Below are 56842 nucleotides of genomic sequence, written 5' to 3'. Positions count from 1 at the left end.
TTCGGGATCCGGAATTTCCTTCAGGCCACGTCCTGGCGCGCCCTCCGCCGCAAGCAGGGGCAGGGCAGGGGTTGCCAGCATCAGGACCAGCAGCAAAGGGCGGCGGAACATGGCAAAGCCTCCTTCAGAACAGGTCGGCATGGCTGAAGCCGAAGTCGACCAGCTCGGCATCGGTGATCGGCCCCTGTCGCGCGAAGAGCGCGCGGGCACTGGGCCGTTCGTTGGGTTGCAGCAACACCGTGTTGCGATCGAAATCACTGCCGATCACCACGAACACGGCACGTGAGGGCCAGGCCGCCAGAAACTCCGGCAGTGCCAGGCTGCGGTTGCCGAGGATCGGGTCTGCCACTTCCACGATGCCCTCACGTACCTGCTTGAGCACCACGAAATGGCGGAAGCCGCGCACGTCCATCAGCACCAGGCCGGGAACGCGCAGTGTGCGCAGGCGTTGTTCGTCGATGCGGTAGCCACGCCCACGCATGCCCAGTGATTCCACGTAGCGCTTGATGTCGAGCAGCGAAAAGCCGCGTTCGGCCACCAGCGCCGGATCGGACACCCCCATCATCCCTTCGATGACCGTCGCCTCGTCGGTGTCCAGGTGGTAGGCGTGGCGCAGGATGGTTGCCAGCGCCGCAGCCCCGCAGCTGTAGTCGGTGTGCTGGCGTACCACGTTGCGGTAGCGCCGCTCCTGCATGCTCTCCACCTTCTGCTGCAGCAGCGCGCCATTGGGCAGTACACCACTGAAGCGCACGTCGCCCGCCCACGCAGAAGCAGTGGCCAGCAGCAACAGGCAGCAGAGCAGGCGCATCGAAAGACGGCAATGGATCATCACGGTCTCCGGCAGCAGGGGGGAGCCCCTGTCCCAAGGGGGAGGAGGAACAGGGGCTCCCGGGAACCCGGCCATTGGCGGACGGCCGGGGTGTTGCGCTTACTCGCCGCTGCCACCACCACCGCCGGTGCTGGGCTGGGCGACTGCCAGGGCAAGGCTGTTGGCCTGCAGGTTGCCGGTGCCGGACGCCACGTTCACTCCGATGTTGCCCGAGGCGCCGGAGAAGGCGCTGCCCGACAATGCCGAGGTGTTGGTGGCGTTGACGTTCACCCAGCGCGTGGTGCTGACCGTGCCGCTGAGGCTGGCATACAGGTCGGCCACGCCCAGTTCGACGAACTGGCTGGTGCCACTCTCACGCGTGTCGAAGCCCAGGCCGCCCACCCCCGGCCGGTTGGGGTTCATCGTGGCGTTCTGGATCTGGTTGTCCAGGTCGATGTGCCCGGTGCTGTTGCCACCCGGGTGTGGCAGTTCGCCATTCCAGGTATCCAGATAGTAGTTGGCCATCTGGTAGGCGTTGCCGGTGCCGCGGTAGGTGCCCGCGCCATAGGCCAGGGTCAGGCCGCTGACACCGCCACGCATGCCGACCTGCACGGTATCCGTGTAGGACTGCACGAAGCCGGCGTTGCTGACCGTGTTGCCGGTGGAGACCTGGTTCGAACTGATGCTCGACTGCGCCACCGCCGTGGTTGCTACCGAGGCCGCGAGCGCGTTCTTCTGCTCGTTGTTGTTGCCCGAAGCGATGTTCACGCCGATATTGCCGGACGCGCCGCCGAACGCATTGCCGCCCAGGCCTGCGGCGTTGGTGACGCCGGAGTTCATCGTGGCGTTGCCGAAGCCAGCCTGGTTGACGAACACCTCGGCGTCGGCCATGCCGAAGCTGAAGGACGCATCGGCAGCAGACAGCGACGCGGCGTTGTCCTGCGCGTTGTTGTCGCCCGATACCACGTTGAAGCCGAGATTGCCCGATGCACCGGCACCGACGCTGTCACCGATGGAGGCACTGTTGGTGACCAGGCTGTTGCTGGTGGCGTTGTTGCTGATCGACTGGCGGTTGTCGATCACTGCGATGGCGGCCGAGTCGAGGTCGATGTCACCGGTGATGTTCGGGTCGCCGGAGAAGTTGATATCGGTACTCAACCGCAGGTCCTTCTCCAGGTTCACGTCGACGCCGTGGTTGTTCTTTTCCTTGCGTTCGTCGGCCTGGATGTTGCTGTGTTTCTGCACATTGACGTTGACGGTGCGGTTGCGCACGTCGTTGTCGGTGTGGTTGTGCGTGTCGTTGCGGGTTTCACTGACGGTGTGGTTGTGGTTGATGTTCGCGTTGGCGTTCTGGTTGTCCCAGCCATTGGCCGCAGCGGCGGTCGAGGCAGTGGCAATCGCCATGGCGAGCATGGTCTGTTTGACGGTCGCTTTCATGGTGCCCTCTCTCTCATCAGGTGGTGCATCGGTTGGGTGGTTGTCACGGGCGGTCCTGAACGACCAGGCCGAGCACATTGGCCGTGTCGTTGCCGCTGCCCGCTATCTGATTGAGTTGCAGGACCCCGTCGAATCCCCGCAGCGCGGTGCTGGCTACACCGACGCTACGGGTGCCCGTCGCAACGCCGCGACCGGCGCCGTCCCGCCCCCCTGCCAACGCGGAACCTTCGGCGGCCAAGGCCGAGTCGTCGGTTTCGCGTATGCCCTGTCGGGCCAGCGTCGCGCTGACGACGTTGAGCGTCGTGTTGGCGATGCCGCTGGCCTGGTTGATGGATGCGATGCCGCTGGCGCCCGCCAGTGCTTCGCCGCCGATGTCGGCGCGCGCGTGCAGGGGCGCCGACAGCACCCGGTTGCCGCGCAGCAGTTGCTGGGCGCTGATGGCCACATCGGCTCGCTCGCCACTGGCGATGCCACGCAGGTTGGCCTGCTGGTTGAGGTCACCGGCTGCCTGGTTCACCGCGATCGCGCCATTGGCACCGGCCAGTGCGCGGCCCTCGATACGGGTCACATCCAGATAGGCCAGCATGCCGCTGTACTCGTCGCAGTGCGCAAGCGACGGCACCATCGCCAGCACCAGCAGCGGCAGGTACGGGCGTTTCACTTGCCACCTGCCGGGGCCGGACCCTGCAGCGGGAACTGGGCGAGGGCGCCGCGTACCGTATCGCCAATGCCGCGTGTGCTGTTGCCCACCGCGCCCAGCGGACCGCTCATGGCGGCGCCGAGGCTGCTACCGACCATGCCGTCGCTGCTGCGGCCGAGCGTGCCACCGAGCGCCTGCTGGGTGACGCGCTCGACCGTCGTCCCGCCCGGCGCCGAAGCGGCAGCGGCGTGCCCTGCACCCATGCCTGCATAGTCCTCGTCACTCAGCTCGTCCATTGCGCCGCTACCGGTACGGGTGCCAAGCGCGGCAGCGATCTCCTGCTGAGGCTTTGGATCGGCGATCAGCGCCATGCCCGGCGGTGCCATCCGGTAGGCGGGGCGCGCCGACACATCGCGCAACAGGACGATTTCGCCCGGTTGTGCCTTCACCGCTTGGCGCGCGCCGGAACCGGCCGCGTTCATGGCGACCGACAACAGGGCCAGCGCCAGGGGTGCCGCCAGGCCACGAATGAGGATGGTGCCGTCCATGCCGATCTCCCGCGGTGGGTGCGGCGGAACCACGCATCAACCGTGCCAACTGCCGGAGGTAAGCACCGCAACCGATGGCGGGGGTGCGCCGCGGTCGAGTGGCGCCAGGGCGTTACAACGGCGTGGGGAAATTGTTGGGATTGCGCAGCCCGCAGCTGCCACAGGGCAAGGCGGACGCCCGACTGTCGCATTGTTGTTACAGGTGACATCGCCGACTGCAACGGTGCCGCTTCAGCTGGCGATTTCTTGACACGCTGCTCATTGCGCTGCCGTTTAGCGCAGCGCTAGGATCCGCCCATCAAAGGCCGCCCCGGTGGCCGAAGAAGTCCCGGCGGGGGGCGGCACGCCGGTGATTGCCTGACAGTCCGCCGACGGAGTCCGGATGCTGGGGGAAGCATGGCGGCGGTCCCGGAGGCTTCAACATCGCGCTGTGTACTCTGGTTTGGCGAACCGCTGGCAAGCGAGCGCAGCGCGTTGGCGGCCGCGGGCTGGTATGTACGCAGCATCCATCCCGATCCCGGCATGGCCATCGGCCTGCGTGGGCGCGATCGACTGCTCGCAGTCGTCGATCTACGCCATATGGATGGGCCGGCGCTGCAGCTGCTGATGCCGTGGATCGAACAGCACCAGCATCTGCCCTGGCTGGCAGTGCTGCCGCCCGGCGCAGGTGCCACGCCAACGGCATGGCTGCCGCTGCTGCAGTTCTGCCTGGCGCGCTTCACGCTCCCGTTCGGCCTGCAGGACCTGGTGAGCGCGATGCGCCAGCAGTTCGATGCGGATGAACCCCCGGTTGATGGCGCGTGCAACGGGCAAGGGCCGCGCGCATTGATCGGCGAGAGTCCCGCGCTGCATGCAGTGCGCACGGTGCTGCACAAGTTCGCTCCGGTGGAGTTGCCGGTGCTGGTCACCGGTGAAACCGGCACGGGCAAGGAATTGGCCGCACACGCGCTGCATGCGTTGTCCGGACGCGCAGGCAGGCCATTCATCGCCGTCAACTGCGGCGCAATCCCGGCCAACCTCGTGCAGTCGGAGCTGTTCGGGCACGAGCGTGGCTCGTTCACCGGTGCCGACAAGCGCCAGATCGGCGTGTTTGAAACGGCCCAGGGCGGCACCGTGTTCCTCGATGAAGTGGGCGATCTGCCGGCTGAGGCCCAGACCAGCCTGCTGCGGGTGCTTCAGGAAGGCACCTTCGAGCGGGTCGGCAGCAGCCAGCCGTTGCGCGCCGACGTGCGGGTGCTTGCCGCAACCCACGTCGAGCTGGAGCATGCCGTGGCCCATGGCCGTTTCCGCAGTGATCTCTACTACCGCCTCAACGTGCTGCGGCTGCTGATGCCGCCGCTGCGCGAACGTGGTGCCGATGTGCAGCTGCTGGCCGAGCACTTCCTGCGCTGCTTCCGGTTGCGCCATACGGTGCGCGCACGCGGCTTTTCGCCGGCGGCGATCCAGGCGATGCGCCGCTTCGACTGGCCGGGCAATGTCCGCGAACTGCTCAACCGGGTGCAGCGCGCTGCGATCATGGCCGAAGGCGAGCTGATCAGCGAGCGGGACCTGGAGCTGGGCGCGCCGGTGCCGGCCCTGCCCGGCGCGATGCTGCATGATGCGCGTGGCCAGGCCGAGCGTGATGTGCTGCTTCAGACCCTGCGCCAGACCGGCTACAACGTGTCCGAATGCGCGCGCCAGATGCAGATTTCGCGGGTGACGGTGTACCGGCTGTGCCGCAAGCACCGGCTGGAGCTGCCTGCGCAGCGCTGAGCCGGGTTGACGCGGGCTGGCGCTCCGCCCACGCTTCGGCCAACGCCCTCGTGTGTTGCAGTGCTTGATATGAGCCAGAGCCCCGAACTGCTGCGACGCCTGCTGCGCGCAAAGGACCAGATGGACCGGGCCAGCCATGAGGATTGGCCGGTGGCCCGTCTTGCAGGGGTCAGTGCAGTGTCGCCGGCGCACTTCGCCCGGTCGTTCAGGCAGGCATTCGGGCTGCCACCGCACCGCTACCTGCTCAGCCGCCGCATCGAACGCGCGGTGGCGCTGTTGCGCGATACCGATCTGCCGGTCACTGAGATTGCCGCGCAGACCGGATGGACCAGCCTTGGCACCTTTGGCCGGATCTTTCGTGACATCACCGGCGACAGTCCGGGCAATGTGCGTGAGCGTGAGCGGGCAGGTGAGGCGGCATTGGCCAGTGTGCCGGAATGCCACGCACGCGCCGCGCAGCGCCCGGACCTGAACATCGCAGTTTTGGAGAAGCGCCGCCGCGAGACGGTTGCTAACGTGGACCCCACCTGAGGGAGGTCCCATGACGAACACTGTGAACACGGTCGGCCTGTATGTACGCGACCAGGATGAAGCACTGGATTTCTACGTTGGCACGCTGGGCTTCGAGGTGCACACCGACGTGCGCAACGGCAGCTACCGTTGGCTGACAGTACGCAGCCCTGGCCAGGAGGGCTTCCAGCTGGGCCTGTTCGTGCCGGGCCCGCCCACCCACGATGCCGCGACCGCGCAGGCCCTGCAGCAACTGCTGGCCAAGGGGGCGATGCCGCCGTTGGTGCTCGCCGTGGATGATTGCCGGGCGTGCCATGCGCAGTGGCAGGCCGCAGGAGTGGAGTTTACCCAGGAGCCGATCGAGCGTTTCGGTGCGATCGATGCCGGATTCCGCGATCCATCGGGTAATGGCTGGAAGATGATCGAAGCCCGCTCCGAAACGAGGCGACGGCAATGAGCCGCGGTGGCTGGGCACGGCCGGTGCATCGCTGGACCTCGATCGTGTTCACCCTGGCGGTGATCGCCAACTTCGTCGCACGCGGTCTGGGGCAGGGCGAGCCGGCGGCGTGGATCACCTATTCGCCATTGCCGCCGCTGTTCCTGCAGCTGTTCACCGGGTTGTACCTGTTTGCGCTGCACTACACCGGCAAGGGCCGCAGCGCCAGGGAGGGCGCTGCGGGTTGACGCAGGGTCAGGCGGCAGCGTCGGCGGCGTAGGCCGCCAGCAGCACGGGAAGATCTTCCATGCGCTGGAAGATCACCTGGGCACCGGCGGCGCGCAGCGCCTCGGGCGTGCTGTGGTGCGGGCCGCCCTCGCTGAAGCCGAACACGGTGGCCCCGGCCGCAACACCGGCGGTCGCACCGGTCACGGTGTCTTCAATGACCACGCAGCGCTTCGGATCCACGCCCAGCGCGGCAGCGGCCGCGAGGTAGACGTCCGGGTGCGGCTTGGTGTTCGGCATGTCCTGGCCGCTGTAGACGTGGTCGCCGAAGGCATCGAGGATGCCGACCTTGCCCAGCTGCAGCTGCACCTTGTGCAGATCGGCGCCGGATGCGCAGGCAATCCGCCCGCCGGTCGCAACCGCGATTGCACGCACCGCTTCCGGAGCACCCTGGATCGCCTGCAGGTCACGTGCCAGGGCGATGTTACGCTGCTGGCGGAATTCCTCCAGCCATTCCTCGGTGAACGGCTTGCCAGTGCGTTCTTCGATCAGTCCGGCCAGATGGGCCACCGACTGGCCAAGGAAGACTTCGCCCGCCTGTGCCGGGGTCAACGGCCAGCCGCGTTCGGTCAGCATCTCCGAGAGTACGCGGGCCACCAGCGGCTCGGAATCGACCAGCACGCCATCGCAGTCGAACAGCACGGCATCGAAGGGGTAGGGGGACATCAACAGCTCCTTGCAATTGCAATCATCGGGCGACAGGCCGGTTATCTTCCCACGGGGGGACGGGCAGGAACGCATCCACCAGCGCATCCACCGCTGCACGCACCTTCGGAGCAAGGTCCCGGGTGGTGGGCCAGATCGCATGGATGGGGCCGCCCTGCATGCTGTCCGCCGACATCACGCCCACCAGCTCGCCACGGCGAAGTTCTTCTCCCACCAGCCAGGTGGTCGCCTCACCAAGACCGAGGCCCGCCAGAAGAGCAGATCGCAGTGCCTCACCATCACTGATGCGATGCCGGCCCAGGATGCGATGGCGGATGACGGTGCCGTCCGGGCCCGGCATTGACCAGGGCAGCGCATGCCCCTGCCTGCCAAAGGTGATGCAGTCGTGTCCGGCCAGATCGGCGATGTCATGGGGTACGCCGCGCGCAGCCAGATAGGCTGGCGCCGCACATATCACCGAGCGTTGATGCCCCAGTGCGCGCGCGGACAGTGAGCTGCTCTCGGCCAGCGTTCCCAGCCGCACGGCCAGATCGATGTTTTCCTCCAGCAGATCCACGGCGCGGTCGGTGAAGCTGACGTCCAGCTGCAAACCGGAATGACGCTGTGCCAGCGCGACCAGGATCGGCACTACCCAACGCTGGCCGAACGCAACGGGCAGGCTGACCCGCAACAAGCCCGCAGGCTCCTGCCGGCGCGATGCGGCATGGGATTCGGCCTCGTCCAGTTCCGCCAGGATACGGCGGCAGACCTGGTAGAACTCCGCGCCTTCTGCGGTCAATGCCAGGCGTCGGGTGGTGCGATCGAGCAGGCGCGTACCCAGCCGCCGCTCGAGGGTCGCCACACTCTTGCCCACGGCGGATTTGCTCAGGCCCATGCGGAGCCCCGCGGCAGTGAAGCTGCCGGCATCCACGGCCTGCACGAATACGCTGATGCCCTGCAGGCGCGCAGCACTATAGGTGGTCATGGCTTCTTGATTGGGGAATTCGAGACGCCAGTCTAGATCGAATATTCCGCAACTGACCACTCAAAGGCGTCAATAGACTGGGCTGGCGCAGTTCCGCGCAGTCAGGAGATGCACGGTGTCCACTTCAACGATGAATGCCTGGGAATTGAACGGGCCGGGGATTGCCCGACTCCACCGCGTGCAGCGCCTGCTGCCAACGCCCGGGCCTGGCGAGGTGCTGGTCAGGGTAGGAGCGGTGTCCCTCAACTATCGCGACGCCCTGATGGTGGACGGCGCGCTGCTTCCGGGCCCCGTGCCTGCGCATTTCGTGCCGGCATCGGATATGGCCGGAGAGGTCGTCGAGGTTGGCGAGGGCGTGCGCCGCTTTGCGGTGGGTCAGCGGGTGATGGGCAATTTCTGGACGCAGTGGCTTGATGGGCCACCGCCCGATGCGATCCTCCAGCACGGTCTTTCCCTGGGCGGACCGCTGCCGGGGATGCTGGCCGAGTATGTGGTGCTGCCGGAGGACGTTGCCGTTGCAACGCCGCCGTCGCTGTCGGATGTGCAAGCGTCCACATTGGCGGTGGCGGCACTGACGGCGTGGTTCGCACTGGTTGAAACAGGCCGGCTGGCGGCCGGGCAGACCGTGCTGGTGCAGGGTACGGGAGGTGTTTCGCTGTTCGGCCTGCAGTTCGCGCAGGCACTGGGTGCGAAGGTGATCGTGACCTCGCGCAGCGAGGCCAAGCTGGACAGGGTGCAGCGCCTGGGCGCGTGGGCCGGGATCAACACCGGTACGGATCCCGAGTGGGCCGCCCGCGCAGTGGCGTTGACCGATGGCAAGGGCGTGGATCATGTGCTGGAGGTGCTTGGCGGTGGCAATCTCGTGCAGAGCGTGCAGGCGCTGGCCATCGGTGGCCAGATCCTTCAGATCGGCTTCCTGCAGGGACGGGATCTGCAGGTGCCCGCTCTTCCGCTGATGTTGCGATGTGGCGCGCTGAGGGGCGTTTCGGTCGGCCATCGCACCAGCTTCGAGGCGATGAATGCCGCCATTGAACGCGCAGGCATCCAGCCGGTCGTTGATTCAGTCCATGAGTTTTCCGATGTGCTGGCCGCCTTCGCACGGCTCCAGCAAGGGCCATTCGGCAAGGTGGTGATTCGGGTGAACGAGCTCTGATCGAGGGGTAGATCGCCTGTGCGGCGTGGGTGGCGCACGCACAGGCAGATCGGATGTCAGCCCAGGTCGCACCCGGCTGGCTGCGGCCAGGTGGCGGCCGGCAGCATGTTCTTCAGCGAGGCAGGTGCGTTGATCGCCACGTAGCTGGCACCCAGCAGGTCCTCCAGATCGGCGATGGTCACCAGGTAGCTGTCCAGGCTGCCCAGGTTCGCTTCATTGGGGATGATCCAGCTGATCGCCTTGGCCGTGCCGGTGTTCGGGTCGCGGGTGATGATCGTTTTCCAGAAGAATTCCGGTGTCGGGATGCCGTGGCTGGCCAGGAAGTAGTCGTTGGCCGCATCGCCGTAGACCACGCCACCGTAGACATCCACCGGTGCGATGTCGCGATAGCACTCGGCCACGTTCTCGGCTTTCACCCAGATGCCCTGGTTGAAGCTGGAAACCTGCGGGACGATGTTGGTCATGTAGTTGGCGCGGCGGATGTAGGTCGCGTTGTAGTCCATGTGATTGGAGGTCACCAGATGACCCCGGTCATAGCCGGACCTGATGCTGGCGTAGGAGGCGGTGCTGGTCTGGCCGAGGCAACCTGCCGGCAGGTCCGGATCCTTGTAGAAGCTGGACGGGCGGGCGGCCGAACCGGTGTCGGCGGTCAGCGTGTATTCGTAGCGGGTGGCGCTGTGGATGCTGCAGTCATAGGTGAGCACGAAGCCGCCCTTGTTGAGGGTGACCACCTGGGCCTGGGCAGCGCCGGCGAAGGCACTGAGGACGAACGCGAAGAAGAAGCTTGCAAAGCGCATTGCGGTTCTCCAGCAGAAAGTTCAGGGCGCAGCCGTCCGCCTCGACCTGGCAGGGCGAGGTCATGGGGAGACGGTGCGGAGACGGGTGCTGCGGATTGCGGTGGGACGTGACCGCGCTGTTGGGCCGCGGAGGCCCGGCGGTATCGTAAGCGTCACAAGCTGTCGTCTTTCGGTCAACGATGAAAAGGCGAAGCTGTGACCGCGCGCAAGCACTGGAGAGGTGTCAGATCACGCGGCGCGTGGGTGCAACGTACGCGTGCTAGGCGCGGGGATGCCTGTCGTCGCCTGGCTCAGGGCTGTGCAAGCAACATGTAGTCGCCGCGGCGCGCCCCGGGTACGAGCTTCCATCCGGGCTCAAGGCTCAGCCGCCATCCGCTGCCCTGCAGTGGCGGGTCCCCCGATGCAGGTGCCTGAACGAACACGGCCTTCCAGTCGTTCTGCATCAACGCTCCGTCGGTGACCGTCAGCGTTCCCCATACGTCGCTCAGCTGCATCGTGGGATACACCGTGCCGTTGCCAGGCAGCGGCTGCATGTTGCCGGGGTCGAACTGGATGCGCATGCTGCGAAGATCCAGCCGCAGTACCGGCCCTGTGACGAAGCGGGCCCGGTTGCGATCGAGCAGCGCAAGACGCTGCTGTTCGCGCTGCACTTCCAACCTGCGCAGTGCAGTGCCGCCGTGACGCGCTGCGGCGACACGCAGTGTGGATGCGTCGGTAGAGGGAGTGATACCCGTGTGCTCTGCCAGAAGTGTGCCCAGATCCCGGGCGAGGGGGCCGAGGTCGCGATGCCATCCGGGCGAAACCTGGTCCAGCAGCAGGCCATAGGCTGGGCCGGTTGCATAGGCGAACGAACGGACGAAGCTGCGATCACCGGCATGCGCGCGAAGGTCATGAAGTGTGGCTTCGATGCGTGCAGCAGGCGTGAGGTTGCCGACCAGAACGCCGGTGTACTCGGCCAGGCCCTCGTTCAACTCCAGCGCGGCTTCTTCCTGGGCGGCAGCAGGGGAGCGACGGTAGCGCTCAGCACGGAAGGCGAGCGCATCGTTCATCGCATTGTGCTGTGCGCCAGGGTCGCTCGCTGACAGAGCCGCGGCAAGTGCACGCCATTCCAACTGCATCCAATAGCGTCCTTCCAGGGTGTCGAGGTGCTCATTGCCGCCTTCGGCCGGCGCTACGATCGACAGCGCAGGTTGCAGGCGATGGAACATCTCGTGGGCCAGCAGCGTGCGTCGCCGCCCTTCATCGCGTGGCAGCGGCCAGAGCAGCTGTGTCCAGCGCGTGCCTGACCAGTCGACAGCGGTGTTGGCGATGATCGCATCGGGCGGAAGCTGGCCGACGAAGACCTTTCCACGTGCCTGCAGGTTGCCCTGTGCATCTGCATGGGACGCCGTGACGCGCCGGTTGGTGCGGTCTACCAGCATCATCGGCCCACACAGTGATGCTCCCCAAAGGTGGCCGTTGTCGGCCTGGCACAGCATCTGCGCCTCATCGAAGATTGCCTCGGCGGCCACGTCGGACAGTTCCGCACCGTCCGCGGATACGGGACCGGCGGCACCCAGCATCAGGGCGGCAAGCAAGAGCGGCCTGGGCCTCATGGTATCCATCCATCCTTTTGGATGGTTCCGTCATAGCATTGGTCGAAAGGTCGCGACAATGCAGCAAACGTCATGCTGCGACGCAAGGTGCCAGCCACCATTCGCACTGGTACGGTCCAACCCGTTGCACCACCACCGACGGGGAGAGACGACGATGCGCAAGGTTCTGCTGCTGTTGATCCTGCTGACCGGGCTGGCGCCCACCGCCTGGGCGGCGGCGGTCAAGACCACCCATCGCACCATCCCCAGCTGGGATGGAACGCCTCTCGGGGCCTTCGTCATCGAACCGCAGGACGCGGGCAACGGCCGCTACCCGCTGCTGGTGATGCCCAGCAGTTGGGCGGTCCCCAGCGTGGAGTACGTGGGGGTGGCACAGTCGTTGGCGCGCCGCGGCTACGTGGTGATCAGCTACAGCTCGCGTGGCTTCTGGGAATCAGGCGGCAGCATCGACATTGCCGGGCCGGCCACGGTCGAGGATGTCAGCGCCCTGATCGACTGGGCGCTGGACAACACCCGGGCCGATCCCACGCGTGTCGGCGTCTCGGGCATCTCGTATGGCGCCGGCACCAGCCTGCTGGCCGCGGCGCGCGACCCGCGCATCAAGGCGGTGGCGGCACTGAGTGGCTGGGCCGATCTGCAGGCCTCGCTGTACAGCAACGATACCCCCAGCGCACAGGGCATCGCGCTGCTGGTGGCGGCTGGCCTGGCCACCGGCCGTCCGGGAACGGAACTGGCCACCATCAACCGCAATGTGCTGGTGGGCAATTACCAGGGTGCGGTGGACTCACTGTTGCCTGTGGCGGCGCAGCGCAGCCCGGGGGCCAGCATTGATGAGATCAACGCCAACCAGCCGGCGGTGTTCCTGGCCAACGCCTTCAACGACAGCCTGTTCCCGCCGGGCCAGCTGGTGGACTTCTTCAACCGCCTGAAGGGCCCCAAGCAGCTGCAGCTGCGCCATGGTGACCACGCGCTCAACGAAGCCTTTGGCGCACTGGGCATTCCCAACGAGGTCTACGACTCGGTGGGCGACTGGTTCGACCACTACCTCAAGGGTGAAGCCAACGGCATCGACCGGCAGCCTGCGGTGCAGCTGAAATCGCAGAAGGGCAGCTGGAGCACGTATCCGAACTGGCAGGCGACCAATGCCGGCGTCGTCAGCTATGCGCTGACCGCACCCAAGGGGCTGCTGCTGCCCACCGGCGGCCTGGCCGAGAGCGGAAGCAGCACCGGCTGGAACTACCGTATCGGCAGTGGCCTGCTGACCGCTGCCAACTCGGGCGTGGCGATGGCCTCCGGCGCGCTGCAGATGATCAATCTTCCGCCAGGCGCCTATGTTCCGTTCGTGGGCCGTAACGCCGCCGGCGTCTGGCAAGGGCCGGTCCAGTGGAGTGCACGGCGCCTGGACGGCGCGCCGGAGGTGCGCTTGACCGTCACCCCCAGCCGCGCCAACACCACGCTGTATGCCTACCTGTATGCCGAGGATGTGCTGGGCAACGGCCAGCTGATCAGCCACAAGCCTTACACGCTGCGCGGTGCCGCGCCGGGCCAGCCGAAGACGCTGGACCTGCGCCTGGAAGCGAGCAGCTGGAACCTTCCGGCTGGCAGCCGACTGACCCTGGTGGTTGATACGGTCGACCTGCGTTATTCGGGCATCAGCCAGCTGGGCGGCACGGTGACCTTCAGTTCGCCAGCCAACGCGCCTTCGGTGCTGAAGGTGCCGCTGCATTGAGGTGGTGCCGCGCCCGTTSCAMCGGGCGCGGCACCATGCTCCGGGAAGCTGCGGGACTGGGGGCGACCCATGGCAGGGATGAACACATGACCATCGCAGGGCTGCTGATTGGGGCGGCGCTTGCCGCACCCGCCACGCAAGGCGTGCCGACCGACTGGTCGCGCACGCTGATGGATGATCTGGATGCTGCCGACGCAGCCATGCGCAGCAGCCATCCAGGTGGGGCCGACCGGCAGAATCCCGGCTTTGCCGCTCAGCTCGACGAAGCCTTGGCACTCGCACGCTCACGCGCAGGCAAGGTCGTCAGTTTCGCCGGCTACTGGTGGGCCATGAGGGGCTACGCGGCATCGGAACCTGCAGGCCAGCCGCGTGCAGGCCGGCGGTGAGGTGCTGCTTGAACAGGGCAATCCCTTCGTGCCGGCACTGCGCCGGTGCATCTTCCGGGCTGATGCACGCGACACGGCCTATCTGCTGCAGTGGAAACCGCTCGGACCGGAGGCGCGGAAGGCGCGCCTGGACGATACACGGCGCTCCTTCCGCCCAGCCAATGGCTGGCGCGTGTTGCCCGGCGCAGGCTACTGGATCACCACCAGCAGCTTCAATGCCGATCCCGGTGCGGCCAATTTCCATGAACTGACCCGGCTGCTGCAGCACCTCACTCCTGCAGCCGAGGCGTTGCAGAACGCACCGCTGGTCGTGCTGGATGTGCGCGGCAACACCGGAGGCGCCTCGCACTGGAGTATCGAGCTGGCCCGGTTGATGTGGGGACGCGGGGCCGTGGAAGCATTGCGTGACGTCAGCTGGGTCGAATGGCGCACGTCCGATGCCAACATCGCCCAGCTTCGTGGCTTCCTGCAGAAGCTGGCGCAGGTGCCTGACACATCGCCCGATCTGATCCGCATGCTGGAAACGGTAACCGACGGCATGTCGCAGGCCAGCGCCCGCGGCGACCTCCTCTGGCGTGAACCTTCCGAGGTACCTGTGGCTCCGGTGCCGCCGGAACAGGAGGGCGGTCTTCGGCGCCCGGGCAGGGTGGTGATCGTGGCGGATGCCTCGTGTGGTTCGGCGTGCCTGGACGCCCTGGACCTGTGGAAGCGGCTTGGCGCGATGCAGGTCGGTATAGAGACCTCCGCCGACAGCCTGTACATGGATGTCAGGCCGGAAGCGCTGCCCAGCGGGCTGGCCAGGATCTCGGTTCCGATGAAGGTGTTCCGTGGTCGCACGCGCGGCTCCAATGCACCGCACATGCCGGACATCCGCTATGAGGGGGACATGCGTGATACGCCCGCACTGGAGGCGTGGATCCGGGGGCAACAGCGTGATTCCAGGCCTGGGGTTCTACGTGCCGGGATGGATAGCATCCGCACCCGCAAGCCGCCTTGAAGCGTCAGCCGCTACTCTTGCCTGCGCCCGGATCATGCAGGCTGCGCAGCTTCTTCTTGTTGATCTTGCCCACACTGGTCCGCTCGATCGAATCAACGAACCGCACCCGCTCGGGAATCGCAAAGCGCGAGACATCCCCCGAGCGGCTGCGTGCCGCGACCAGTTCGATGATCTCCGCTTCGGTCACCTCGCTGCCCGCCTGCCTGACCACCAGCGGTAACGGACGCTCGCCCCATTTCGTGTCGGCGATGCCGATCACGGCGACCTCGCTGACGGCGGGATGCAGCGCGATGATGTCTTCCAGTGCAAGCGAGGAAATCCACTCGCCGCCAGTCTTGATCACATCCTTGATGCGGTCGGTCACGCGCAGGTAGCCGCCTTCATCGATGTTGCCGATGTCACCGGTATGCAGGTAGCCGCCGGCCCACAGCAATGCCGAGGCCTCCGGATCATGCAGGTAGCCCTGGGTGAGCCAGGGCGCGCGCGCCACGACTTCCCCGGTGGCGATGCCGTCGTGGGCAACATCCACCATGTCCGGATCGACGATGCGCAGGTCCACCAGCGGTACCGGCAGGCCGGCCTTGGTCCGCAGCGACAGCACCTCATCGGCATCGGTCACGGTATCCACATCGATCTGGGCGATGGTGAGCAGCGGGCAGGTCTCGGACATGCCGTAGCCGCCGAAGATGTCGATGCCCCGTGCCATTGCACGTTGCGCGAGCGCGCGGGGCAGGGCGGCACCGCCGATGATCACCTTCCAGCCCTGCAGATCGGTCCGCGCAGCGTCCGGGTGTTCCAGCAGCATGTGCAGGATGGTCGGCACGCAATGCGAGAAGGTCACCTTCTCGCGGGCGATGAGTGCCAGCAGGCTGGCGGGCAGGTAGCGGCCCGGGTAGACCTGCTTGATGCCCATCAGCGTGGCCACGTAGGGCAGGCCCCACGCGTGCACATGGAACATCGGGGTGATCGGCATGTAGACATCGTCGCGATGCAGGCGTCCCTGGCGGGGGGCGCTGCCAAGTGCGGCCATCGCCGACAGCGAATGCAGCACCAGTTGCCGGTGGGTGAAATAGACGCCCTTGGGCCGCCCGGTGGTTCCCGTGGTGTAGAACACCGTGGCACGGGCATTCTCGTCGAAGTCCGGAAAGCGGTTGAGCGGCGTGGCCTGGCGCAACCCTTCTTCGTACTCTTTGGCGAAGCCCGCTGGCAGCGCGCCGCCCGTATCATCCAGCAGGATGCGCGTGCGCAGGTCGGGCAGCTGATCGGCGATGGCCTCCAGCAACGGCAGGAAGTCCCGGTTTGCCAGGATGACCCGTGCGCCGCTGTGGTTCAGCGTATACGCGATCTGCTCGGGCGCCAGGCGTACATTCACCATCATCAATACCGCGCCGATCATCGGCACGGCGAAGTAGGCCTCCAGGTAGCGGTTGCTGTCCCAGTCCATCACCGCCACGGTATCGCCGTGCTTCACGCCCAGCGAGGTCAGCAGGCCGGCCAGTTGCGTGATGCGTGCCTGCAGGGTGCGATAGTCGAAGCGGACATGCTCGCCGTAGACGATTTCCTGTTCCGGGCTCACCGCCAGCGGCATCAGCAACAGCTGCTTGATCAGCAGTGGATACGCATGGGCATCGGAGGTCGAGGTGGATGGCATGGGGGTTCCTTGTGCAGGGCGTGTCGGTCACTGGACGTCTCTACGCCACACTAGCGATCCTGCCGGCCTGCGCCAGCGTACCTAGGTACCTGTGCCCAGCCGCGGGCGATTTGCTAATCTCGCCTGGACATGCCGACCCTGCTCATCGCCGACGACCATCCCTTGTTCCGCGCGGCGCTGCATCGCGCGGCCGAAGAGGCGGTCGCCGACCTGCAGATCCGCGAAGCCGATTCGCTGGACAGCGTGCTCGATGCGCTTGTGGGCCAGTCGATCGACCTGATGCTGCTGGACCTGCACATGCCGGGCAACCACGGGCTTGCAGGCCTGGCCACCATCCGTGCGCTGCAGCCGGGGCTGGCGATCATCATCGTCTCGGCCAATGAGGAGCCGCAGGTGATCCGGCGTGCCATCGACCTCGGCGCGGCCGGTTATCTGCCCAAGAGCTCGGGCCTGCACGAACTGCAGTCGGCGCTGCAGTCGGTACTGGAGGGCGAACGCTGGATTCCGGCCCTGCTGCGGGAGCCGGTGGCGCGCATCGCGCCATTCAGCAGGGACGCCGATCTGGCCGCGCGCCTGTCCAGTCTTTCCGCGCACCAGTACAAGGTGCTGGGCCTGGTGGCCGAAGGGCTGCTCAACAAGCAGATCGCTGACCGGCTTGGCGTGCAGCTGCGTACGGTCAAGGCACACATGACGCGCATCATGGATCGGCTGGGGGTGCGCAACCGCGCGCAGGCCATCCGCGTACTGCACGAAATGGGACTGGCCGATCCATCCCGGCAGATCGAAGAAGCGCCCGGGCCCTGATCGATCAGGGCGTGGCCGCAGTGCTTGCGGCCAGCAGGTGGTTGATCGCCCAGCGAAGTGCCAGCGGCTTGAACGGCTTGATCAGCAGGGAGAGCCCCGCGCCACGAACGGCATCGCGCGTCGCGCTGCCGGTGTCGGCGCTGAGGATCACCGTCGGCCGCAGCCCATGCATGGCCGTCAGTCGCTTCCACAACGCGACACCGGTATCGCCGTCATCCAGGTGATAGTCGAACAGCCACAGCGCGGCCTCATGTGCTGAGGCTTCGATCACATCGGTGCCGGTTGCGGCAATGACATCACAGCCCCAGGAGTGCAGCAGCTGCCGCATCGCTTCCAGTGCAGCCGGGTCGTTGTCCACCACCAGCACGCGGATGCCTTTGACGGTGGTGCCGCCATTGACCATGGGTACTTCGCGGGGCGCCTCTGGTCGCTCAGCGCGTACAACGCTGAGCGAGAAGGTCGAGCCGCGATCCGGCACGCTGCGCAGGTGCAGGGGTGCATGCAGCAGGCCGGCGATGCGGTGTGCGATGGTCAGGCCAAGCCCCAGTCCCTGGCCATTGCTGCGATCGATCCGGTGGAACTCTTCGAAGACCACCGCCTGTTGCTCCGGTGCAATGCCGGGGCCGGTGTCATGCACGCCAATCGACAACCTCTGGCCGTGGCGTCGTACCCCCAGCAGCACGCCGCCACGGCGGGTGTAGCGGATGGCGTTGGCCAGGAAGTTCTGCAGCACCCGGCGCAGCAGCAGCGGATCGCTGTGAACCCAGGCGTGGCTTCGCACATAGCCGAACTGCAGGCCGCGGGCGGCCGCGAGCACGGCGAATTCCTGTGCAAGCGGATCCAGTACGTTCGACACCGCGAATGGTCGAGGATCGGCCACCAGCCCTCCGGCCTCCAGGCGAGAGATGTCCAGCAGGCCCGACAGCAGGTCATCGGTGGAATCCAGCGCACCCCGGATCTGGCGCAGGAAGCTGTCGAGGAACTCCGATTCGATGTGCTGCGACATCGCGTCGGTCAGCAGCTGTGCCGCATGCAGTGGCTGGATCAGGTCGTGGCCCACGGCAGTCAGGAAGCGGGTTTTCGCCACATTGGCGCGCTCTGCCTCCTGCACCGCCTGCTCCAGCCGTGCGGTGCGGTCCTGCACGCGGTGCTCGAGGGTTTCGTTGCTGCGCTTGAGTGCATCTTCTGCCCTGCGGAACGCCGTGACATCGGTGAAGGTGGCCACGTAGCCACCACCCGGCATCGGGTTGCCGCGGATCTCGACGATGGTGTCGTCGGGGAAAACCCGCTCGGACAGGTGAGGTGTGCCGCGCCGCATGTGTGCAACGCGGCGCTGCAGCGCCTTGTCGGGTGTGTCACCTGGGCTGTCACCGATCTTCAGCTGGTCCAGCGCCCATGCCGTAAGGTTGACCACGGGTTGTCCGACCTGCAGCAGCTCCGGCGGGAACCTGAACAATGCAGCGTAGCGGCTGTTCCAGGCCACCAGCTGCAGCTGTGCATCCACCACGCTGATGCCCTGGCTCATGTTCTCCAGCGCGGCTTCCAGCAGGCGCTGGTTGAAGCGCAGCACCTGGGTCGCTTCGCCAACGGCGCGTGTCACCGCATCCAGCGGCGCGGCGCCACCCTCGCGTGCGGCTTCGACCAGCAGCCGTGCCATGCCCGCGCCCACTACCGCCGTCAGCTCACGCTCGACGGCGGTAACCCGGTCATCATCCAGCATCTGCCCGGCGTGGCCCTCCAGCAGCTGGCGCGCACGCTCCTGGCCGAGGAAGCGTCCGGCGGTCCTGCGCAGGGACGCGGCAGCCACGGCATCCCGCCTGCGGGGCAGCGGCGGACGCACGGCGCGCGACACCAGGGCAACCGTCAGCAGATTGATCGCCAGGCTGGCGCCCATGCTGATCGCGATATGGCCGGGTTGCACGGGTAGCGAGACCACGGCCAGCCAGTGCAGTCCACCGGGACTGACCGACGGTGTCGCGGCCGGGATCACCATCGGCAGCAGCACCAGCCACAGCCAGGCCAGCGAACCCAGCACGATGCCGGCCATGATGGCCGGGGACGGCGTGCGTGGGCGGTACACGGCCAGCAGCACCGCCGGCGCCAGCTGCGAGAGGGCGGTGAAGGACATCAGGCCGAAATCACTGAGTGCCTCGGTATCGCTCATCGCGCGGCTGTACAGCCACGCCATCAGGAACACGGCGAGGATGCCGGCACGTCGGAACGCCAGAACGCGTGGGCGCAGGTCGGCATTGGCCACGCCGCCGCCGATGCCGCCGAGCAGGTGCGATCCGAATCCATGGTTGCCAAGCATGATCGACAGGGTCAGCCCCGAGAGGATCATCATGCCGGTGGCCGCGCTCAGGCTGCCCAGGTAGGCCAGCAGTGCCAGCAGGTGATGACCGCCGGCCAGTGGCAGGGCCAGCACATACAGGTCGGGGGATACCGATGCCGGCAGCTGCGCTGCACCGGCCAATGCCATCGGCACCGACGGCAGGCCGATCAGCAGCAGGTAGACCGGGAACATCCAGCGTGCCGTCTTCAGGTCCGAGGTCTGGCGAAGCTCGACCACGCCGACATGGAACTGGTGTGGCAGGGTGAATGCAGAGATGGCGCCCAGCGCAACCATGGTGAGGTAGTCCGGCACGATCGCCGGCGGCGGCAGCAGTGCCATCTTTTCCAGCAGCGGCGTGCCGGCCGTATGCACCGACAGCGCGGCATACAGGCCGATGGCCAGCAGTGCGGTCAGCTTCAATACCGATTCCAGGCCCAGGGCGACCACGATGCCGCGGTTCGGCTCGGTGGCCGACGCCTTGCGCGCACCGAACAGCAGGGTGAAGGCGGCCATCGTCAATGCGAACCAGAACGACATGTCCAGCTGCCAGCCGGCAGCTGTGAAGCGATCACCCAACAGTGCCCCCAGCCCTTGGCTGACCGCTCTGAGCTGAAGCGCGATGTAGGGAATGATGCCGAGCAGCGCGACCAGGGTGATGGTGAAGCCAAGGCCGCGATCGGCGCGCAGCCGTGCGACCACCAGGTCGGCGATGGTGGCACTGTTGTGCTGCTTGGCCAGTCGCCCCAGCCGGAGCAGGAACGGCAGGCCGAGCGCGAAGATCAGCGCCATCCCAGCGAGGGTGGGTGGAATGGGGAAGCCCCATTGCAGCCCCTGCGACGCCGCGCCGTAGTATGTCCATGCTGTGCAGTGCACCGCCAGGGACAGTGCGTAGATGAGCGGCCATGCCTTCGAAAGCCGATGCCCCCGGCGCTCGCCCCACAGGGCCACGCCAAACAGCAGTGCGGTCCACGCAATGCAGGCCAGCAGCACGAAAGAGGGCGTCAACATCGCTCCAGTGTAGGGAGAAGCCGGGCGCGTCGGCGCTATGCGGCGATCACGATCAGTGACAGCTGCTCGGCAACCAGTGCCATATCACCATCGGGAAGCCGCTCGACACTCTTGTGCTGGGTCAGCAGCCACTGGCCGGGCTGGCGCAGCTCCAGCGAGAGCAGCCGCGAGCGGACGCGCACCTCCGAACCGCTCGGCACCGGCGCCAGGAAGCGCACCTTGTTCAAGCCGTAGTTGAGCACGTGGGCGATGCCGTGAAACCCGGCGAGGGCGGCCACGTCGTCTTCCACGGTCAGCGACAGCAGCAGGAAGCCATGCGCGATGGTGTGCCCGCCCGGCAGCTGTGCCTGCGCCCGTGCCGGATCGACATGGATCCAGTTGTGGTCGCCGGTGGCCTCGGCGAAGGCGTCGATGCGCGACTGGGCGATGCGGGTTGCGCCACTCAGCCGCTCGCTGGCCGCCCATTGCTGCAACGCCTGCAGGGCGGCTGGCAGGGCAGCGTCGGTGTCCTGCGGGCTCATTCCACACGCTCCAGCAGGGCCAGGATCGCATCACGGGCCTCTGGCTCGGACAGCATGGGCGCGTGGCCGACATCCGGCACCTCCACCAGCCGGGCACTCTCCGAGGTCGCCGCCATCTGCCGTGCAACGTCGGCCGGCAGGATGTCGGACAGGGCGCCACGCACTACCAGCACCGGCACGCGCGAGGTCAGCCCGCGCACCGCGCGCCACAGCACCGGCCGCAGCAGCCACAACACCCACGGTCGCGTGGTACGGATCACTGCCGGGTCGTAGTCCAGTTCCAGCAGCCCATCGCTGCGCGTGCGGAAGGTACGCACCGCCATCTGTCGCCAGTCATCGGTGCTGAAGCGCGGGAACGCGGTCTTTCCGATCGATGCCACATAGGCGGTGGCCTGCTCGAGATCCATCGGTGGCACCGGCTTGCCGGCGTACTTGCCGATCCGTGCCAGCGCCTCACGGGGCACCTTTGGGCCGGCATCGTTGAGGACCGCGCCAGCGATCCGCTCGGGCGCGCGCGAGGCCAGGGTGATGGTCACCAGCACGCCCAGCGAGGTGCCGACGAACACCGCCTTGTCGATGTTCTGCGAGCGCAGCAGCGCCACCATGTCGTCGGCATAGGCACGTGGGTTGTAGCTGGAGGGATCATGCGCACGTTCCGAGCCGGCGCGCCCCCGCAGGTCGACTGCGATCACGCGCCAGCCTTCGGCAGTGAGCGCATCGGCCAGCGCATCGAAATCGGCACCATTGCGGGTCAGGCCGGGAATGCAGACCACGGTGCCGCGCGGTGCCGTTCCCGTAGCCGGTGCATGGTCGCGCGCATGCAGGCGCAGGCCATCAGTGCTGTTCCAGTACAGATCTACGTAGGACTGCATCATGCAGGGGATTCCTGGAAATCGTAACGGATGCGCTAGAAATCGTAACGGACGCTGAGGCTATATTGGCGCGGCGGCCCATAGAAGCCAATCAGCGTGCCGACCGCCGGAATGTTGTAACCGGTGGTGCGGTATTCCTTGTCGGCCAGGTTGGTGCCCTGCAGCGAGAAGGTCCAGGCGTCATCCAGGCGCCAGATCACCCCGGCATTGACCAGTCCATAGCCGTCCTGGCGGATCACCGGGCTGAGGTCGGTGGTGGGCCAGACCTCGCTCTGGTAGCTGTAGCTGACCCGTGCCGAAAGGTTGCTGCCGTTGGCCAGGTCAGTGCGGTACTCCACGTTCAATGCACCCGAGAATTCCGGCGCATTGGTGAACTTCATCTGCCTGGCCACGTTGATGCCGCGGTCGATGTACTCATCGTATTTCGTGTCCAGCCAGGCCAGGTTGCCGGAGATCAGCCAGTGGCGGCTGGGCAGGTACTGGTACTCGACTTCCAGGCCCTTGACGGTGCCGGCGCCGGCATTGGTGAAATCACCGAAGAAGGAATCATCGATACCGTCGCCATTGGTATCCAGTCCGGTGAACACCGACAGCTGGATATCCTTGTACTTGTTGTAGAACGCCGACAGGTTCAGGAACAGGCGCTGGTCGAGGAAGGCCATCTTGCTGCCGACCTCGTAGCTGTCCACGGTCTCATCGTCGAAGGGCTCGGCCGAGCGGGGCACCGCCACGGCGTTGGCGCGGATGTTGTAGCCGCCCGACTTGAAACCGCGCGTGGCCAGCCCGTAGACCATGATGTCCGGGGTGATCTGGTAGTCCAGCGAAACCTTGGGCGAGACGTTCTTGAAGTTGGTCTTCTTGTCGAAGTCCGCCGTCACCGCCACCGGCCGGCTGAAGCCAGGGTCAGCATAGAGACGGTTCAGCACGATCGCGCGCTTGTCCTCGTCGGTGTAGCGGGCGCCCACATCAAGCTTGAGCCTGCTGGTCAGGTCGAACGTCCAATCTGCGTACAGCGCGATGCTGTCGGTCAGTACCTTGCCCTGGTTGTCGGCGAACTGCGCGCTGAAGTAGTTGTTCTGGATCTGGCCGCCGGCCTCGCCACTGAACTGGTACAGGCCGACCACGCCGCGCACCCGTCCGCCGGCGTCGTAGTTCAGCTGCACCTCGTTGCTGACCTGCTCGTCGTGGTAGGTGCCGCCCACGTCAGCCAGCTTGATCGGCGTGGTGTCGAAGTCGATGTTGGCCTCGCTGTCCGATTCGCGCTTGGCCACCACGTACTTCAGCGCGACGTTTTCGTTCGGTCGCCAGTTCACCGTGGCCGACGCACCCTTGGTTTCCACGTTGTTGAGGTTGCGCATGCCCGAACGGATGTCGTAGCGGCTGTCCATCGGCGGGTAGGCGCGCAGGAACGGATTGGGCGCCAGCATCTTCGAACCGCGCATGCCGGACTGGTCGTCGATCCAGTCCAGCGCGAACTGCACGTCGAAATCATCGCCGGCGTATGCCCCCAGGTTCACGCGCGCCGCGTTGATCTGCTTGTCGCTGACCGGCTGGCCGTTGAAGGTGTTCTCGCCAAATCCATCGTGGTTCATGCTGGCCACGGCGACACGGGCACGCAGGCCGCTGTCGGCCCCACCGATCGGGCCGCCGATGGCGGCCTTGGCATCCAGCTGGCTGTAGTTGCCCACGGTGACCTGGGCGAAGCCCTCGATGCTGGTGGGCAGGCCGCGCGAGATGTACTTGATCGCGCCGCCGATGGTGTTCTTGCCATACAGCGTGCCCTGCGGGCCTCGTAGCACCTCGATGCGCGAGACATCGAACACGTCCAGCAGCGCCCCCTGCGGCCGCGCGATGTAGACGTCATCCAGATAGATGCCTACGCCCGGGTCGGCGCCCCAGGTGGGATCGGACTGGCCGATGCCGCGGATGTAGGCGGTAACCGTGCTGCTGGCGCCACGGGCGGCGTAGATGGTCAGGTTCGGCACCTGCGCATCCAGGTCGCTGATGTCCTGGACATTCATCCTGTCCAGAGCCTCGGAGGTGAAGGCGGTGACGGCGACCGGCACCTCCTGCAGCGTTTCCTCGCGCTTGCGGGCAGTGACCTTGATGCTGTCCAGGTTCGTGGGTGAAGCGGTCCTGCCTGCCGTCGGCGCGGCCTGTGGCGTTTCCTGTGCCAGTACCGGCCCGGAGGCCAGCAGTGCGCCGATCATGAGACTCAAACAATTCCGTTTCATTCGGTCCTCCCCCAGGCAGGTGCTCACAGATGGCCCATTGCCACCCCTGCAGCCAAGGCTAGCGGTGTCATCCGGCAGCGACGAGTGGACCTAGGTCCAGTCGGCATCGGCCCGTGGATGCGGATACTGGGCGCGCCCCCAGCCGGACGCAGTCCCCGGTACTACTTCATCCACGACTCACGCATGAGGATCTGGCCATGAAATCCGGAATCGATTCGATCAAGGCGGTACTGCTGGCGCTGTGCTGCTGGCTGGCGCCGGCAGGCAGTGTGCTTGCCGCGGGCCCTGCCGGGCATTGGGACATCGGCCTGTATGGAAATCTGTTCGGCGCCCGCGAGTACCAGGTGTGGGTGCCGGCCGGCTACAACGACCAGCAGCCGCTGCCGTTGCTGCTGGTGCTGCATGGCTGCGTCAACGGGCCCAACCTGATGGGCGAGGCCTCCGGCTTCAACGATGTGGCCGACGCCGAGGGTTTCATCGTGGTCTATCCACGCCAGAACGTGACCTCCAACCCGGCGCGCTGCTGGAACTGGCAGTTGCCGATCAACCAGGCCCGTGACAGCGGCGAGGCCTCGATCCTGGCCGGCATCGTGGACAAGGTGAAGGCCGGTTACAGCGTCGATCCGCATCGGGTCTACGTCACCGGCATCTCGGCCGGGGGCGCGATGACCTCGATCATGCTGGCCTGCTATTCGGACGTGTTCGCCGCCGGTGCCATCCATTCCGGCGGCATGTTCAAGGGCGCGACCACCATCTCCGGCAGCGCCTACGCGCTGTTGGCCGGCAGCATCCATTCGCCGGACAGCAACGGTCGGCTGGCCTGGCAGTGCTCGGGCTCACCGTCGCCGCGGCCGTTGCCGGTGCTGGTGTTCCATGGCAGTGCCGATCTCACCGTCAACCCGGTGAACGGCCAGCAGGCGGTGCGCCAGTTCCTGCAGACCAACGACCTGGCCGATGACGGCCAGGACAACGACTCGGTGAAGTACGTGCCGACCAGCACCTACCACGGCCAGGTAACGGGTGGGCGCGCCTATACGGTGGACACCTATACGTATGGCGGGCGCACGCTGGCACAGCACTATGTGGTACAGGGCATGGGGCATGCGTGGAGTGGCAGCCAGTCGGGCTTGCCGTTCACCGACCCGAAGGGCCCGGATGCCACGCTCATCACCTGGTTGTTCCTCAAGGGCTACCAGCGCTGAGGGGCAGGGCGGCCACTGGCGGTGCGGGAGCCGAGGGCTCCCGTAGCGCCTGGGTTCCAGCGTCTGATCCGCGCAGCCGGGCACCCCGTTCGGCAAGGAATCGCTTGGGTGGGGCGCCCACCGTCTTTCGGAACATGGTCACGAACGCGCCCGAACTGTCATAGCCCAGGTCATCGGCAATGGCCTGCACCGTACGGCCCTTGGCCAGCATCGGCAGTGCGACCACCACATGCAGCTGTCTGCGCCAGCGTCTCACGCTCAGGCCCGTCTCGCCGGAAAACAGGCGGGACATGTTGCGCTCGCTCATTCCAATCCGGCTCGCCCATACCTCAAGCGTGGCCCGCTCGGCCGGGGCGGTCAGCATCGCATTGGCCAGCTTTCGCAGCCTTGGGTCGGAGGGCATGGGCAGGTGCAGCCATTCCGGCGGTGCCGCGATGAGCTCGTCCAGAAGCACAGCCATCAGGCGAGCATCCGCACTGCCAGCTGCGTACCGCCAGGGAAGCTGTGAGGTTCGTTCAAGCAGGGCATGCATGAAGGGACTGATCGCCATTGCGAAGCAGTGTGTCGGCAATCCAGCGATAGCCCCAGGCTCGACGAACACAACGAAGCCATGCGGCTTTCCCGTGCTGCTGGCCCGATGGGACAGCCCTCCGGGAATCCAGATCGCTCCCTGTGGCGGGACGACCCACAGGCCTGCACGGGTCTCCAGCGAGATCAATCCGCTCGTGGCTACCAGGAGCTGGGCCTTCCGATGCTCATGGAAGGGCATTTCCCAAGCGTCGGTGATGGGGTCCACGCCCAGTACCATGACCGGGCTGTCGACGCGATCAGGGTAGTCCGCCCCGATACCCTCCAGCTCGATCGCCGACGTCATCACTGCATCGCCCCGCACAACAAGGCGAAGGGGAAGTGCACCCCGTCAATCCTCATGGTCCGCCTGCTGCGGTTCACGCCTGTGCCAGACACAGATCAATCCCATCAGGACGTGAACGATCGGCATCTCCTTTCTTCCGGCTTCGGCAATCAGTGTGGTTGCACGCATGCTGGCATCCTCTTCTGTCGAGGATCAGAAGCGTATTGGGCAAAGCGGGGGGCGTCATTCGACAGTTCCGCCAGGTGATTCAGCAATCCGGCCAACTACCGTGCAATGGCCCTGACGAGCGCTTCTCCCGGTGCGCTACAGCGCCGGAACCGTGATCCTCTGCAGGTCGAGCTTTGCCCGCAGGGCGTAGTGCTTGCGGGTGACCGGCACAACACAGGTCAGGCGGGGGTCAACGTAGTCCTTGAAAAGGGGCGGCCGCGGCGAAGAAAGATAGAACCCGCGATCCTGCCTGAGCGCCGCCGGCAGCAGAACTTCGCTGAGGTCGCCGTCGGATGCATCGGTGACAAGGCAGGGCACATGGCGGAAGCCGAGCTTGCGCAGCAGGTACAGGCGGTGGGAGCCATTGGTGAGGATCACGCGCTTGCCGAACCGGGTGGCACTGATCAGGTTGTCACTGAAACCGAGATAGATGACGACGGCGTGGCTGGCCGCGCCGAACGGCTCGTAGCCGGTGATGGTGGCCGGATCGATGGTCGCCACATCGAGGAATCGCAGGTCATTGGATGCGGAAGCAAAGGTGTAGCTGCCATCGGACTGGGTGAACCGGACGTCGGGGTGTGCATGGCGTCCGCTGCGGGCGACGAGCTGCATGACCTCCAGTGCGGTGGGCGAGGTGGACACTGCCGCTGCCAGCTGGTCGATGTGACGCAGGTTGATGCATTCCTGGAAGATCACCAGTCGATCAATCTCGACCATCTGCCAGGAGCGCGGCAGCACGCTGGTCATGCGGTGCATCGAGGGTTGCCGCAACGCCTGATCGGCCAACGGCATCATCGCCTCGGGCAACGGCTGGACAGCAATGGCGTCCGCCTCATTCGCCTCGTCCTGGCGCAGGCGATGCACGTCGCTGCGTGCGGCCCTCCAGTCGGCCACCAGTGCGGCCTCGTCGAAGCGTCCAGGCGGGCAACGCTCCCTGATGAAGCGGACGAAGGCCGGTAGCGGAAACAGACCCTTCAGTAGAAGGGTCGCGTCCAGGCCGTCGTCAGTGATCTCGCTGCTCATCCATTCTCCATCCCGGGGATCGCATCCACCGTCGGCAGACCGTGCCATCCGTCACGCAAAAATAATATGTTATATCGTAACATTTCAGCGCCTTGACGGCAATCGCCCTGCAACGTGCGTGGCGATGGTGGCTTGGCTGCTCCGTATCCAATGCAACGCCTGGATACATCCACTGACTAGAGGAGATGTTCATGAACGAGCTGATTGAGCTGGGTGTAGTGGCAGGACAGCAGAACCCTGACGAACAGGGTGTGGGTGGTGAACTGATCGAGCTGGGCTCGGTGGTTTCGGAAACGAAGGCACACAACCACGGCACGTTGTGGGATGGCGTCTTCCCGACCACCTCGCCCTGATCTGCCGCGCAATGCGGTCACTGCGGTGCATGCCCTGCATGCACCGCTTCTTGGTCACAGGGCAGGAGAGCACGTGATGGAGCAGGGCACCGCCCCCTATTTCCTGTCGAAGCAGGCACATGTCTGCGTCACCGGTGATGCGATGGTGATACTTGACCAGGGCACGGGGAAATATCTCTCCATCGACAGGCGTGGCGCCGCAAGCCTGGGAGGCCTGGTTCTCGACTGGCCCTTGCCGCCCGATGGGCAACGGATGCCGAAGCTCCTGCAGTCGCTGATCGATCGCCAGCTGATCACACGGGATCCACGGCAGGGCAAGTCCGCGGCCAGCCCCCGTCTTGAACTGCCACGGCACTGGGTGCGCGAGGGGGAGCCAAGGGGATGCCCGAAGATCACCGCGCGCGACGTGGGCAGGTTCATGGCGTCGGCGGCCCATGCCGCCTGCTGCAGGGCGGTCCTGCCGTTCAGCGCCACCGTGTCATCGGCCCGCWGGCGGGCCGACATCTCCCCGGGCACGGCGGCAAGCCTCCAGGAGCTGGCCTTCCTGGTCCGGGTGTTCGATTGGCTCCGGCCCGTCGCCTTCAGGAAGACCGATGAGTGCTTTCTCTACTGCCTGGCGATGAGGGAGTTCCTGTCGAAGTACGGGATCGTCCCTGCCTGGGTGTTCGCAGTCAGGACACAGCCGTTCGCTGCGCACTGCTGGCTGCAGCACGGTGATCACGTGCTGACCGATATTCCCTTCAACCTGCGCCGGATGGTCCCCATCCTGGTGCTGTAACGAAACCTGTCGCATGTATCGATACATCGCCGTGCTCTGGAACACGTTCTCCGAATCCGCGACTGCCCACGCGGGCCAGGCGGTGGCAAGGATCGAGGCCACGCTGCCCGGTGCCAGCTGCGTGATGAACGGAAACGGGGCTGCGATCTACGCGCAGACTGACAATCCCGGCTATTTCGAATGCAATCGATCCGGTTCCCTGGCGGTGCTCGGAACGCTGTTCCACAAGCATTTTGGCGCAGGCATCGTACCTGAGCGCGCAAACCTCGATGCGGACTCGGCCGACAGCGCCTGCAGCACCCTCGGCCGCAGCATCGTCGAGCGGTACTGGGGCCGGTACGTGGCGTTCGGCTACCAGCCGCAGACGGCGAGCTGGTTTGTCCTGCGCGATCCCACTGCGGAGATCCCGTGCTACATGACCACGGTGGGCCAGGTGACGATCGTCTTCTCCAACATGGAAGACTGCCTGAGGCTGGGCCTGCGCGACTTCAGCGTGGACTGGTCGTTCCTGTCCTACTCCCTGCTGTACCCGTTTCGTGATGGCCTGCAGACCGGCTTCGAGGAGGTCACTTCCGTTGAACCCGGCGAAGCGGTTTCGATCCGCGATGGCGAGCCGGTCGGCCGGCAATGCCAATGGGACGTGGTGCGGCTGGCCCGCGACCAGGCTGTCGAGGACATCGACGAGGCCGTGCAGCTGGCCCGTTCAACACTGCTCGGCTGCATCGGCGCGCTGGCCGGCCAGCACCGGAAAATCCAGTTGCAGCTGTCCGGTGGGCTGGACTCCTCGATCATCCTGGCGGGCCTGCTGCATGCGCCCTCAGCTCCCGAGGTGACCTGTGTCCATCATTACGACGACGGCATCGGTGCCGACGAGCGGCGATTCGCACGACTGGCGGTCGAAGGGGCCCGGCAATCCTCGGGCAGGCACTGCGAATTCATCGAGTACCGGCGGCAGCCACACTGCGCGCTGGAAGAGATCATGACCTTCCCGCGCACAGCGCGGCCAGCGCATTGCTCCGGCTATCTCCTCCACCGACGCGACGTGGACTTCGACGGCGACACCGTACAGTTCACCGGTGTCGGCGGTGATGCAGTGTTCCTGCGTTTCAAGGGCAACGCCGCTGCGATCGACTACGCCTGGCGTCGCGGCATCGACCGGGGATTCTTCCGCGTGGCCTTCGAAACCGCGCAGTCTGGCGACTCGCTGTACGGCGTACTGCGGGATGCGCTTGTCCATGGCCTGCTCAGGCGTCCGGCCAGCATCAACGGCCGATGGGGCAAGCCCTGCCCATGGGTGCGGGTGGAGCATGCCGAGCAGGATGGCATGCAGCCGGCCTGGCTGCGGCATGCCCTGGAGCAGGGGCATCACGTATCCCCCTACAAGCTGGCCCATATCGGCCGGATGATTTTCCCGACCAGTGTGCTTGATCCGTTCGAGGGCGTGGGACGCTGGCATGGCGTGTCACCGATCAGTGCGCAGCCGCTTGTCGAGTTGTTCGCGCGCATACCGCTGCACCTGCTCATGGCCGATGCGGAGGACCGCACCATCGCGCGGCGCGCACTGAAAGGCCTGCTTCCTGAGGCGCTGCTGTCGCGAAAGGTGAAGTCGTATCTGGATGATCACTCCGTGGCCGTCACCCAGGGGCACCAGCCGTTCATCAGCAGCCTGCTTGTCGATGGGTTCCTGGCCAGGCGTGGCTACCTCGACAGCGCGCTGGCCGATGCGGGCATCCGAGGGGTCAGTCCGGATCACTCGTCGCAGGTGCTGGGCATCTTCGGCCCGCAGATCAACATCGAAGCCTGGCTGAGGCGCTGGTCCGGCCAGGCTGGTCCGCAGACAGCCGGCGTGGTCTAGGCGTTCCGGCTCATCTCTTCCAGGTAGAGGTTCTCGAGATGGTTCGCGGTGATCGTGCTGGCATCCAGCGTCCTGCGCAGACGACCGGCGCGCATCAGGCCGATCGTGGTCGCCACCTCGCGGGCCCGGAACAGATCGTGGGTTGCCATCAGGATCGCCGTGCCGCGATCACGCTCCCGTACGATCAGCTCGTGGAACTCGGCGGATGCCGTGGGGTCCAGGCCGGAGGTCGGCTCATCCAGCAGCAGCGCCTTGGCTTCCTTGACGATGGCCAGTGCGACGCCGACCTTCTGCCGCATGCCCTTGGAATACAGGCCCGCGCGGCGCCCGAACGCCTCGGTTGCCAGCCCGGCCGACCTGAGCGCCTGCTTCAGCCGCGCAGGTGAGCGCTCCTCGACACCGGCCAGGCGGGCGAAGTAGTCCAGGTTTTCATAGCCGGTCAACTCGTCGTACAGCGCCACGGTCTCGGGGATGTACAGCAGCCGCCGCCGTACCTCCTGCGGCTGCTGGTGTGCACTGAGACCGTCCACTTCGGCCGCACCGGAGGTGGGTTTCAGAAAGCCAAGGAACAGCTTGATGGTCGTCGACTTGCCGGCGCCGTTGGCGCCCAGCAGGCAGAAGATCTCGCCGGGCTTCACCTCGAAACTGACGTCATCCAGCGCACGATGCGCACCGTGCTCCATGACCAGGCTCTTTGCAGACAGCATGTGGACGTTTCCTCAGGGCGTTGCCAGCCGACCGCGCAGCGAGGCGGCAGCAAGCAGGACAATCAGGCTGGCGATGATCAGGGCGGCAAGATCGGCCAGGACACCCGGCTGGGCAGCGCCCGCGGGCTCGCGGAACTGGAAGCGGGGGAGTGCCTCGTACTCGTCGAGGGTCTGCGGCAGGTCACGGTCCAGATAGCCCTCGTGCAACAGCCGCCGCGCCTGCCAGAAAGTGTGGACCTGACGCTGGAAGTCGAGCGCGCGGTCGGCATCCGAGCCTGCGATGCGGTCAAGCGCGTCCTGGGTGGCCACGGCGGGCAGCAGCAGCCGCACCCTGTCCAGTACGCGACGGTACGCTGCCTCCGCCCGGGCATGCGAGGCGATCAGCGGGGCCAGTTCACGATCAGCGGCGACCCGGTCGGCATAGGCCTGGCGCACCGCATCGGGAATGACAGGCGATGACGAATGCTGGGGTGCCGGTCGTACGAGGTGCTCGCGCTGCTGGCGCTTGGCGATATCTGACTGCATCGCCTTCACTTCCGTGGCGAACTGCATCTGCGACGGTGGCGGCGCGATCAGGTTCACCGCGGCCAGGGTCAATGAGGGGGCCATGACCACGATCAGCAGCCACAGCGCGCCGGCGGCGATGGCCGCCTCGGTGGTGCGGCGGGAAAGGCACGCGATCAGCAGCGCCAATGCCAGCCAGAAAGCACCGTAGGCGAGTACGGTCAGGGCCAGCATGATCAACCCCACTGGGCTGCGGGCGCCTGACCAGACGGCCATTGCGACGATGATGGCCAGCGTGGGCAGCAGCACCATCAGGCCACGGGCGAGTGCCTTGACCACGAGCAGCCGCGTCGCCGAAACCGGCTGCGACAACAGCAGCGCCACGATCCCGCGCTCACGCTCACGCGACCACAGGTCATGGGTGGCCACGAGAATGACCAACGGCAGCAGGAAGACGATGACGAAGGCCAGATCGAACCGCCCTGCGGCCCGTGCTGCCGGATTGCCGATGTCGGCCCAGACGTGCTTGAGCAGCTGGGTCGGATCGCCCAGCGCGACCACGTCGGCGGTGTAGGGGTAGGCATCCGCCTGGCCGATCGATAGCGATGCCATCTCACCGGGCACCAGCACCGGCTGCACGCGGGGCAGCACCGACGGCGCCTTGCCGACGAACCTGCGGCTGCGATCCCTGGTCTGCTGCTCTTCCTGCTTGATCAGTGCGATGGCCGCCTCGCGCTGGTCTACCCAGGCGCGGCCGTTCCAGGCGGCGTAGGCTGCCAGCCCCAGCAGGAGGACAAGCAGCACCGGCAGCGCCCGGTCACGCAGCAGGCGACGGACCTCGTAGCGGCCAATCGACACCACGCTCATGGCGATCTGCCCAGCTGCCGCGACGAAACGACGACCGCCATGAGACCGAGCATCAGCCATGCGAACAGAATGGCGAGGTTCACGCCCTGGATTGCGGCGATGCCAGCCAGGCTCTGCTGCGGCCCCCGGTACTGCACTGGGCGGGTGATGCCGGCGATATCGGCCAGATGCTTCCCGCCCCCTGGCGCCTTGTGCAGTTTCACTTCCTGGTTGAGTGCCTGGATCAACCGGTAGCGGTACTCCTCCACCCCACGCAGGAATGCCAGGTGCGCCCGGAAATCCGTGCCCGCGAACGCACGCGACCAGGACTGCAGCGCCAGCGTTGGAGAGGCAATGGCGAACAATCGCTGCGTGGCATCCTGCTGCTGGTAGGTGGCATGCAGGTTGTCGAAGTGGCGGTTGTAGACGCGCGTCGAGTTCGCCTCGGCAAACTCCAGGGCCACGCCGCGGAAGTTCACCGGCAGGTCGTCCACGTTGTCGACGTGGTAGCGCGCCATCAAAGCCGTGCGCAAGGCGTCCAGCCGCTTGTCCGCCGGGTCGTGGCCATCCGTACCGTTCTCCGCTTCTTCGGTGACGCCCACCCTGAAGGAGGGCGCGGAAGGGGTCGGATGCAGGGATTCGGCCACGGCCGGTGCCACCCTTGGCACCAGCAGGGTGGACACCACCCAGAAGCCCAGCAGTACCACCAGCGACGTTCGAGCGGAGCCGGCAAGTGCCGACACGCCCACGGTGAACGCGCAGAACACCAGCAGATAGAGCACATAGGCCGCCGCAAGTGCGAGCAGGGCGACGATATCGGCGGCGCCGCCGTACTGGATGAACAGCCCTGGAAGGCTGATCAGCAGCATCGCCATCACCAGCAGCAGCGAGGCGGCCGCCAGGGCAATCAATCGCCCGCTGATCAGCGCGCCGGCCGAGGCGCCGGTGCCGAGTTCCTGGCGCAGCGTCTCGCGGGCTACATCGCCGGACAGGCTGGCGAAGCCGGACAGGATGATCAGCAGCGGCGCCACGACCTGCAGTGCCCATGCTGCGGAGAAGCCCTGGAAGCGACTGAGTGCGGTGCCGGCGTCCACGGCGCGGTGCCGGGCCGGGTTCCGTGCATGGCCCTCGATGAATACCGAGGTTCCCAGGAAATCCGTCAGCCCGGGGTCCAGCGCCGCCAGCGGCCGCACCGGGGCAGGAATGGCTCGCCCGACATGGGCGGCACTGTGGGGGTCGATCGTGCCCTGGCTGTCCCATAGCCGCGCCTCTTCCTCGCTCACTGCCTGGCGCTCCTGCGCCTGCAGGGTCATGCGTGCGGCGCCGCTGAGCACCGACGCACCCGCAATCAGCAACAGGACAACGGCGAGCCACAGCACACGCCGCTCTCGCCACATCAGCGTGAGCTGGGTGGACGCAACAGCGAAGGCCTGCTGGATGGCCAGCGTGGGCCTCGACGCGGCAGGAGAATGGGCACGCATGCGGGGCCTACCAGCGATGCGTCAGCGTCATGGACAGGAAACGCCCCAGCGCTGTCGCGTTGGTGGGGTCGTAGCCGGTATTGATGCTGTTGATGATGAACGGTGGATCCCGGTCGAACAGGTTCTGCACGTTGAACGCGAGCGAGGTGCCACGCTGCGGGTCCGCCGGCGGGCCGAAGTGATAGGCGAGATTGAGGTCGACGGTCGTCCATGAGCTGACGTGGGGGCGGGCGAGGTTGGCCGGATCGCGATAGCTGTCCACGTAGTTCACGAACAGACCGCCCGCGGCCTGCTGCCGGCTCAGTGCGATGCCTCCGCGCAGCTTCAGGTCCACCGGGTAGTACACCGCGTTCACCGCGTCCACCTCGGGAGAGGTGCTGGTCACGCGCCGCTTCGATTCGATGATGTACTGCCCGGCCAGGTCGATCGCGATGTGGGTCTGGCCGGCATCGAAGCCATAGGAGGTGCTGACATCGACGCCGCGCTGCCGGGTGAAGGCATTGTTCCGGAAGCGGTTGTCGAGGATCACCTGGCTGTTGGTTTCGTCCGTTCCGGCGGGCAGCGCATACGGGCCCACGCGCGAGACGAACAGGCCCAGCCCCGACACACCCAGCTGGCGCGCCTGCTGGATCTGCTGCTGCGTGGGGTTGGTGGTCAGGATGTCCGCGTAGGGGGCCGTGGACTGGAGGAACAGCGAGGGGAAGCTGCCGCCGAAGCCACTGCCGATGCGGTCGGCGTAGTCGATGTGGTAGTAGTTCGCGTCGATCCTGAGGCCAGGCACCGACGGCGGTGCGAACGAGAAACCGCCGGTCCAGGTCTTGGCACGTTCGGGGCCCAGATCCGGGTTGCCATTGGACAGCATCATGAGGATCGTGTTGCCACCGGGCGCGGCCGGATTGGGCACGTTTGCCACCACCACGGTGTTGTTCAACTGCATGTCCTGGTACACCGGCGCCCGGTAGGAGCGGCCATGGCTGGCGCGGAACGACAACCCCTCGGTCGCCTCCCACAGCACGCCGAACTTTGGATTCAGCGTGGAACCGAAATCGCTGTAGTCGTCATAGCGCGCCGCTGCGGTCAGGGACAGGCTGCGCACACCCGGCAGGTCCTTCAGCAGCGGAACGTTGAGCTCGGCAAAAGCGGACCTGACGGTGCGCTGCAGGTCGAGCGGCTTTTCCAGGCCACGGTGATCGACCAGTTCGTAGCCATCGCGACGGTACCCCGCACCGAAAGCAGCACGAACGCCGCCGACGGGCAGGTTGAACAGTTCACCGTCGGCAACCACGTCCAGGTAGCGCGATTCGGAATTGGTGTTGGTGGACGGTGCGGTACTGGCGGAGCTGCCGGTGATGGTGGTGCGCTGGTAGGACACATCGCTCCTGCCGAACCCGGAATCCAGGCGTGCCTGCCACTCATTGGGAAGATCCAGCGTGAGGCCGGCGAACAGGTCGAACTGCCGCGTGTGCGGGAACAGTCTTGTTTCGTCGGCCGTGCCGGAAATGGTGGTATCCATCTCGCGCTTGGCAAAGGAGCCGGTGACGTTCAGGGTCAGCACATCAGTGAGCTGCTGCACGCCGTCCACATACAGGCTGTGCCGCTTCGATCCTGGATAGAGGTCGTAGGGCTTGACCCGCACGTTTCTCGAGAAGTCCTTCTCCACCGCCGGCAGGTTGCCCTGCTTCAGGAACTCGTAGCTGGCCAGTACGTGACCACCCTCCCATGACCAGCCTGCGGACTGCGATGCCTGGTATTCCTCCATGCTGCCGGCAGTGACCGTGCCATAGCGCACAGCGGTCTCGTAACCGGTGAAGTCGCGCCGCAGGATGATGTTGACCACGCCCCCGACCGCATCGGTGCCGTAGATGGCCGAGGCGCCATCGGTAAGGATTTCCACGCGTTCTACAGCACTCAGCGGGATCAGCGAGACATCCACGTACTGGTAGCGGTTGGATGAGGTCACGCGGTGGCCGTTGATCAGGGTCAGCGTGGTGCCGGTACCCAGCCCGCGCAGGTTCAGGGCGGTGCCCTGGCCGAAGTTGTTGCCGGTATCGCGGTCGACCCCCAGGTTGGCAACGTTCGCACCGTTGGCGCCACCGCCGAAGTTCTGCGGCAGTTTCTCGAACAGTTGCTGCACGGTGGCCGCGCCGGTGCGGTCGATGGCTTCCCTGTCGATCACGATGACCGGCGAGGCGCCGCCACCTGCGGCGTTGCGGATGTTGCTGCCCACCACCAGGACCTTGTCCAGGGTCGTGGCCGGGGCCTCGGGCGGCGAGCCTGCCGCACTCGAGCGCTGGCCAGCGACCGTGCTCTGTGCCGCCACCGGCAGGCTGGCCAGCAATGCAGCGGTGATGCCGAGGGCCATGCATGCGCGCGGCGTGGCAGTGGATACGTTCGTCATTCCCCGGTCCATCGATCCCATCCGAAAGTGGCCTGCAACGCGGCTGCGCCGCCCTTAATGGCGATGTTATATCATAGCATTTGGGCGAGCAATGGAGAGACGCCGTGGGCCTGCTGGAACGACATCGATGACAAAGACCCCAGTTCCGCCGCCAGTTGCCGAAATCCTGGCGGCGTACTGGAAGGCCGACCGCAGGCTGTTGCTGCTGATCGCCGGCAGTGTCCTGTTGTCCAGTCTTGCCAGTGTTGCTGCGCCGTACCTGTTCTCGCGCCTGATCGACCGCTTGCCCGTCGATGGAGTCAACGCGCTGGCGTGGGGATTCCTGCTCTATGCCGTCGTACTGGGCGTGGGCAGTGCCCTGCAGAACACGGTGCAGTACCTGTCGTTCCTCAGCGGCGAGAACCTCGGCTTCATCACCAGCACCCGCTACTTCGCCCGCCTGTTGAAGAAGACCAACAGCTTCTTCCTGGACCACAACCCCGCCGAGCTGCAATCAGCCGGGGAAAAAGGCCGTGGCGCACTGAAGATCGTCGTGCAGCTTGGGCTGGTTGCCTTCATTCCCAGTGCGTTGCAGATCGTGCTAACCCTGGTGACGCTGGGCACGTTGATCAACCTGCAGGTGGTGGTGATCGTGCTGGCTTACGGCTTGGTGGCGGTCACGCTCTCGGCCATCGCCACCCGCCGTGCCCGCATCCATCGTGAAGCCGCCGTCGAGGCCGGGCAGCAGAATGCCCGTTTCGTCGGCAACGCCATGAATGCCATGGAAACGCTGCGCCAGTTCGGCGGCAGCGCCTGGATGGTGCAGCGCTTCGAGCGGAAGGCCCAGGACGTGCGCGACAGCTGGCGCGCCTACGTGCTGCAGCGGATAGGCTTCATCGCCCTGCTGGGCATCGGCCTCGCGGTGGAGTTCATCGTGACCTTCCATCTGCTGCTGCCGCGCTACCAGAGTGGGACGCTCAGCGTCGGCGACATCGTCCTGTTCAATCTGCTGCTGCTGCAGCTGAACATGCCGTTCGAGATGATTGCCCGTTCCATCGACGACGTCGCGCGCTCCTGGAGCATGCTGGGCCCGCTTTCAACCCTGTGGGCTGCGCCCGAAGAACGGCAGGTGGCCCATGCCCAGCGCTTCGCCGGGGGCGATGGCCGGCTGGAGTTCCAGCGGGTCAGCCATCGTTACGGCAACGGGCGCGGGGTGGACGATGTCTGCTTCCAGGCCGGGCGCGGCGGCATCACCTTCCTGATGGGGCCCACCGGGTCGGGCAAGTCGACGCTGTTCAAGCTGGCCCTGAAGTCGATCGATCCCCAGCGTGGCCGGATTCTCGTGGATGGCGTCGAGCTGTCCGATATCGACCGTGCTGCGTGGCATGCCGCGGTCGCGGTGGTTCCCCAGGACGTCATCCTGCTCAATGAAAGCCTGGCCGACAACATCCTGCTGGGGCGCGCGCGTGATGATGCCCGGCTGCGGCATGCCGCACGCAAGGCCGCGATCCTGCCACTGATCGAGGCCTTGCCCGAGGGGCTTGAGACCACGGTGGGCGAGCGTGGCCTGAAGCTTTCCGGCGGGGAGCGCCAGCGCATCGCCATCGCGCGTGCGCTGTATGGCGAGCCGGCAATCCTGTTCCTGGACGAAGCAAGCTCTGCCCTGGACGAAGCCACCGAGCGCGAGATCATGGACCACATCCGTGCCATTGCCGGTGAGGTCACCGTCGTGGCCATCACCCACCGGCGCAGCGTCGTGACCGCGGCCGATCGGCTGATCGATCTGGGGGAGGGCCATCAAGGCAGGCCAGGGGCTCTTTCCGCCCCCGGGTGATCGGCCTGGCAATGGGCTATCGTGTGCGCTCTTTCCCGATCGCCCTTCAAACGCCAGCGCATGGAAGCTCTTTCGATGACAGTTCGAATCCAGCGGTGGCGCAACGCCTTCGCCCTGTCCGCCGCCCTCCTTGGCGCGGGCTGCTCCGCCGGAACGGCTCCACCGAAGGATCTGGGGGCGGACATCGACCAGGTCGCGCAGACCCTGATCGAGCAACCGCTGCTGCATGCGGCCTCCATCGCAGTGGTGTACCGGGGCAGGACGTTCATCCGCCATCGCGGTGACATGGAAACCGGCAAGCCAGGGCCGCCCACCGACGCAACCGTTTACGAAATCGGCTCGTTGAGCAAGACGCTGGCCGGCACCCTGATGGCCAATGCGGTCCTGGAAGGCAGGCTGGGCCTGGAGGATGACATCCGCACGTACCTGCAGGGCGACTATCCGAACCTGCAGTACCAGGGCCACCCCATCCGCATCCGCCACCTGCTGTCGCATACCAGTGGCCTGCCGAACATGCTGCCGGAACGTGCGAACACGGTGCTGGAGGATTTCACCGACCACCGCACGCCGGCTGAACTCAACGCCATCTACACAGGCTACGGCAAGGCCGATTTCCTGAAGGACCTGCATGCCGTGCAGATCCCGCGGATGCCGGGGAAGGAGTACGCCTACTCCAGCGTCGGCACGCAGCTGTCCGCGCACATTCTGGAACAGGCCCATCAGCGTGACTACGAGCCGCTGCTGCGTGACTTCTTCCGTGACTCGGCCGGCATGACGGGCATCAGGATCAACCTGGGCGATGCCGAAACGCCACGGCTGGCAGTCGGTTACCACAGCGACAATCCGGTGCCGACCACGCCGATGCCGCAGCTGCCATGGGGTGCTTCCGGAAACGTGAAAGCAACCGTGCCCGACATGGTGAAGTACCTTCAGTTCGAGCTGGCCAACGGTCCCGTCGTACAGGAATCACACCGTACGCTGGCCACGTTCGACGACGACTTCAGCATCGGCTACTTCTGGAACATCGTTTCCGGCGATGACCGGAAGGGCGTGTATTACGCCCACCACGGTGGCGTGCCACGCGCGCAGTGCTACATCTACATCATGCCGAAGCATGATCTTGGCATCTTCGTCATCACCAACCAGAGCGGTGATCAGACGGCACACGCCATGGAAACGGCAGTCGATACGCTTGTCGAAAGAATTGCTGCACGGGATGGCAAGGGAGGGCCTCGATGATCCGCCGCCTCTTGCTGGTGCTTGCGATGCTCCCGTTCGCCGCCGGGGCCGTGGTCATCCGCGACGATGTCGACGATGCCCGATACCACATCGACACATCGGAGTTCCCCGCACTGGCCGACATGCCAGGCGAGGGGCACGGTGTCCTGATCGCACCCGGATGGGTGCTGACCGCCGCCCATGCGGCGCCGATGGAAGGGATGGGTGCAACCATCACCATCAACGGGAAGAACTACGGCGTTGATCGGGTTTTCCTGCATCCAGGTTTCAAGCGGATGCCGGACGCCCTGGGCAAGGAGGCCATGGCAACGGGAAATCCCTCCAGGATCCACGCGTTCCTGGCCACGTCGGACGACATTGCGCTGATCAGGCTGGCGGTGCCGGCCAGCGGTGTGCCGCCGGTAGTGCTCTATCGCGGCACGGCCGAGGCCGGGCAGGTTGCAGCCCTGATAGGGAAGGGCGCCACCGGCAACGGCGCCACGGGCCTGGTGCCGAACGGGTCGCATCGCACAACCCTGCGCCGGGCGTACAACGCCATCACCGGCGGCAACGAACGCTACCTCTGGTACCGGTTCGATCGGCCGCCGCAGGGTCTGCCGCTTGAGGGCGTGCTCGGCAACGGCGACAGCGGCGGCCCGCTGCTACTCGAGGATCAAGGTGCATGGAAGCTGGTCGGCCTTGGGTCCTGGATCACTGCCGTTCCCGAGCACGCCCTTGAAGCGGGCTTCTATGGCCAGGTGGTCTACAACGTTCGCGTGTCCCGTTACATCGACTGGATCGAGGACGTGATGTGCAGCAACGGCGGCGCCTGCCGTCAGCCGTGAAGCAAACCATTGCAGGAGTTGCTCGCTGGCCTTGGCTTGGCTGGCTGCCCGCCGGGCGCTGCATCGGTCCTGCCCGCTTCCAATCGGGCAGGGGCGTCTAAATTGCAAATAACTCGCATTACATTCCGGCCACTTCCCCATTCCTGACGCCGGCCGCCCACGTCGGCAGTTCATCCGGCCATCCCAGTGACGCTCACGCCCCTCCTGTGTCGATCGCAGATCTCTGCAACGGGGATGCCGTGCCTGCGCTTGGCCGTTGGCGGTGGCTTCATGGCGTTGTGCATAGCGTTGCTGCGGTCCGGATCAATGTGACCCGTCACGCCATGGATCTGCCTGATGTCTTCCGATCGCTCGTCGATGCCAATCGCGCTCAGGTCACAGCCGGTCGCCGTGGTGCCACCGCAGCCTCAACCCATGCGACAGCCGATCGTATGGCGTCGCGGCAGCAGGCCCGTCGGCTGGCCGAAGCCGGGGCGGGTGAGATGGCTCGGATCAAGAAGGTGCTGGCGATGCGGAAGGCAGTGCCGGCGCCTATAATCGCGCCCCGGGCATTTATCGCCACCCTCGCTGCTCAGGGCATCAGGGCGATGCCGTGACCACGTTCTGGAATTGATGAAGAGTGAAGAAGTTCATGGAAGATTCGATTGGAGCCCGGGCTCGCGCTGTTCTTTGCACAGGCCTGCTTGCTCTCGCCTGCAGCGCCCACGCGCTTGGCAGTGACGGCGCGACCTCGTTGAAGAGCCTGCTGGCGGCAGCCGAGGCTGGCAGCGCAGACGCCGAGAATGATCTTGGAGATCGCTACAACGAAGGCAACGGTGTGGTCAGGAACCCGGTGACGGCGGTTGAGTGGTATCACAGAGCGGCCGAGCAGGGCCATGGATCTGCCCAATCCTCCCTTGGCGTGATGTACCTGAATGGAACCGGGGTTCCCAAGGATCTCGCGCAAGCGCTGTTCTGGGTGCGCAAGGCGGCGGAGCAGGGCAACGGCCTTGCACAGTCCGACCTGGGGATGATGTACCTGGAGGGATTGGGCGTGCCAAAGGATGACGGGCAGGGCCTCGCCTGGATCCGAAAGTCGGCCGAGGGAGGGAATTCCGCAGGGCAGTACAACCTTGGCAGTCTGTATGAGAGCGGCGGGGCGGGCCTCACCGAAGACCGGGCCGAAGCCATGCGCTGGTACTCCAAGGCGGCCGTCCAGGATCTCAAGGGAATCCTTGTCAGCGATGCTCGCCGGAAGCTGTGCTCGAATGGCAAGGAAGGCGAGGTGTGGTGTGACCAGATCGACCCCCCGCCGAGGTTCAACTCGGTTGAGGAGCTGATGGCAGCCGCACAAGGGGGCGACGCCGAGGTCCAGGCCGTGCTCGCGACCATGTATGCCGATGGTCTCGGCGTGGAGAAGGATGAGATCCAATCGGCCGCCTGGTTCCGCAAGGCAGCAATGGCGGGCTACGCGCCCGCACAGTTCGAACTGGGGAATCTGTATGCCACCGGGCAGGGCGTGCCCAAGGACAGGGATGAGGAAATCTACTGGTACTGCGAAGCCGTGGCGCAGGGACATGACAGGGCGTTTGCCAATCTCCAGATAATGAACGCCCTCAAGCTGTTCGATCCGAAGGACTGCCCGGAGCGCCGTGCACGCAGGCGCTGATTGCCATCGGGCAATGACTGCCATCTCACCCGGACCTCACGCAGAGGCCCGGGTACAGGAAGGCCTCACACCGGGGGACGGCCGGTATTTCCGCTCAACCGGTGCCTGATCACGCTGAAAGCTCCTCGCGCACGATCTTCGCCCCGGCGCTGAGCGCGCGCAGCTTGCCGCGCGCCACTTCACGCGCCAGCGGTGCCATGCCGCAGTTGGTGCTCGGGTAGAGCTTGTCGGCATCCACGAACCGCAGCGCCTTGCGCAGCGTGTTGGCCACGTCCTCCGGCGTTTCCACCGTATTGGACGCCACGTCGATGGCGCCCACCATCACCTTCTTGCCACGCACCAGTTCGATCAGGTCGATCGGCACGTGCGAGTTCTGGCATTCCAGCGAGATGATGTCGATGCTCGAGGTCTGCAGCTTGGGGAACGACTCTTCATACTGGCGCCATTCCGAGCCCAGTGTCTGCTTCCAGTCGGTGTTGGCCTTGATGCCGTAGCCGTAGCAGATGTGCACCGCCGTCTGGCACTTCAGGCCTTCAACCGCACGCTCCAGGGCGGCCACGCCCCAGTCGTTCACTTCGTCGAAGAACACGTTGAAGGCGGGCTCGTCGAACTGGATGATGTCCACTCCAGCGGCCTCCAGTTCCTTCGCCTCTTCGTTGAGGATCTTCGCGAACTCCCAGGCCAGCTTTTCGCGGCTCTTGTAGTGCGCATCGAACAGCGTGTCGATCATGGTCATCGGGCCGGGCAGGGCCCACTTGATCGGCTGCGCGGTCTGGCGGCGCAGGAACCTGGCATCTTCCACGAACACCGGTTTCGGACGGCTGACCGCGCCAACCACGGTCGGCACGCTTGCATCGTAGCGGTTGCGGATGCGGACCGTTTCGCGCTTCTCGAAGTCGACACCGCTGAGGTGCTCGATGAAGGTGGTAACGAAATGCTGCCGGGTCTGTTCGCCGTCGCTGACGATATCGATGCCGGCGTGCTGCTGTTCCTGCAGGGACAGGCGCAGTGCATCCTGCTTGCCTTCAATCAGGCCGTCGTCCTGCAGCTTCCAGGGTGACCAGAGCTTCTCGGGCTCGGCCAGCCAGGAGGGCTTGGGCAGGCTGCCTGCGGTGGAGGTGGGAAGCAGTTTCTTCGTCGACATTGCGTCTTGTTTCCTGGGGGCGAATGGGGAATCGATGGATCAGCGGGCAGCCCACTGCTCAAGCACGGCGCGGTACGGCTTGATGAAGTGTTCTTCGGTGAACCGGCCCTGCTTGACCGCCAGCTGGCTGCGCTCTTCGCGGTCGTAGACGATGCGGGTGGAAGAGTAATCCTGGTGCTTCAGGCTGGGCTGGTAGACCTTGCCTGCCACGGAGTTGGCGTTGTAGATCTCCGGGCGGTAGATCTTCTGGAAGGCCTCCATCGTGCTGATGGTGCCGATCAGCTCCAGGTTCGAGTAGTCGCCCAGCAGGTCGCCCTGGAAGTAGAACGCCAGCGGTGCGACGCTGCCCGGCGGCATGAAGTAACGCACCTGCAGGCCCATCTTGTCGAAGTACTGGTCAGTGGGCGAGAACTCGCCCTGGCGGTACTCCACGCCCAGGATCGGGTGGTGGTTCTCGGTGCGGTGGTAGGTCTTGCTGCTGGAGACGCTGATGCAGATCACCGGCCCCTTGCTGAAGTTGGCACGGTAGGCGTCAGACTCCAGGAAGTGCTTGAACAGCTTGCCATGCAGGTCGCCGAAGCCTTCCGGAATGCCAAAGGTGGCCTTGCCTTCGTTGCTGGCCGGCAGCACCACGCTGAAATCGTAGTCGCGCACGTAGGACGAGAAATTGTTGCCAACGATGCCCTCGGTACGGGCACCGGTGCGGGTGTCGACGATGGTCGGACGCAGCACCTCGATCAGCGGAAACGGATCGCTGCCATCGCCGCCATCGATGTGCATCTCCACCGAGATGATGTCCAGCTCGACCGCGTAGCGATCCGCGCTGGGGTTGTCCCAGTGCGCCAGATCGTTGAAGCGGTTGTTGATCATGCTGATCGTGTTGCGCAGGTTTTCCTGGCGCGACGCGCCGCGGGCCAGGTTGGCGAAATTGGTGGTGATGCGCGTCCCGTCAGCAGGCTGGTAATCCTCGTTGAAGGGGATGCGCGTGATGCTGAAGGTGAAGGTGTCGGTCGTCATGGGTGGCGTTCCGTAGTGCGGGGTGACATCCGGATGCGGGCGAAGGCATCCGGCATTCAAAGTGCTGCGGCGGCCTCAAGGGCGGCGGCGCGATGGCGGGGCAGGGCCAGCAGCGGCAGGGCCCGCCGCACCGCCAGCCGTGCCCGCTCGATCAGGGCATCGTTGTGCACGCGGCCGTCGGCGAAATCGCGGTCGGTGGCGTAGACACCCAACGGCAGGGTGCGCGCCTGGAAGAAGCTGAAGAGCGGGCGCAGCTGATGGTCGATCACCAGCGAATGGCGCTCGCTGCCACCGGTGGCGGCCAGCAGGATGGGGGTGTCGACCAGTGCGTCCTGGTGGATGAAGTCGAAGAAGTGCTTGAACAGCCCGGTGTACGAGCCGCGATAGACCGGCGTGCTCACCACCAGCACATCGGCCTCCTCGACGGCGGCCAACTGGCGTTCCACGGTGTCGGGCAGCTGCGAACGCCAGAGCGCACCCGCCAGCTGCGGGGCCAGTTCGCCCAGCTCGACCAGGTGCTGCTCGCTATGGATGTCCTCGCCGATCAGGTCCAGCAGGTGCTCGGCCAGGGTGGCGGCCCTGGAGGGACGCTGCAGTCCGCCGGAAACGGCGACGATTCGAAGGGGGCGGGCAGGTGAAAGCATGAGCCGATGCTAGCCATGCCCTTCCATGACGTAAAATGGTATTACTTCACCAATCCATGAGCGGGATTCATCATCATGCTGGAGCGGATCCACCTCAGTATCGTGCAGCAGGTCGAGCAGCAGGGCTCGCTCACCGCTGCCGCCGGCGTACTCAATCTGACCCAGTCGGCCCTGAGCCACAGCATGAAGAAGCTGGAGCAGCAGCTGGGCACCGACGTCTGGCTGCGCGAAGGCCGCAGCCTGCGGCTGACCCAGGCCGGGCAGTACCTGCTGGCGGTTGCCAACCGGGTGCTGCCACAGCTGGACCTGGCCGAGGAACGACTGGGCCAGTTCGCACAGGGCGAGCGAGGCGCACTGCGCATCGGCATGGAGTGCCATCCGTGCTACCAGTGGCTGCTGAAGATCGTCTCGCCCTACCTGGCCGCCTGGCCGGATGTGGACGTGGACGTCAAGCAGAAGTTCCAGTTCGGCGGCATTGGTGCACTGTTCGGCTACGAGATCGATCTGCTGGTCACCCCGGACCCCCTGCTGAAGCCGGGCCTGAAGTTCATTCCGGTATTCGACTACGAACAGGTGCTGGTGGTGGCCAGCAGCCACGCCCTGGCCAAGGTCGACCACGTAAAGCCGCGCCAGCTCGGCCAGGAAGTGCTGATCAGCTACCCGGTGCCGTTCGAGCGCCTGGACATCTACAACCAGTTCCTGCTGCCGGCCGGCATCACGCCGCGCCGGCACAAGGCCATTGAAACCACCGACATCATGATGCAGATGGTGGCCAGCGGCCGCGGCGTGGCGGCCATGCCACGCTGGCTGGTGGAGGAGTACGCCGCCCGCATGGACGTGGTGCCGGTTCGCCTCGGTGCGAAGGGCATTCCCAAGCAGATCTATCTGGGGGCGCGCGAGGCGGATACCGGTATCGACTACCTGCAGGCTTTCATCGAGCTGGCGCGGAACAGTACGCCGCTGGCCAGCAACGCACGTGGGGGCACGTAATGTCCGCACCTGCGTCACTGCGGTTGCGGGCCTTTCTTGATGCCTTTTCGCTGGAGGTGAGCGCCAAAGCCATGCCCGCACTATGCGCGGAGGCTGCCCGCATTCCGCGCGGCACGACAATTTCCATTCCCTGGCTGGCCAGCGAGGACGACGACGCACGACTGGCTGCGGCGCGCAGGGTGCGTGAACTGGGCTTCGAGCCGATGCCGCATCTTTCGGCCCGCCGCATCGAGTCGCGTGCGGTGCTTGAACGGTTCCTGCAGCGCGCCGCCAACGAGGCCGGTGTAGCCCAGTGCCTGTTGGTCGCCGGCGATCTGGCCACGCCCGCCGGCCCATTTGCTGATAGCGCTTCGATCATCGGGGCCGGGCTTCTGGAGAGGGCCGGCATCAAGGTCGTCGCCATCGGTGGTCACCCCGAGGGCCATCCGGTCATGGGCAGTGATGAGTGCTGGCAGGTGCTGGAACACAAGTGCGAGGCCATCGAAGCGCGCGGCATGGCGCCGATGATCATCACGCAGTTCGCCTTCGATGCCGACATCGTTCTGGCCTGGCTGGACGCGCTGCGCGCCCGTGGCATCGACGTTCCGGTGCTGGTCGGCGTGCCGGGTCCGGCAAGCATCGCCCGGTTGGCGCGCTACGCCGCAATGTGCGGGGTGGGTGCCAGTGCCTCCATGCTGGCAAGGTACGGCATCTCGATCGGGCGGCTGCTCGGAAACGCAGGGCCGGATGTATTCGTGGACCACCTGGTGAGCGGTTTGACCGACGCACACGGGTTGGCCAGCCCGCACTTCTTTCCGTTCGGTGGTATTGCCCAATCACTGGACTGGATCAAACGGCATCCGGCGCAGGCATCGGCTGTCGGCGGCTGACAGGCCATCAATGACGGCCGCCGGGCAGCGCACGTGCTTGCCCGGTCCCGCCCCAGTCAGCCCTGCCGGTGTCGCCTCTCGGACGGGCAACTGATCAGGCCGGCATTGCTGATGGCCTGGCGCGTGCCGCATGCGCGGCACGCAAGCACGGTTCCCCCTCTCACATGCTCCATCTCCTGCTCACCCCAGACACTGGTTGCACCGCACGCTGTGCAGGTCGCTTCGATCTGCAGGGCCCGGGCCAGGTCGCCCTCCGCGCCCGGCCTGTAGGTGAGGTCGGTGATCTTGAATATGCCGGTATGACTCATTGGAACGCCGTTGTGGGTCTACTACGGGAAGGTATCGATGCAGAGGTGTCGGGCACGTCGGCGCGGTGTCGAGAAGCGGTGCGGATCAGTTCATGGGTCACTACGCAACGTGAATTCCTCCAGCCGGGCACGGCTGACGGACTGATGGTTGCCACATCCCGGGCAGCTGAGCGAAGCAGCGCCGTTGAGGTCGACAAGCCCATGATCAGGAATGGCCCGGAATTGCCTTGAGCATTTCAGGCAGGAGCAATCAATCCGGGTGACCTGCAGCAGGGTGCCATCCTCTCGCGCCACTCCTTCGACGCTGACTACATAGAACTGTCCGATGTCTCGCATGAAGATGAACAATGCCCTGAATGTTTGGGGCGCCCATCATGCCGTCCGACGCTCCGTAAGGCTCACCCATCGGCCGTCCCTATTCTGAAGAGTTAAGAATCAGGATCAGGTGGAGGGCTTGTACCGGGTGCTAGAGTGTGTGCAGGTGCCGGTGTGGCGCCACATTCAAGGCGAAGTTCATGCCCATTCGGGCCGTTGTATATGCAAGTCAAGCAGTAGAGGGTCTTTCGATTGATCGCCTGGAGGCGCTCGTGGCCGATGCCGCGAGGTTCAACAAGGTTGCAGGCGTGACGGGCGTGCTGCTGCACGACGGCACGCGATTCGTGCAGTACTTCGAAGGGCCCGAAGATGGCGTGGCCAGCGTCTACGAGCGCGTGCTGCAATCGGCCAGCCACACGGATGTCGTGGAGCTGGCCCGGGGGCGCGTCTCCACCCGCCAGTTTCCCTATTGGTCGATGCACCAGCTTCCTGCCGATCAACTTCTGGTCGGCCGCCTTGCAAGGGCCGACTGGTCACGCTTCAAGAGAAGCCAACCCGAGGAGATGGCAGGCTCCGTGTGGGGAATCGATGTGCTTGCTGCGGCGGTAGCGCCCTACGTGTACGCCGCTTAGTTTCCGCTTCGGCGGCCACTTGGTTAAGGGGTGCAGTGACATGAAGGTTCCCATCACGCTCATCGCTGCACTACTGGCTGCGGGCCCGGCGCTTGCCGACTCCCCATTGCCGCCGCCGGAGAGGTTCACGGCATGCTCCTCCACGCGGAATCTCTGTGCTGATTCCGATCCGGCCATGAATTCAACACGGGTAACGCCACAGGCATCGGGTCAGGAAACCTGGCTGATACCCGGCTGGCATCGCTGGCTGTTCCCGTCGGACGATGGGGAATCGGTCGTCGTCGGCTACGAGGGCATGAACCTGGTTCCGGCTGACGTGACGTTGAACGAGCCAGTGCTGCATTTCTACAATCGTGGCCGCTTGGTTCGCACCGTCACCCTGGGCGAACTGTATCGCCGCACATCGCAGCTTCGGCGTACTGTCTCGCACTTCGCCTGGGTGAGCACCATCGGCTTCAATCGCTCCAACCAGTTCGTCGTCGAGCTGGTCAATGGAGAGAAGGTGGCGTTCGCCTCCAGGACTGGCGCCCGCGAGCCGGTTCGGCCGGATAGCCGCTGACAGCCCGCCGCTGTCAGCGCCCGGATCCACGACGTGCGATGGAGTGCTTTTACAGGCTCCAGTCCACCCGCATGCCAGCAATGAGCGCATTCGGCAGGTCACGCTGGCGCGCGGGTTCGTTGAACTGGTCCGGATGCACGATGTAGTGCAGGTTCGGCGCGACCCGAAGCTGCGGGGTGACCTGGATGCCATAGCTCAGCTCCATCATCACCTGGCTCCCGTGCGGGGTGCCGCTGCCGCCTGCTGCGGCACGGGCAAGGCGCAGGTTCTCCAGCGCGATGCTGCTGTACTTCTGCTGGGTCACGACGAAGGCGATGCTGTCCTGCGGCCGGCTGGCGAACGTGCCTTTCTGCACCAGGCCGGCCTGCAGGAAGTGATCCTCGATCACCTGCCCGGAGGTGCCCTTGAGCGCGGCGCCGAACAGGGTCAGGCCACGACCGCTGCCATCGTTGCTGAGCTGCTGCTCGAAGCGGGCGAACGCACCGGAGCGACCATGACGTGTCGCGTACTCCTGGCCACTGAGCAGCGCCGGCATGCCGTTGGCATCGCGCAGCGGGTCGCGATAGGTTGAGTTGTCCTGCCAGCCACCCAGTTCGTAGCGGGCCTTCAAGCGCGCCGAGGCAGGGCTGCGCCAGCCGATCGTATAGGGCACGATCCACCCGGTGGCCTGGTTCGTACTCCATTTCAGGCCGTGCTGGCCATCTTCGGCCTGGCTCGGGTCGACCTGGTAAGCGCCGACGCGCACGTAGACATCCGGCGTCACCCAGGCCGTGGCATCGGCCATCCAGCTCGATACCGGCCACCAGGTGAAGCTGCTGGTGCGGAACACATAGGTCGGGTTGCCGCAGGCCGAGTTGCCCTGGAAGTACTGGCACAGCTCCGAACCGAGATGATGGATGTTGGCGACGCTGCGCCCGGCTTCCAGCACCAATCGGTCGTCCAGCAGTTTCTGCTCGAGCGTCAGGTTGGCCAGGCGCGTGCCCTGGCCGCCGTAGATTTCCTGCACCGAAGTGCTGTTGCCCGTGCTGCTGTTGGCAAGGTTGGTGCCGTGGCGATTGATGCCGTAGGCCTTGATCGTCGCGCCACGCCAGCCAAACGCGGTGTCCAGGTCCACGTCGGCGCCGAACATCAGCTGGCCGGCATAGGCCGTGCCGCTGCGCTTGCCGCCGTCGAGCGTGGCGGCCGCTTCGCCGGTGTACGCCAGCTTGGGGGTGAGGACATCGCTCGCGTCGGCGGCTGCGGCCAGCGACGGCAGGGACAGCAGGATTGCTACCGGCAACAGGCGGTGGGAAGAGCAGGTCATGGGCGAGGTTCCTTTTACAGCTTGGTAGCCGTGACCGGCTTCTTGAGGATGCGCAGCGCGACGGCCGTGACGGCCACGCCGGCCAGCAGCGCCAGCAGGTAGATGCCAAGGTGGGTGACCGCATTCGGAATCGGCAGCACGAAGACGCCGCCGTGCGGCACCTTCAGTTCGACGCCTGCAGCCATCGAGATCGCACCGGCCACGGCAGAACCAAGGATCAGCGCCGGAATGGTGCGCAGCGGATCACGCGCGGCGTAGGGAATCGCGCCTTCGGTCACGAAACTGAGGCCCAGCACGCCGGCGGCACCGGCCGTGCCACGCTCCTCGGCGGTGAAGCGGTTGCTGAACAGCCATGTCGCCAACGCGATACCCAGCGGCGGCGTCATGCCGCCGATCATCGTCGCCGCCATCGGCGTGTAGACCTGGCTGGAAATCAACGCGGTAGAGAACGCGTAGGACGCCTTGTTGACAGGCCCACCCATGTCCACCGCCATCATTCCGCCCAGCAGCAGGCCGAGCAGGATCGCGCTGCTGCCCTGCATGCCGCGCAGCCAGTCGGTCAGCCAGGCCAGCAGTCCGGCCACTGGCGTACCAATCACGTACATCATCAACAGGCCCACCAGCAGCGTGCCCAGCACCGGCAGGATCAGTACCGGCTTGAGGCCTTCCAGGCTGCGCGGCAGGCGCAGCGCACGGTTGATCCAGTGCACGCCATAACCGGCGATGAAACCGGCCAGGATGCCGCCGATGAAGCCGGCGTCCATGTTCACCGCTACCAGCCCGCCGATCATGCCGGGCGCAATACCGGGCCGGTCGGCGATGGAATAGGCGATGTAGCCGGCCAGTGCCGGCACCATCAACATGAAGCCGGACTTGGCGCCGATCTGGAACAGCGACCACGCCAGTGTGCCCTTATGCGCGTCGTCGAAGGCATAGATGCCGCCGAGTGCGAACGCCAGTGCGATCAGCAGGCCACCGGCGGTGACGAACGGCAGCATGAACGACACACCGGTCATCAGGTGCTTGTAGGGGCCGGTGGCCTTGGTCTTTTCGGTGGTGCGGCCTGAAGCCGCCGTACCCGCCTGCACGCCGGCCTCGGCCAGAGCCTTGCGGATCAGGTTCTGACCGTCGTTGATTGCCGGCTTGGTACCGCTTTTGAACAGGCGCTTGCCAGCGAAGCGCGACAGATCGACTTCGCGGTCTGCGGCGATCAGGACGAGGTCTGCGGTGGCGATTTCCTCGTCGCTCAACGCGTCCTGCGCGCCGACCGAGCCCTGGGTTTCGACACGGATTGCATGGCCCAGCGCCTTGGCGGCCTGTTGCAGCCCCTCCGCCGCCATGAAGGTGTGGGCGATGCCGGTGGGGCAGGAAGTAACGGCAACGATGTGCGTGCCGGCGTCCGCGGTGGGCTCGGTTGCCGACGTCGCGGCAAGCTGCAGCAGTACGGCAAGCGGGTCGTCCAGCACTTCACCGAGGCTGGCGCGTACGACCTGGGCGTTGCGGAAGCGCGCGGCATCAGCCTCGCCGTCACCCACCAGCAGCAAATGCGTCGCGGCGGCGGCGTTGGAGGCAGACAGTGCGCCAGTCACACCCTGGTCGCTGCGGATCTCGATCATCAGCTCGAGCCCGCACTGGCGGGCGGCGCGGCGCAGCGCTTCGGCGGCAAGAACCGCCTCGATGCTGCGTTCGCCAGCGGCGATGACTACGGTGGAAGCGTGCATGGGAACTCCTGGAATTCTTCGGGTTCGTCCTTGCCGAAGGCGCTGCGGTCGGCGCGAAGCCATTCGCCGTGCCTCCGGCAGGAGGGGTCAATCCAACCGCTCGATCAGTACATCGCCGGCCCATGCGCGCACCTGCGCCGGGTCCAGCCGTCGTGCGTCACCGCTTTGCAGCCGGCTCATCGAGAACGCGGTCGCCAGTCGTGCGCAGCCGGCCAGATCGAGGGAGGGCTCCAGCATCGCGGCAGCGATGCCGGCGACCATGGCGTCGCCCGCACCAACCGTGCTGCCCTGGGCCAGTCGCGGCGGTCGTGCGGCCAGGGCACCGCTGCGATCAATGAACAGCGCGCCGTCGGTGCCCATCGAGATCGCTACCAGCGCGACCCCGCGTTCGACCAGGGCCTGGCCAGCAGCGCGCAGGGCGCTTCGATCCGGCAGCGGCGTGCCCGTCCAGGCCTCCAGCTCCTGGCGGTTGGGCTTGACCGCGTAGGGCAGTGCACCCGCGGTGCCACTCAAGGCAGCGGCAAGCGCATCGCCACTGGTGTCCAGCAACACGCGTGCACCAGCGGCACCGGCCTGTGCCTGCAGTCGCGCCCATGCCTCGGCCGGCAGTCCGGACGGCAGGCTGCCGGACAGCACCACCGGCAGGCCCGGCAGCAGCACGGTACCCAGCCTGCGCGACACGGCGTCCAGATCGGCATCGTCGAGCACCAGGCCGGGCAGGTTGATGTCGGTGGTTTCGTCGTTGTCCTCGTCAACCAGCTTGATGTTGGTGCGGGTCTGGCCCGGCACGCGAAGGCACGCGTCAGCAATGCCCCGCGAGGAGAACAGCGCGCCGAACACAACGTCGTTGCCGCCACCGAGCACGCCCAGCGCGGTAGTCGGCACGCCCCAGTCGGCCAGGCAGGCGGCCACATTGATGCCCTTGCCACCCGCATCATCGCGGCTGCTGCACGCGCGGTGCACATGGCCCGGCCGCAGGCTGGCCAGCCGCACGGTCTGGTCGATCGCCGGGTTCAACGTGACGGTGACGGCGCGGGTATTCATGCGCGTGCTCCATCGAGGGCTCGCACCTGCTCGGCGGTTTCGCAGTCCAGCGCGGCGTTGGCCAGCGTCTGCAGATCGACCAGTGCAGTGCCTCGCAGGCGTGCTTTCACCGACGGGACGTCGTTCGGGGTCATCGACAGTTCGTCCACGCCCAGGCCGGCCAACAGCATTGCACCGAACGGATCACCGGCCAGGCCGCCGCAGACACCCACCCAGCGCCCCTGCGTGCGTGCACCTTCCACCGTGGCGCGGATCGCGCGCAGCACGGCAGGATGCAGGCTGTCGGCTTCTGCGGCCAGCTCCGGATTCTGGCGGTCGATGGCCAGCACGTACTGGGTCAGGTCGTTGGTGCCGATCGAGAAGAAGTCGGCGTGGCGCGCCAGTACATCGCTCTGGGCTGCGGCGGCCGGGACTTCGATCATGATGCCGACCGGCACCTCGGGCGCCTCCAGCTCGACGCGCAAGCGCTCGCAGATGGCGCGCAGAGCGACCAGCTCAGGCACCGAGGTGATCATCGGGAACATGATGGACAGGCGTGCACCGCCCTTGGCTGCGCGATACAGCGCACGCAGCTGCGGTTCCAGCAGATCGGGGCGGCGCAGCAGCAGGCGCGCGCCGCGTACGCCGAGGAAGGGGTTTTCCTCATGCGGCAGCTCCAGGTGGGCGACCTGCTTGTCGCCACCGATATCAAGGGCGCGCACGATCAACGAACGGCCGTCCAGCGCCTTGGCCATCGCCATGTAGGTTGCGTACTGCTCCTCCTCGCTGGGCGTGCTGCCGCGCTCGAGGAACAGGAATTCGGTGCGCATCAGGCCGACACCTTCCGCGCCCTGTTCCAGCGCCAATGGCACCTGCTCCGGCAGGTTCACGTTGGCGCCGATGTCGATGCGATGGCCATCGGTGGTCTGCGCCGGCTGCGCGCGTTGTGCGGCCTCACGCGCGCGGATCTGCTGCTGCTCGGCGATCCAGGCGCGCGCCGAAGCAAGATCGGCCTCGGAGGGGGACAGGTAGAGCCGCCCGCTGCTGCCGTCGATGATCGCCTCGCGGCCGGCCTGGATCGCCAGCAGTTCGGCGCCACCGGCAACCAGCGCCGGCAGGCCGAGCGTGCGCGAGAGGATTGCAGTGTGCGACGTCGGGCCGCCCTGTGCGGTGGCGAGGCCGAGCACGCGGGTGGTGTCGAGGTTGGCGGTATCCGAGGGCGACAAATCTGCGGCAAGCAGGATGCATGGCTGCGCCGGCAGATCGGCCAGGCCGCCGCCGGCTGCAGAAGGGTCAAGCTGTGCCAGTACGCGCCGGCCCACATCGCGCAGGTCGGCAGCGCGCCCGGCCAGTACCGGATTGCCCAGCGCCGCCAGTCCGGAGGCGATCTGCTCGATGGCCTGGTGCCAGGACCACGCGACGCCATGGCCTTCCACCATCAGCTGGCAGGTGCGGGTAATCAGATCGGTGTCGTCGAGCAGCGCGGCCTGCGCCTTGAAGATCGCCGCATCCGAGGCGCCAAGGCGGCGCTGGGTGTCGTCCTGCAGCGCGGCCAGCTGCTGGCGGGTGCGGCTGAGTGCCTCCTGCAGGCGTGCACCGCCCTCGCCGAGCGGGGCAGGGCGATCGTCAACGTCGGCCTGCGCGCTGGCCAGAACATGCACCGGGCCGATGGCCAGCCCGGGGCTGGCGCCGATGCCGACGATCGCCGCCTGTGCATCGGGCGGATTCCAGCCCGCGACCGGCGCCGCCTTTCGCCGTGCTGCGCGCTCGGCATCGGCCCTTTCCTGCGCCACCAGCCCGTCCATGACCTTGCGCAGTGTGGCCAGCAGGGCAGGGGCGTCGGCGCCCTCGGCAGAAACACTCACGGCATCGCCCTCGCGAAGCCCAAGCTGCAGCAGCGCCACCAGACTCTTGGCATCGGCCGCCTGATCGCCCGCGCGCACCTGGGCACGGGCCGTGAAACCTCGCGCCGTCTCGGCCCAGCGCGTGGCCGGGCGCGCGTGCAGCCCGTTGGGGTAAGCGATGGTCCAGTCGAAGCGCTCGGCCAGGTCCGCCACCGGCGCGTCGGTGGCCATGGTTGCAGCATCGCCAGCCAGCGCATTGACGATCTCGCTCGCATCGGCCGTGGTGAACAGGCGCTGCAGTGTGGCGTCATCCTGGATCAGTCGGGTCAGCCGGCGCAGCAGGGTGATGTGGGTATCGGACTGGGCGGCAATGCCGACCACCAGGCGGGTGACCTGGCCCGGGTTCCACTCCACGCCTTCCGGAAACTGCAGCACGGCAATGCCATCGCGGCGCACCAGGTGGCGGTCCTCACCCAGCCCATGCGGGATCGCCACACCATGGCCGAGGAAGGTGTTCGCCAGCGCTTCGCGGCGCCCCATGCTGGCCTCGTAGCCCGGCGCCACGCAGCCGGCGGCGACCAGCATCTGGGCCACCTGGGCGATGGCATCGGTCTTGTCCTGCGCCCGCGCGTCCAGGCGGATCAGTTCCCGGCTGACGGGGGAGGGGGAGGTCAGGGGCGACAAAGCGGGCTCCGGGAAGGGGTGGTTGGGACGTATTGGGAACGTTCCCACTACGCATTTCAATGTGCACTGCACAAAAAGCCAATAGTCCTTTGGCGTTAGCATTGTCCTGAATGGCCACTCGGCCTCGAATAGCAACAGTTTCCGGGAACGGTTCCAATGAGCATCAGCATCAACGACGTCGCGCGTGTGGCGGGGGTATCCAAATCCACGGTGTCGCGGGTGCTTGGTGGCGGCCCGGTCAGCGAAGCCGTGCGTGGCCGGGTGGAGGCGGCGATCCGCCAGACCGGCTACCACCCCAACCTGCAGGCCCGGCGACTGCGCGCCCGGCATACCGGCATCATCGGGCTGATCGTGGCGGACATCCGCAACCCTTTCTTCACGGCGCTGATCCGCGCGGTGGAAGAAGTCGCCTATCGTGAAGGCCTGCGCGTCACCCTCTGCAACACCGACGAGGACCCCGAGCGCGAGGCGCTGTATCTGCAGTTGATGCACGAAGAGCGCATCAGTGGCCTGATCTTCGCGCCGACCCGGACCACGGTGGGGCGGCTGGAGCGGCTTGCACTGGACTATCCAACGGTACTGGTGGACCGCGCCGCGCCCGGCGGGTCGATCGACAGCGTGGTGCTCGACAATCCGGCCGCGATGGCGGGTCTGGTCGCGCATCTGCTCGAGCGCGGCTATCGCCGCATTGGCGGATTGTTCGGCAGCACCAGCACCACCGCGGCCGAGCGTCGTGACGGCTATCTCGCTGCGATGCGCGCCCATGGACTGGAACCGGATTACCGGGAGGTTGAACCCACGGCAGAAGCGGCCATTGCAACAGTCGATCAGTGGCTGGCCGGCCCATCGCGGCCGGAAGCGCTGGTCGCCAGCAACAGCCTGCTGCTCATGGGGGCATTGAAGGCGGCCCGCAGCGCAGGGCTGGCAATTCCAGGCGCGCTGGCACTGGCGGGCTTCGACAACGAACGCTGGACCGAGCTGGTCGAGCCGGGCATCACCGTGATCGAACAGCCGGTCGAAGAGATGGGGCGTGCAGCGATGTCGTTGCTGCTTGAACGCCTGCGCACGCCGGAGCTGCCGGTGCGCCGGTTGGTGATGACGGGGCGGTGCGTGGTGCGGGGATCAACCGCATGGAGCCCAGAAGCACGATAGCCAGGGGCCCAGGCAGGAGACGCCTGGCATGCAAGCGGCGCGTTCTGTACCGGTAAACAGTGCCGGCGTCCAGCACCCTTGCCAGTGCCTGGAAACGGATGGGGTGAGTTCTCTGGCAGGATTGACCCTGGCCTTCGCACTTGCCTGCATTTCATGACGGGGCCGGGACGGGGCAGGGAGTTCCAATTGCAAATGACTCTCACTACACTTGCAGCATCCCGTCCCCTTCGCCGTCTGTCGCGGCCAGAACTCCGGCTCCCAACGTGAAATCCCCGCCCTACCTGTGCAGACCGCAGGCATTCGCCCTGAGGGTGATGTGTCCACGCTAGGCCGGGGCACGGGCAGCAACGCGGATCGGACCTCCTCCACGGAGGCGGGCATTCCGGAAGACGCCTCGCCAATGGGCGGGAACCTCCTCGCGAAAGCCTATGCCCGCTGGCGCGGGCCCATCCTGCGCAGCCTTGCGCGTGTCAGAGGTGCGGACGGTGAGGACGCCCTGCACGACGGTGCAGTCAAATGGCTGGCGGCAAAACCTGCACTGGCGTCCTGCGACCAGCAAGGTGCCTATTTCCGGCGAACGGTGATGAACACCGTGGCCGATGAATATCGCGAGCACAACGCAGGCCGCCGCCTTCAGACCCTGCCGCTGGCAGATGCAGAGGATGCGGGCCAGGCCATCGCCAGCGATGAATCACAGTGCCCGTTGCAACTCACCGCCCAACGGCAGCGCCTGGAGCGCCTGCAGGAAGCACTGGGTGAA

At 66.1% G+C, this 56842-nt stretch carries 50 protein-coding genes and 1 pseudogene (2 of these 51 cut by a window edge); 23 read left to right on the top strand and 28 right to left on the bottom strand.

Features of this window, described 5'->3' with window-relative positions; translation table 11 throughout:
- From D7T59_RS00795 to D7T59_RS00775, 5 genes are all read right to left on the bottom strand, one after another.
- Window positions 1–111, bottom strand: the start of a protein-coding gene (locus D7T59_RS00795; RefSeq protein WP_180850858.1) for a hypothetical protein. The gene continues 639 nt to the left of window position 1, outside the view; only the first 111 of its 750 coding nucleotides appear in the window; the start codon lies at window positions 109–111; its stop codon lies beyond the left edge, outside the window.
- A 13-nt stretch (window positions 112–124) separates the two neighbouring features.
- A complete protein-coding gene (locus tag D7T59_RS00790; RefSeq protein ID WP_180850857.1) occupies window positions 125–829 on the bottom strand; it encodes a C39 family peptidase in 705 nt (234 codons plus the stop codon).
- A 99-nt stretch (window positions 830–928) separates the two neighbouring features.
- Window positions 929–2245 (bottom strand): adhesin, encoded by a 1317-nt coding sequence (locus D7T59_RS00785; RefSeq protein ID WP_106548441.1) that lies wholly within the window; start codon window positions 2243–2245, stop codon window positions 929–931.
- A 43-nt stretch (window positions 2246–2288) separates the two neighbouring features.
- Window positions 2289–2870 (bottom strand): hypothetical protein, encoded by a 582-nt coding sequence (locus D7T59_RS00780; RefSeq protein ID WP_180850887.1) that lies wholly within the window; start codon window positions 2868–2870, stop codon window positions 2289–2291.
- A gap of 32 nt (window positions 2871–2902) precedes the next feature.
- Window positions 2903–3433, bottom strand: a complete 531-nt coding sequence (locus D7T59_RS00775) for a hypothetical protein (protein WP_164137046.1) — start codon at window positions 3431–3433, stop codon at window positions 2903–2905.
- Window positions 3434–3829: 396 nt separating this feature from the next.
- Here D7T59_RS00775 and D7T59_RS00770 point away from each other — a divergent pair, with 396 nt between their 5' ends.
- From D7T59_RS00770 to D7T59_RS00755, 4 genes are all read left to right on the top strand, one after another.
- Window positions 3830–5185 (top strand): sigma-54 dependent transcriptional regulator, encoded by a 1356-nt coding sequence (locus tag D7T59_RS00770; protein ID WP_180850856.1) that lies wholly within the window; start codon window positions 3830–3832, stop codon window positions 5183–5185.
- Window positions 5186–5254: 69 nt separating this feature from the next.
- A complete protein-coding gene (locus D7T59_RS00765; RefSeq protein ID WP_164137044.1) occupies window positions 5255–5716 on the top strand; it encodes a helix-turn-helix domain-containing protein in 462 nt (153 codons plus the stop codon).
- Between the two features lie 10 nt (window positions 5717–5726).
- The gene (locus D7T59_RS00760) at window positions 5727–6152 is read left to right on the top strand and encodes a VOC family protein (RefSeq protein ID WP_164137043.1); all 426 of its coding nucleotides are present in this window, start codon (window positions 5727–5729) and stop codon (window positions 6150–6152) included.
- Entirely contained in the window at window positions 6149–6379 is a 231-nt protein-coding gene (locus D7T59_RS00755; protein WP_180850855.1) for a hypothetical protein, read from the top strand. Before D7T59_RS00760 ends, D7T59_RS00755 begins: the two co-directional genes overlap by 4 nt.
- Before the next feature lie 7 nt (window positions 6380–6386).
- On the opposite strand, the gene D7T59_RS00750 is transcribed toward D7T59_RS00755, so the two are convergent.
- Both D7T59_RS00750 and D7T59_RS00745 read right to left on the bottom strand, forming a co-directional pair.
- Complete coding sequence (locus D7T59_RS00750) at window positions 6387–7082, bottom strand: HAD family hydrolase (RefSeq protein ID WP_180850854.1); 696 nt, start codon at window positions 7080–7082, stop codon at window positions 6387–6389.
- 22 nt (window positions 7083–7104) lie between these two features.
- The gene (locus D7T59_RS00745; protein ID WP_343203067.1) at window positions 7105–8106 is read right to left on the bottom strand and encodes a LysR family transcriptional regulator; all 1002 of its coding nucleotides are present in this window, start codon (window positions 8104–8106) and stop codon (window positions 7105–7107) included.
- A 70-nt stretch (window positions 8107–8176) separates the two neighbouring features.
- Here D7T59_RS00745 and D7T59_RS00740 point away from each other — a divergent pair, with 70 nt between their 5' ends.
- Window positions 8177–9199 carry a zinc-dependent alcohol dehydrogenase family protein gene (locus D7T59_RS00740; protein ID WP_180850853.1) on the top strand — a complete coding sequence of 341 codons (1023 nt, stop codon included), beginning with the start codon at window positions 8177–8179 and terminating at the stop codon, window positions 9197–9199.
- 56 nt (window positions 9200–9255) lie between these two features.
- Here D7T59_RS00740 and D7T59_RS00735 read toward each other — a convergent pair whose 3' ends face one another.
- Both D7T59_RS00735 and D7T59_RS00730 read right to left on the bottom strand, forming a co-directional pair.
- Entirely contained in the window at window positions 9256–9996 is a 741-nt protein-coding gene (locus tag D7T59_RS00735; protein WP_180850852.1) for a DNA/RNA non-specific endonuclease, read from the bottom strand.
- Window positions 9997–10286: 290 nt separating this feature from the next.
- Window positions 10287–11591 carry a hypothetical protein gene (locus D7T59_RS00730; RefSeq protein WP_258014530.1) on the bottom strand — a complete coding sequence of 435 codons (1305 nt, stop codon included), beginning with the start codon at window positions 11589–11591 and terminating at the stop codon, window positions 10287–10289.
- A 154-nt stretch (window positions 11592–11745) separates the two neighbouring features.
- On the opposite strand from D7T59_RS00730, the gene D7T59_RS00725 reads away from it, so the two are divergent.
- Both D7T59_RS00725 and D7T59_RS21415 read left to right on the top strand, forming a co-directional pair.
- Window positions 11746–13320 carry a S15 peptidase family protein gene (locus D7T59_RS00725; RefSeq protein WP_180850851.1) on the top strand — a complete coding sequence of 525 codons (1575 nt, stop codon included), beginning with the start codon at window positions 11746–11748 and terminating at the stop codon, window positions 13318–13320.
- Window positions 13321–13406: 86 nt separating this feature from the next.
- Window positions 13407–14703: pseudogene (locus D7T59_RS21415) on the top strand (S41 family peptidase).
- Window positions 14704–14707: 4 nt separating this feature from the next.
- Here D7T59_RS21415 and D7T59_RS00715 read toward each other — a convergent pair.
- Window positions 14708–16354 carry a fatty acid--CoA ligase gene (locus D7T59_RS00715; protein WP_180850850.1) on the bottom strand — a complete coding sequence of 549 codons (1647 nt, stop codon included), beginning with the start codon at window positions 16352–16354 and terminating at the stop codon, window positions 14708–14710.
- 129 nt (window positions 16355–16483) lie between these two features.
- Between D7T59_RS00715 and D7T59_RS00710 the strand changes: the two genes are divergently transcribed.
- Window positions 16484–17158 (top strand): response regulator transcription factor, encoded by a 675-nt coding sequence (locus D7T59_RS00710; protein ID WP_180850849.1) that lies wholly within the window; start codon window positions 16484–16486, stop codon window positions 17156–17158.
- A 4-nt stretch (window positions 17159–17162) separates the two neighbouring features.
- On the opposite strand, the gene D7T59_RS00705 is transcribed toward D7T59_RS00710, so the two are convergent.
- From D7T59_RS00705 to D7T59_RS00690, 4 genes are read right to left on the bottom strand one after another with little or no spacing between them, the layout of a single operon-like run.
- Entirely contained in the window at window positions 17163–20498 is a 3336-nt protein-coding gene (locus D7T59_RS00705; RefSeq protein ID WP_180850848.1) for a hybrid sensor histidine kinase/response regulator, read from the bottom strand.
- 35 nt (window positions 20499–20533) lie between these two features.
- Window positions 20534–21019, bottom strand: a complete 486-nt coding sequence (locus D7T59_RS00700) for a MaoC family dehydratase (protein ID WP_164137033.1) — start codon at window positions 21017–21019, stop codon at window positions 20534–20536.
- Window positions 21016–21894, bottom strand: coding sequence for an alpha/beta fold hydrolase (locus D7T59_RS00695; RefSeq protein WP_180850847.1), 879 nt, complete (start codon window positions 21892–21894; stop codon window positions 21016–21018). Before D7T59_RS00695 ends, D7T59_RS00700 begins: the two co-directional genes overlap by 4 nt.
- A 32-nt stretch (window positions 21895–21926) precedes the next feature.
- Window positions 21927–24101 carry a TonB-dependent receptor gene (locus D7T59_RS00690; protein WP_180850846.1) on the bottom strand — a complete coding sequence of 725 codons (2175 nt, stop codon included), beginning with the start codon at window positions 24099–24101 and terminating at the stop codon, window positions 21927–21929.
- Between the two features lie 221 nt (window positions 24102–24322).
- Here D7T59_RS00690 and D7T59_RS00685 point away from each other — a divergent pair, with 221 nt between their 5' ends.
- Window positions 24323–25327: an extracellular catalytic domain type 1 short-chain-length polyhydroxyalkanoate depolymerase gene (locus D7T59_RS00685; RefSeq protein ID WP_180850845.1), complete on the top strand. Its 1005-nt coding sequence runs from the start codon at window positions 24323–24325 to the stop codon at window positions 25325–25327.
- Here D7T59_RS00685 and D7T59_RS00680 read toward each other — a convergent pair.
- Both D7T59_RS00680 and D7T59_RS00675 read right to left on the bottom strand, forming a co-directional pair.
- On the bottom strand, window positions 25308–26201 hold the full coding sequence (locus D7T59_RS00680; protein WP_180850844.1) for an AraC family transcriptional regulator: 894 nt from the start codon (window positions 26199–26201) through the stop codon (window positions 25308–25310). The two genes, D7T59_RS00685 and D7T59_RS00680, sit on opposite strands and share 20 nt — an antisense overlap.
- 303 nt (window positions 26202–26504) lie before the next feature.
- Window positions 26505–27431, bottom strand: coding sequence for a ParB N-terminal domain-containing protein (locus tag D7T59_RS00675; RefSeq protein WP_180850843.1), 927 nt, complete (start codon window positions 27429–27431; stop codon window positions 26505–26507).
- Window positions 27432–27622: 191 nt separating this feature from the next.
- Here D7T59_RS00675 and D7T59_RS00670 point away from each other — a divergent pair, with 191 nt between their 5' ends.
- From D7T59_RS00670 to D7T59_RS00660, 3 genes are all read left to right on the top strand, one after another.
- Window positions 27623–27784, top strand: a complete 162-nt coding sequence (locus D7T59_RS00670; protein ID WP_164145897.1) for a hypothetical protein — start codon at window positions 27623–27625, stop codon at window positions 27782–27784.
- Between the two features lie 76 nt (window positions 27785–27860).
- Window positions 27861–28562 (top strand): lasso peptide biosynthesis B2 protein, encoded by a 702-nt coding sequence (locus tag D7T59_RS00665; protein ID WP_180882679.1) that lies wholly within the window; start codon window positions 27861–27863, stop codon window positions 28560–28562.
- A gap of 13 nt (window positions 28563–28575) precedes the next feature.
- Window positions 28576–30417, top strand: a complete 1842-nt coding sequence (locus D7T59_RS00660; protein WP_180850841.1) for an asparagine synthase-related protein — start codon at window positions 28576–28578, stop codon at window positions 30415–30417.
- Here D7T59_RS00660 and D7T59_RS00655 read toward each other — a convergent pair.
- Genes D7T59_RS00655 through D7T59_RS00640 form a run of 4 tightly spaced genes read right to left on the bottom strand, consistent with a single transcriptional unit; the run spans window position 30414 to window position 36353 of the window.
- Entirely contained in the window at window positions 30414–31124 is a 711-nt protein-coding gene (locus tag D7T59_RS00655; protein ID WP_164137026.1) for an ABC transporter ATP-binding protein, read from the bottom strand. The two genes, D7T59_RS00660 and D7T59_RS00655, sit on opposite strands and share 4 nt — an antisense overlap.
- Before the next feature lie 12 nt (window positions 31125–31136).
- The gene (locus D7T59_RS00650; RefSeq protein ID WP_180850840.1) at window positions 31137–32495 is read right to left on the bottom strand and encodes an ABC transporter permease subunit; all 1359 of its coding nucleotides are present in this window, start codon (window positions 32493–32495) and stop codon (window positions 31137–31139) included.
- Window positions 32492–33955 carry a DUF3526 domain-containing protein gene (locus D7T59_RS00645; protein ID WP_180850839.1) on the bottom strand — a complete coding sequence of 488 codons (1464 nt, stop codon included), beginning with the start codon at window positions 33953–33955 and terminating at the stop codon, window positions 32492–32494. Before D7T59_RS00645 ends, D7T59_RS00650 begins: the two co-directional genes overlap by 4 nt.
- 7 nt (window positions 33956–33962) lie before the next feature.
- Complete coding sequence (locus D7T59_RS00640; RefSeq protein WP_258012886.1) at window positions 33963–36353, bottom strand: TonB-dependent receptor plug domain-containing protein; 2391 nt, start codon at window positions 36351–36353, stop codon at window positions 33963–33965.
- A 127-nt stretch (window positions 36354–36480) separates the two neighbouring features.
- Here D7T59_RS00640 and D7T59_RS00635 point away from each other — a divergent pair, with 127 nt between their 5' ends.
- From D7T59_RS00635 to D7T59_RS00615, 5 genes are all read left to right on the top strand, one after another.
- Complete coding sequence (locus tag D7T59_RS00635; RefSeq protein ID WP_180850837.1) at window positions 36481–38166, top strand: ABC transporter ATP-binding protein; 1686 nt, start codon at window positions 36481–36483, stop codon at window positions 38164–38166.
- 75 nt (window positions 38167–38241) lie between these two features.
- The gene (locus D7T59_RS00630; RefSeq protein ID WP_258012885.1) at window positions 38242–39405 is read left to right on the top strand and encodes a serine hydrolase domain-containing protein; all 1164 of its coding nucleotides are present in this window, start codon (window positions 38242–38244) and stop codon (window positions 39403–39405) included.
- Window positions 39402–40229: a S1 family peptidase gene (locus D7T59_RS00625; RefSeq protein WP_180850835.1), complete on the top strand. Its 828-nt coding sequence runs from the start codon at window positions 39402–39404 to the stop codon at window positions 40227–40229. The genes D7T59_RS00630 and D7T59_RS00625 overlap by 4 nt, the downstream gene beginning before the upstream one ends.
- 323 nt (window positions 40230–40552) lie before the next feature.
- Window positions 40553–40825: a hypothetical protein gene (locus D7T59_RS00620; RefSeq protein ID WP_180850890.1), complete on the top strand. Its 273-nt coding sequence runs from the start codon at window positions 40553–40555 to the stop codon at window positions 40823–40825.
- A gap of 23 nt (window positions 40826–40848) precedes the next feature.
- Window positions 40849–41877, top strand: coding sequence for an SEL1-like repeat protein (locus tag D7T59_RS00615; protein WP_180850834.1), 1029 nt, complete (start codon window positions 40849–40851; stop codon window positions 41875–41877).
- A 109-nt stretch (window positions 41878–41986) separates the two neighbouring features.
- On the opposite strand, the gene D7T59_RS00610 is transcribed toward D7T59_RS00615, so the two are convergent.
- From D7T59_RS00610 to msuE, 3 genes are read right to left on the bottom strand one after another with little or no spacing between them, the layout of a single operon-like run.
- Window positions 41987–43021: a methionine synthase gene (locus D7T59_RS00610; protein ID WP_164137018.1), complete on the bottom strand. Its 1035-nt coding sequence runs from the start codon at window positions 43019–43021 to the stop codon at window positions 41987–41989.
- Between the two features lie 39 nt (window positions 43022–43060).
- Complete coding sequence (locus D7T59_RS00605; protein WP_106548480.1) at window positions 43061–44038, bottom strand: DUF1852 domain-containing protein; 978 nt, start codon at window positions 44036–44038, stop codon at window positions 43061–43063.
- Window positions 44039–44094: 56 nt separating this feature from the next.
- Complete coding sequence (gene msuE, locus D7T59_RS00600) at window positions 44095–44682, bottom strand: FMN reductase (RefSeq protein WP_164137017.1); 588 nt, start codon at window positions 44680–44682, stop codon at window positions 44095–44097.
- Between the two features lie 75 nt (window positions 44683–44757).
- Between msuE and D7T59_RS00595 the strand changes: the two genes are divergently transcribed.
- Together D7T59_RS00595 and D7T59_RS00590 are read left to right on the top strand one after the other, a co-directional pair.
- Window positions 44758–45672: a LysR family transcriptional regulator gene (locus D7T59_RS00595; RefSeq protein ID WP_142805981.1), complete on the top strand. Its 915-nt coding sequence runs from the start codon at window positions 44758–44760 to the stop codon at window positions 45670–45672.
- Window positions 45672–46541, top strand: a complete 870-nt coding sequence (locus D7T59_RS00590) for a methylenetetrahydrofolate reductase (RefSeq protein ID WP_164137016.1) — start codon at window positions 45672–45674, stop codon at window positions 46539–46541. Before D7T59_RS00595 ends, D7T59_RS00590 begins: the two co-directional genes overlap by 1 nt.
- Before the next feature lie 56 nt (window positions 46542–46597).
- On the opposite strand, the gene D7T59_RS00585 is transcribed toward D7T59_RS00590, so the two are convergent.
- Window positions 46598–46849 carry a hypothetical protein gene (locus tag D7T59_RS00585; protein WP_099552179.1) on the bottom strand — a complete coding sequence of 84 codons (252 nt, stop codon included), beginning with the start codon at window positions 46847–46849 and terminating at the stop codon, window positions 46598–46600.
- A gap of 515 nt (window positions 46850–47364) precedes the next feature.
- On the opposite strand from D7T59_RS00585, the gene D7T59_RS00580 reads away from it, so the two are divergent.
- Window positions 47365–47796, top strand: a complete 432-nt coding sequence (locus D7T59_RS00580; protein WP_164137015.1) for a BLUF domain-containing protein — start codon at window positions 47365–47367, stop codon at window positions 47794–47796.
- Window positions 47797–47836: 40 nt separating this feature from the next.
- Window positions 47837–48355: a hypothetical protein gene (locus D7T59_RS00575; RefSeq protein ID WP_180850833.1), complete on the top strand. Its 519-nt coding sequence runs from the start codon at window positions 47837–47839 to the stop codon at window positions 48353–48355.
- A gap of 49 nt (window positions 48356–48404) precedes the next feature.
- Here D7T59_RS00575 and D7T59_RS00570 read toward each other — a convergent pair whose 3' ends face one another.
- From D7T59_RS00570 to ptsP, 4 genes are all read right to left on the bottom strand, one after another.
- Window positions 48405–49658 carry a carbohydrate porin gene (locus D7T59_RS00570; protein ID WP_180850832.1) on the bottom strand — a complete coding sequence of 418 codons (1254 nt, stop codon included), beginning with the start codon at window positions 49656–49658 and terminating at the stop codon, window positions 48405–48407.
- A 14-nt stretch (window positions 49659–49672) separates the two neighbouring features.
- Complete coding sequence (locus D7T59_RS00565) at window positions 49673–51379, bottom strand: PTS fructose transporter subunit IIC (protein WP_180850831.1); 1707 nt, start codon at window positions 51377–51379, stop codon at window positions 49673–49675.
- An 87-nt stretch (window positions 51380–51466) separates the two neighbouring features.
- On the bottom strand, window positions 51467–52423 hold the full coding sequence (locus tag D7T59_RS00560; RefSeq protein ID WP_180850830.1) for a 1-phosphofructokinase family hexose kinase: 957 nt from the start codon (window positions 52421–52423) through the stop codon (window positions 51467–51469).
- Complete coding sequence (gene ptsP / locus D7T59_RS00555; RefSeq protein ID WP_180850829.1) at window positions 52420–54930, bottom strand: phosphoenolpyruvate--protein phosphotransferase; 2511 nt, start codon at window positions 54928–54930, stop codon at window positions 52420–52422. The genes D7T59_RS00560 and ptsP overlap by 4 nt, the downstream gene beginning before the upstream one ends.
- A 156-nt stretch (window positions 54931–55086) precedes the next feature.
- Here ptsP and D7T59_RS00550 point away from each other — a divergent pair, with 156 nt between their 5' ends.
- Both D7T59_RS00550 and D7T59_RS00545 read left to right on the top strand, forming a co-directional pair.
- Entirely contained in the window at window positions 55087–56082 is a 996-nt protein-coding gene (locus D7T59_RS00550) for a LacI family DNA-binding transcriptional regulator (protein WP_164137009.1), read from the top strand.
- A 316-nt stretch (window positions 56083–56398) separates the two neighbouring features.
- A protein-coding gene (locus D7T59_RS00545; RefSeq protein ID WP_180850828.1) for a sigma-70 family RNA polymerase sigma factor crosses the window boundary here: on the top strand, window positions 56399–56842 show its 5' portion. Its footprint extends 243 nt past the window's final position; only the first 444 of its 687 coding nucleotides appear in the window; its start codon is at window positions 56399–56401; the stop codon falls past the right edge of the window.

The sequence above is a fragment of the Stenotrophomonas maltophilia genome, assembly GCF_013464915.1.
Classification (GTDB): domain Bacteria; phylum Pseudomonadota; class Gammaproteobacteria; order Xanthomonadales; family Xanthomonadaceae; genus Stenotrophomonas; species Stenotrophomonas maltophilia_AT.
This window is presented reverse-complemented; position numbering and strand designations above follow the sequence as displayed.

Bases quoted from the DNA above. Each gene is read 5' to 3' on its own strand.
- D7T59_RS00770 (WP_180850856.1), top strand. From the start codon at position 3,830: ATGGCGGCGGTCCCGGAGGCTTCAACATCGCGCTGTGTACTCTGGTTT.
- D7T59_RS00730 (WP_258014530.1), bottom strand. From the start codon at position 11,591: ATGAGGCCCAGGCCGCTCTTGCTTGCCGCCCTGATGCTGGGTGCCGCC.
- D7T59_RS00595 (WP_142805981.1), top strand. From the start codon at position 44,758: ATGCTGGAGCGGATCCACCTCAGTATCGTGCAGCAGGTCGAGCAGCAG.
- D7T59_RS00680 (WP_180850844.1), bottom strand. From the start codon at position 26,201: ATGACGTCGGCGATCGAGCTGGAGGGTATCGGGGCGGACTACCCTGAT.
- D7T59_RS00710 (WP_180850849.1), top strand. From the start codon at position 16,484: ATGCCGACCCTGCTCATCGCCGACGACCATCCCTTGTTCCGCGCGGCG.
- D7T59_RS00750 (WP_180850854.1), bottom strand. From the start codon at position 7,082: ATGTCCCCCTACCCCTTCGATGCCGTGCTGTTCGACTGCGATGGCGTG.
- D7T59_RS00785 (WP_106548441.1), bottom strand. From the start codon at position 2,245: ATGAAAGCGACCGTCAAACAGACCATGCTCGCCATGGCGATTGCCACT.
- D7T59_RS00725 (WP_180850851.1), top strand. From the start codon at position 11,746: ATGCGCAAGGTTCTGCTGCTGTTGATCCTGCTGACCGGGCTGGCGCCC.
- D7T59_RS00670 (WP_164145897.1), top strand. From the start codon at position 27,623: ATGAACGAGCTGATTGAGCTGGGTGTAGTGGCAGGACAGCAGAACCCT.
- D7T59_RS00740 (WP_180850853.1), top strand. From the start codon at position 8,177: ATGAATGCCTGGGAATTGAACGGGCCGGGGATTGCCCGACTCCACCGC.
- D7T59_RS00580 (WP_164137015.1), top strand. From the start codon at position 47,365: ATGCCCATTCGGGCCGTTGTATATGCAAGTCAAGCAGTAGAGGGTCTT.
- D7T59_RS00590 (WP_164137016.1), top strand. From the start codon at position 45,672: ATGTCCGCACCTGCGTCACTGCGGTTGCGGGCCTTTCTTGATGCCTTT.
- D7T59_RS00605 (WP_106548480.1), bottom strand. From the start codon at position 44,038: ATGACGACCGACACCTTCACCTTCAGCATCACGCGCATCCCCTTCAAC.
- D7T59_RS00645 (WP_180850839.1), bottom strand. From the start codon at position 33,955: ATGCGTGCCCATTCTCCTGCCGCGTCGAGGCCCACGCTGGCCATCCAG.
- D7T59_RS00655 (WP_164137026.1), bottom strand. From the start codon at position 31,124: ATGCTGTCTGCAAAGAGCCTGGTCATGGAGCACGGTGCGCATCGTGCG.
- D7T59_RS00560 (WP_180850830.1), bottom strand. From the start codon at position 52,423: ATGAATACCCGCGCCGTCACCGTCACGTTGAACCCGGCGATCGACCAG.
- D7T59_RS00735 (WP_180850852.1), bottom strand. From the start codon at position 9,996: ATGCGCTTTGCAAGCTTCTTCTTCGCGTTCGTCCTCAGTGCCTTCGCC.
- D7T59_RS00630 (WP_258012885.1), top strand. From the start codon at position 38,242: ATGACAGTTCGAATCCAGCGGTGGCGCAACGCCTTCGCCCTGTCCGCC.
- D7T59_RS00765 (WP_164137044.1), top strand. From the start codon at position 5,255: ATGAGCCAGAGCCCCGAACTGCTGCGACGCCTGCTGCGCGCAAAGGAC.
- D7T59_RS00675 (WP_180850843.1), bottom strand. From the start codon at position 27,431: ATGAGCAGCGAGATCACTGACGACGGCCTGGACGCGACCCTTCTACTG.
- D7T59_RS00550 (WP_164137009.1), top strand. From the start codon at position 55,087: ATGAGCATCAGCATCAACGACGTCGCGCGTGTGGCGGGGGTATCCAAA.
- D7T59_RS00660 (WP_180850841.1), top strand. From the start codon at position 28,576: ATGTATCGATACATCGCCGTGCTCTGGAACACGTTCTCCGAATCCGCG.
- D7T59_RS00565 (WP_180850831.1), bottom strand. From the start codon at position 51,379: ATGCACGCTTCCACCGTAGTCATCGCCGCTGGCGAACGCAGCATCGAG.
- D7T59_RS00755 (WP_180850855.1), top strand. From the start codon at position 6,149: ATGAGCCGCGGTGGCTGGGCACGGCCGGTGCATCGCTGGACCTCGATC.
- D7T59_RS00585 (WP_099552179.1), bottom strand. From the start codon at position 46,849: ATGAGTCATACCGGCATATTCAAGATCACCGACCTCACCTACAGGCCG.
- D7T59_RS00640 (WP_258012886.1), bottom strand. From the start codon at position 36,353: ATGACGAACGTATCCACTGCCACGCCGCGCGCATGCATGGCCCTCGGC.
- D7T59_RS00700 (WP_164137033.1), bottom strand. From the start codon at position 21,019: ATGAGCCCGCAGGACACCGACGCTGCCCTGCCAGCCGCCCTGCAGGCG.
- D7T59_RS00715 (WP_180850850.1), bottom strand. From the start codon at position 16,354: ATGCCATCCACCTCGACCTCCGATGCCCATGCGTATCCACTGCTGATC.
- D7T59_RS00625 (WP_180850835.1), top strand. From the start codon at position 39,402: ATGATCCGCCGCCTCTTGCTGGTGCTTGCGATGCTCCCGTTCGCCGCC.
- D7T59_RS00760 (WP_164137043.1), top strand. From the start codon at position 5,727: ATGACGAACACTGTGAACACGGTCGGCCTGTATGTACGCGACCAGGAT.
- D7T59_RS00790 (WP_180850857.1), bottom strand. From the start codon at position 829: ATGATCCATTGCCGTCTTTCGATGCGCCTGCTCTGCTGCCTGTTGCTG.
- D7T59_RS00685 (WP_180850845.1), top strand. From the start codon at position 24,323: ATGAAATCCGGAATCGATTCGATCAAGGCGGTACTGCTGGCGCTGTGC.
- D7T59_RS00570 (WP_180850832.1), bottom strand. From the start codon at position 49,658: ATGACCTGCTCTTCCCACCGCCTGTTGCCGGTAGCAATCCTGCTGTCC.
- D7T59_RS00705 (WP_180850848.1), bottom strand. From the start codon at position 20,498: ATGTTGACGCCCTCTTTCGTGCTGCTGGCCTGCATTGCGTGGACCGCA.
- D7T59_RS00635 (WP_180850837.1), top strand. From the start codon at position 36,481: ATGACAAAGACCCCAGTTCCGCCGCCAGTTGCCGAAATCCTGGCGGCG.
- D7T59_RS00650 (WP_180850840.1), bottom strand. From the start codon at position 32,495: ATGAGCGTGGTGTCGATTGGCCGCTACGAGGTCCGTCGCCTGCTGCGT.
- D7T59_RS00575 (WP_180850833.1), top strand. From the start codon at position 47,837: ATGAAGGTTCCCATCACGCTCATCGCTGCACTACTGGCTGCGGGCCCG.
- msuE (WP_164137017.1), bottom strand. From the start codon at position 44,682: ATGCTTTCACCTGCCCGCCCCCTTCGAATCGTCGCCGTTTCCGGCGGA.
- D7T59_RS00695 (WP_180850847.1), bottom strand. From the start codon at position 21,894: ATGATGCAGTCCTACGTAGATCTGTACTGGAACAGCACTGATGGCCTG.
- D7T59_RS00610 (WP_164137018.1), bottom strand. From the start codon at position 43,021: ATGTCGACGAAGAAACTGCTTCCCACCTCCACCGCAGGCAGCCTGCCC.
- D7T59_RS00620 (WP_180850890.1), top strand. From the start codon at position 40,553: ATGGATCTGCCTGATGTCTTCCGATCGCTCGTCGATGCCAATCGCGCT.
- D7T59_RS00780 (WP_180850887.1), bottom strand. From the start codon at position 2,870: ATGGTGCCGTCGCTTGCGCACTGCGACGAGTACAGCGGCATGCTGGCC.
- D7T59_RS00690 (WP_180850846.1), bottom strand. From the start codon at position 24,101: ATGATCGGCGCACTGCTGGCCTCCGGGCCGGTACTGGCACAGGAAACG.
- D7T59_RS00775 (WP_164137046.1), bottom strand. From the start codon at position 3,433: ATGGACGGCACCATCCTCATTCGTGGCCTGGCGGCACCCCTGGCGCTG.